Raw genomic sequence first — 57671 nt, 5'->3', positions numbered from 1 at the left:
GCTCCACCACGCCCCCGCGGGGGTCGAGCAGGCGGGCGACCACGGCGCCCAGGGTCGACTTGCCCGAGCCCGACGGCCCCAGCACCGCCACCCGCTCACCGAGGGCGAGGTCGAGGTCGAGCCCGTCGAGCGCCGGGGGCCGGTCGGGGTCCCACCCGGCCACCAGGCCGCGCACCGACAGCGGGGCGCGGGCGGGGACGTCGGCGCGCAGGCCGGCCCGCTCCGTCACGGAGGGGGGCTGGTCGGCGACCGCCGCCAGACGGCGCACGGCGGCCCGGGAGCGCTCGCGCGCCACGGCGGCGTCGACGAGCCCGAGCACCGGCTCCCCGAGCGCGAGCACGACGAGGACGACGACGGCCGCACCCTCCGCGCCCAGCGCGCCGCCCGCGACGCCGGCCAGCGCCCCCAGCGCCGCGCCCACCACGGCCAGGCCCGTGCCGGCGTGGGCGAGCGTCGTGGCGGTGCCGGAGGCTCCGGCGGCGCGCACCTCGGCGGCGGCGAGGTCGCGCCCGCGCGAGCGGGGCACGGCCAGGGCGGTGCCCGCGCCCGCGGTGGCGGCGCGGGCGGCCAGCTCGTCGACGGCGTCGACGGTCTCCACGGCGGCGTCGGCCAGCGCCGCGCGCTCGGCGGCGAGCCGCTCGTCGCTGGCCCGGGCGGCCCGGGCCGCGAGCGCCGGCGCCGCGACGGCCGCGACCGCCAGGCCTGGCGCGGCGCCCAGGGCCGCCAGCGGGTCGAGCAGGGCCAGTGCGACCAGCACCACACCGGCGGCGGCCAGTGCGGCGGCGGCGGGCAGCCGCCCGCGCAGCAGCCCGTCGAGGCGGGCGTCCACGTCACCGACCAGCCGCGTGAGCAGGTCCCCGCGGCGCAGCAGGCCGGGCCCGGGCACGCGCGGGACGAGGTCGGCGAGCACCGCCGAGCGCCAGCCGGCCAGGCGGCGCAGGGCGACCTCGTGGGAGGCGAGGCGCTCGAGGTAGCGCAGCAGCGGGCGGGCCACGGCGCTGCCGCGCACGGTGACGACCGCCGCGGACAGGGTCAGCACGGGTGGCAGCTCGGAGGCGCGGACGAGCAGCCAGGTCGCGGCGGCCGTCAGGGCGGCGCCGGCGAGCCAGGAGGCGGCGCCCAGGGCGACGGCGGTGCCGGGACGGCGGCCGGCCGCGCGGAAGCGCCTCCCCCACCAGCCGACCCGCTGCGCCTCGTCGCCGCGGGTCCCTCCCTCCCCGCCGTGGTCGTGGTCCCCCGCACGCGGGAGGTGCCCCGAGATCGGCCACCCCGTGGACGGTTCGTCGCGGGCGGCCAGGGGCTGCGTCGAGGTGGCCGGGCTCGTCGGGGGCGCCGAAGGCGTCGGAGGCGTGACCTCGACGGTCCTGTCCACGGCGGCCAGCAGCGCTGGCCGGTGGGCGGCGACGAGCACGGCGCTGCCGGCGTCAGCGGCAGCGCGCAGCGCGGCCACCACCCGCTCCTCGGAGGCGGGGTCGAGGTGGGCGGTCGGCTCGTCGAGCAGCAGCACCACCGGGCGGCGCTGCGCCGCGCGCAGCACCCGGGCCAGCGCCAGGCGCTGGCGCTGCCCGGTGGAGAGACCCTGCGCCCGCTCACCGATCGGCGTGCCCAGTCCCACGGGCAGCGCCTCGACCTCGGAGCGCAGACCGACCAGGTCGAGCGCCGTCAGGAGCTCGGCACCGCTCGGGGCGGTCCCAGAGGTCGGGGCGGTCGCCGAGGCCGGGGAGCGCTCGCCGTCGTCGTCCTGGTCCTCCTCCAGCTCCTCGTCGAGCAGGAGCGCGTCGCGGACGGTGCGCGCGTGGGGCAGCAGCGGGTCCTGCGTGAGGAGCAGCACCTGGCCGGTGGCCTCGACGGAGCCCGCGGTCAGGGGCTGCACGCCGGCCAGCGCCCGCAGCAGCGTGGTCTTGCCGGCGCCGGAGGGGCCCCGCAGCCCGACCAGCTCACCGCCGTCCACGGTGAGGGCGTCGAGGGCCAGGGCGTCGACGGAGCGGCCCGCGTGCCGCACCCGGAGCGCGGAGCCGCTCACGGACGGTGTCCCACCGGTGACGCCGGTGGCCGACCGACCACGATCACGGCGGGAGGTGGCGGGCAGGGGGGCGGCCAGGACGGCGTCGACCTCCTCCACCACGGCGGCGGCGTCGGCGGAGGCGTGGAAGCGGGCTCCCACCTCGCGCAGCGGCCGGTAGGCCTCCGGCGCCAGGAGGATCACGAGCAGCGCCGGCGCCAGCGGCATGGTGCCCGCGGCCACCCGCAGGCCCGTCTCCACCGCCACCAGGCCCACCGAGAGGGTGCCCACCAGGTCGAGGGCGGTGGAGGACAGGAAGGCCACGCGCAGCACGCGCAGGGTCGCCTCGCGGTGGCGCTCGGTGGTCGCGGCGACCTCGCCGACCTGGCGCTCGGCGCGCCCGTGCACCCGCAGCAGCGCCAGGCCGCGCACGACGTCGAGGAAGTGCCCCGCCAGCCGCGCCCCCTCGACCACGCGCTCGGCGGCGCGGCGCTGGGTGGCCCAGCCGATGAGGACCGCGAACAGCGGCACCAGCGGCAGCGTCACCAGCACGAGCAGCGCCGAGCGCCAGTCGACCGCCAGCAGCACCAGCACGACCACCGGCGGCAGGAGGACGCCGACCACGAGGGAGGGCAGGTAGCCGGAGAACCACGGCCGCAGCGCGTCCAGCCCGGCGGCCGCGCCGCCGGAGCTCGCGCCGGGTCCGCTGGTGGCGGCCACGAGCGCGCGCAGGCGCCCGGCGCCGTGGGAGGCCACCCACGCCGGTCCGCGCTGCAGAGCGGCCTCGAGCACCCGGGACCGCAGCTCCTCCACGGCCAGCGACCCCGCGCGCGCGGCGAGCACGGACTCGGCGCGCGCGAGCAGCGCGCGGGCGGCGAAGGCCACCGCCAGCACCGCCAGCGGCAGCCCCGCCCCGCCCAGCGCCCCGCCCAGCCCTGACCCGTCCAGCCAGGCAGGCAGGCCGTACCCGGCCGGGGAGGGCGTGGCCCCCTCGCGGGCGGTGACCACCAGGGAGACGACGACGCCGGTGGCGGCGGCGGCCACGAGCAGCGTGACCAGCACCTGCGCCGCGCCGACCGCCACGAGCCCGGCCACGGGCCGGCGCGCGGCCCGGGCGTGGCGCAGCAGCCGCGGGTCGACGGGCCCGCGCGGGGGCCTGCGCCCGCTCACGGCAGCACCGCCTCGGCGTCCGCCACGGCGGCCGGCACGGCGCAGCTCACGCGGTGGCGACCCGCTCGCTGGCGACGCGGCGGCGGAACACCCAGTAGGACCACACCTGGTAGACCACCACACCCGGCACGGCCACCGCACCGAAGGCCGTGATGAGGCCCAGCGCGGCGGGCGTGGCCGCCGCCTGCTCGCGGGTCAGGGACAGCGCCGGGTCCAGCGTGCTGGGCAGCACGACGTCCCCGTTGGCCAGCAGGACGGCGACGACGGCGCCGGCCACGAGCAGCGAGGCGAGGGTGAAGGCGACGCCCTCGCGGCGCACCCGCACCGCGGCGGCCACCGCGACCGCGGCCGCGGCGACGAGCACCCCCACCGCGGTGGTGGCCGCGTCCACCCCGCCGGAGGACCCGGCGGCACCGGTCAGCCCGGTCGCGGCCACGGCGGCGCCCAGCGCCGCCACCCCGGCCGTGGCGCCGGCGGCCACCCGGTGGGCGCGGGCGCGGACCGGGCCGGTGGTGCGCAGCGCCAGGAAGCACGCGCCGATGAGCACGGACAGGACCAGCGCGGCCAGGGCGCCGACGGCGGCCTCGACGGTCAGCAGCGGCGCGACGGTGCGGGCGAGCCCGGCCGCCAGGCCCGGCTCGGCCACCACCTCGCCGTCGGCGCCGAGCGCGAGGCCGCGCACGAACACCGACAGCAGCGCGCCCCACAGGGCGACGACGCCGGCCGAGCACAGGGCGAGCACCACCTCGCAGCGGCGGCGCCAGCGGGCGTCGGAGTGCTTGGCGCGGAACTCCAGGGCCACGCCGCGCCCCGCCAGGAGCAGCAGGACGGCGACCATGGGCAGGTAGGTGCCCGACAGCAGGGAGGCGTACCAGGCCGGGAAGGCGGCGTAGGTCACGCCGATGGCCGCCACGAGCCAGACCTCGTTGCCGTCCCAGAACGGGCCGATGGTCCTCAGGGCGGCGCCGCGCTCGTGCTCGTCGCGGCCCACGAGGGGCGCGAGCAGGCCGACGCCGAAGTCGAAGCCCTCCAGGGTGAAGAACAGCACCCAGCACAGGACGACGACGGCGAACCAGACGGTGACGAGGTCCACGGCTCAGCTCTCTCGGATCGACGGGGTGGTCAGCGGGTGTCGGGGGGCCATCGGGTCAGTAGCTCGGGACGGCCGTGCGCTGGGGGGCCGCCGCGGCGGGCCGGGGCTCGCCCCCGGCGGGCTCGTCCTCGCCGTCGTCGCCGTCGTCGCCGTCGTCGAGGCCGGGCAGGGCCACGACGGGCCGCGAGGCGGGGTCGGCGAGGTCCTGGGTGACCAGGTGGCGGACCAGGCGCAGCCACACCACGGCGAGCACGCCGTAGACGGCGGTGAAGGCGGCCAGGCTCGCCCACGCCTCACCGGCGGTCAGGCCCGGCGAGACGCCGTCGCGGGTGAGGGTCAGGCCGAAGGCCAGCCACGGCTGGCGGGCGGTCTCGGTGAAGACCCAACCCGCGGTGCCGGCGGCGGCGGGCAGCAGCGGCAGCGTGGGCAGCACCCGCAGCGAGAGCTGCACCAGCGGGCGCGGGAAGAGGCGCTGGCCCATGAAGGGCAGGGCGCTGGCCTTCGGCTCGCGCGGGTCGAGGCCCTTGCGGGTGAGCCACAGGTACACGCCTGCGACGAGCGCGGCGAGCAGGCCGATGGTGATCATCGCGCGGAAGGACCAGTAGGCCAGCGGGATGACCGGCACGTAGGAGCCGGGGCCGTACTGCTCGACGTACTGGGCCTGCAGGTCGTCGATGCCCTGGACCGTGGAGCCGAGGTCACCGGTGGCCAGGAAGGAGAGCAGGTAGGGCAGCTCGATGCTGAAGACCGGGCGCGAGCCGTCGAGGCTGCCGATCGTCAGGATGCTGAAGGGCGCGCCGGTGGTGGTGGTGTAGAGCGCCTCGGCAGCGGCCATCTTCATCGGCTGCACCGAGGTCATGACCTTGCCCAGCACGTCACCGGTGAGCGCGGTGGCCAGGCCGCCGGCCACGGTGGTCCACGCGCCGAGGCGGGCGAGGCCGGCGAAGGCGCGCTGGTCGGGGTCCTCGGACCGGACCCTGGCGCCGGCCCGGGGCGTCCAGGAGGCGGTCCAGCGGCGCCACGAGCCGACGGAGAGCAGCAGCGCGCCGCCGAGCATCGCGGCGCCGGCGATGGTGTGCGGGAAGGTGGCCAGCAGCACCGGGTTGGTCATGAGCTCGGCGAAGCTGGTCAGCTGGGCGCGGCCGGTGACGGGGTCCAGGCCGTAGGCCACCGGGTGCTGCATGAAGGAGTTGGCGCCGAGGATGACGTAGGCGCTGATGAGCGTGCCGACGGCGACCACCCAGATGGTCGCGAGGTGGACGAGGCGGGGCAGGCGGTCCCAGCCGAAGAACCACAGGCCCAGGAAGGTCGCCTCGAGGAAGAAGGCGAGCATGCCCTCGATGGCCAGGGTGGGGCCGAAGACGTCGCCGTAGAAGCGCGCGAAGGCGCTCCAGCCCATGCCGAACTGGAACTCCTGCACCAGGCCGGTGACGACGCCGACGGCGAAGGTGACCAGGAGCAGCTTGCCGACGAGCAGCGTGGAGCGCCGCAGCCGCTGGGCGCGCTCGGGGTCCTTGGTGAGCACCGAGGCGGTCTGCAGGCCGGCGGTGAGGCTGGCCAGGCTGATCGACAGCGGCACGAACAGGTAGTGGTAGATCGTCACGACGGCGAACTGGAGGCGGGTGATGTCCACGACGTCCACGGCCTCAATACTACGTCGCGTAGTACTGGGTCTCGTAGTACGCAGCATGTCGTACTGCTCACAGGCAGCGGTTAGGATCTCGGTGTGGCAGCAGCAGGGACGGCGGGCAGCGGCAGGGCCGCGGGCCCCGTGGGCGGTGCGCTCGAGCGCGACGTCATGGCGCGCCTGTGGGCCGCTGAGCAGCCGCTGACCGTGCGCCAGGTCCACGAGGAGCTGCGCGCCACCGGCGGCGACCTCGCGTACACGACCGTCATGACCGTGCTCGACAGGCTGGCCAAGAAGGGCGTCGTGCGCCAGGAGCGCGACGGCCGCGCCTTCCGCTACTCCCCCGCCCAGACGCGCGAGGAGCTCACCGCCGCCCTCATGCTCGAGGCGCTCGGTTCCGCGCCCGACCCCTCCGCGCGCGACGCCGCGCTCGTCCACTTCGTCGGACGCGTCGGCCCCCAGGGCCTGGCGGCGCTGCGCGCCGCCCTCGACGCCGCCGGCTGACAGCCCCCGCACCCGGCCGCGGCCGTGACCGCCTTCGTGCTGGGGCTGCTCGGCCTGGTGCTCTCCCTCGTCGTCCCCGCACCGCTGGCCCGGGCACGCTGGGCGCGGGCCACGCCCACGGCGTCGGTCGTGCTGTGGCAGGCCGTGGTGCTCGCCTCGGTGCTCAGCGCCGTCGGCGTCGTCCTCATCGCCCCCGAGGAGATCAGCAGGGCGCTGCGCGCGGGCCCCACCGCAGCGGCGTGGGGCCTGCTGGGCGCCCTGGCGGTGGCGCTGCTCATCGTGACCCGGCTCGTGGTCAGCCTGGTCGGGGTGATGCGGCGCTCGGCCGCGCGCCGCGCGCGCCACCGCGAGCTGCTCGACCTGCTCGACGACGCCGAGCGCAGCGCCGCGCTGGCCGGGGACCTCACCCGCGCCGACCCGGCCGGCGACGGCCCCGGTGTCGACGACGAGCTCGGCGCCGCCGTCCGCCGCGAGCTGCGCGTGCTGGGGGCGCCGCTGCCGCTGGCCTACGGGCTGCCCGGGCGCAGCCCGCGCGTGGTGGTCAGCGACGGCGCGCTGCGCCTGCTCGACACCGCGCAGCTGCGCGCCGTGCTCGCCCACGAGCAGGCCCACCTCGACGCCCGGCACGACGTGGTGCTGGAGTCCTTCGCCGCCTTCCACCGCGCGGTCCCCCGCCCGCTGCGCAACGAGCGGGCGCTGGGCGCGGTGGAGCTGCTGCTGGAGGCCGCCGCCGACGACGCCGCGCGCCGCCGCTGCGGGACGGCCCCGGTGCGCTCGGCGCTGGAGCTGCTGGGCGCCGCCGTCGACCCGGGCGTGGGGGCGCTGGCCGCCGCGGACGCCGAGGCGGGCCGCTCTCCCGACGAGGACGCCGCCACCGACCAGCGCCGCCTGCGCCTGCAGCGGCTCCAGGACGCACCGGCGCCCCGCTGGCGCTCCGCGGGCGTGCTCGCGCTGGCCGCCGGTGTGCTGGTGCTGCCCCCCGTGGTGCTCGTGCTGCCCTGGCTCACCGACGCGCTGGTCGCCCTGCCCCTCCCCTGACCGTGGTCGTGGGCGTGGGCAGCACCACCCGCCGTGATCATGGGCGTCCGCCACCAGCTCCCGCCGTGATCATGGGCGTTCGGCCACCGGTGGGGTGCCCCCGGTCCGGAGCGCCACGCGCCGCAGCCGCGCAGGATGGGGCCCGTGAGCGCGAGCCCCGCCAGCACCCCCGCCCCGCGCCGGTGGGTGGGCACCAGCTGGAAGATGACCAAGACCCGTGCGGAGGGGGCCGCGTGGGCCCGGGCGCTCGCCGCCGCGGCCGCCGAGCGCGGCGGTGAGGCCGCGTGGGCAGGCGTCCAGCCCTTCGTGGTGCCGCCGGCCACCGCCCTCAGCCAGGTGGCCGAGGCGCTGGACGCCCCCGGCACCCGGCGGGTGCTGGTGGGCGCGCAGGACGCGCACTGGGAGGACTCCGGGGCCTGGACCGGCGAGCTGTCGGTGCCGCAGCTGGCCGACGCCGGCGCGCAGCTCGTCGAGCTGGGCCACTCCGAGCGCCGCGAGCACTTCGCCGAGACCGACGAGCGGGTGGCCCTGAAGGTGTCCGCGGTGCTGCGCCACGGCCTGCTGCCGCTGGTCTGCGTGGGCGAGACGGCGCAGCAGCGCGCCGCAGGCCGCTCGGCCGACGTCGTCCTGACCCAGGCCCGGGCGGCCCTGGACGCGGCGGGCGGGCAGCGGTGCGTGCTGGCCTACGAGCCGGTGTGGGCGATCGGGGAGGGCGGGCGCGAGGCGCGGCCGGAGGAGGTGGCGCCGGTGGTCGACGCGCTGGCGGGACTCGTCCGCGAGCGCGGTGGGGACCCGGCGCGCCACCCGGTGCTCTACGGCGGGTCGGTGACCGTGCAGGGCGCTCCCGGCGTGCTGGCGGTGCCCGGCGTCGACGGGCTGTTCGTGGGGCGCACGGCCTGGCGCGCGGAGGGCTTCACCGCGCTGCTCGACCTCGCCGCCGGCTGAGCCGCGCCCGAGCACGCCGGCGAGCGCGGTCAGCTCCGCGGGTGGGGGCTGTCAGCCGTGGACGGACACCACGCGCAGGTCGGCGTCCAGCACCACGGCCCCGCCGGTGGCGCCGGGCTCGAGGTGGCCGCGGTCGTCCCGTCCGAGCAGCGCCGCCGGCGTCGACGTCACCGCCGCCAGCACGTCCTCGAAGGGCAGGCCCGCCGCCACCGCCTGCCGCACCGCGGCGTCGAGCGTGAGCGTGCTCCCGGCGATCGCCCCGGGCGACCCGTCGTCCCCCACCAGCCGCGCCACGTCGCCGACCACGCGGACCACCAGCCCGCCCAAGTCGTAGCGCCCGTCGCCGCAGCCGGCGGCGGCCATGGCGTCGGTGACCAGCACCCACCGGCCGCGCCCGGCGGCGCGCGCGGCGTGCGCGAGGACGAGGGGGTGCAGGTGCACCCCGTCGGCGACGAGCTCCACCACCACGCGCTCGTCGTCCAGCAGCGCCAGCACGGGGCCGGGCTCGCGGTGGTGCACCGGGGGCATGGCGTTGAACAGGTGCGTCGCCAGGCGCGCTCCCGCGTCGACGGCGGCGGTGGCGGTGACCGCGTCCGCGTCCGTGTGCCCGACCGCTGCCAGCACCCCGGCCCGCACCAGCTGCCGCACGGCGGCCAGGCCGCCCGGCAGCTCCGGCGCGAGGGTGACCACGACGACCGCTCCGGTGGCGAGCAGCGCCTCGACGTCGCCGGGCTCCGGGACCCGCAGCAGCGCCGGCGCGTGCGCTCCCGCGCGGGCGGGACTGAGCCACGGCCCCTCCAGGTGCACCCCGGCCAGCTCACCGGCGCGCACCAGCGGCTCCAGCGCCGCGGCCACCGCCGCCAGCTCGGGCACGGGCCGCGTGACGAGCGAGGCGACCAGCGTGGTGGTGCCGTGGGCGCGGTGGGCGGCGGCGACCGTCCGTGCCGCGGCCACCTCGCCCGCCGGGTCTCCCCCGGCGGCGCCGAAGGCGGCCCCTCCCCCGCCGTGGCAGTGGAGGTCGGTGAAGCCCGGCACCACGCGGTGCCCGCGCTCCTCGCGGTCGGCCGGCGGCGCAGGGGACGGTGCCGCCCCGACGGCGGTCACGCGCCCGCCGGCCAGGTGGACCCAGCCGTCGGGGAGGACGCGGCGCCCGGTGTGGACCTCACCGCGCAGGAGCACGGGCGCCGTCGTCGGCGTCGTCCCGGTCATCCCCCCACTGTGGTGGCACCGGGCTCGACGGGCAGCCAGAGCTCGCACGTGGCGGTGGTCCAGCCCTCGTCGTGCTCCAGCACGGCCAGCAGCTCCGGCCCCGGCCGCAGGCGCCAGCTGCTGGAGGGGAACCACTGCGTGGCGGTGTCCGCCCACAGCTGCTGCAGCGCCGCCGGGTGCGGTCCGGAGCTGCGGAAGACCGCCCACGCGCCGGCTCTCACCTCGATGACGTCCAGGCCGTCCGGCACGGCCGTGGTGGCCTGCACCGCGACGCCGTGGAGGTGGGTGAGCTCGGAGCCCTCGGCGCGGTCGGGGTCGAGGTCGTCGCTGACGGCGAGGAGCCCCGCGGGCTCGGTGTCGCTGAGCGCCTTCAGCCGCGCGTGCTCCTCGGCGGGGATGGACGCGACGTGCGCGGCGATGTGCGGGTTGGTGCCGTGGTGGAGCAGCGGCACGCGGGCGGCGTGGCCGACCAGGCGGAAGGCGGGCTGGTCGATGATGCGGACGTCCACGGGAGTGCTTCCTCTCACGGTCAGGTGGAACGAGATGCGGGGCTGGGCGGTGACGGGTCCGCCCTCGCGGCGGACCTGCCCCGGGGGCGCGCCGTGCACGGCGGCGAACGCCCGCCCGAAGGCCTCGGCGGAGCCGTAGCCGTGGCGGACGGCGATGGCCAGCAGGTCGTCGTCGGTGGTGAGGACGTCGACGGCGGCCGCGCTGAGCCGCCGCCGCCGCACGTACTCCGACAGCGGCGTGCCGGCCAGGGAGGAGAACATCCGCCTCAGGTGGTGCTCGGTGGTGCCGAGCGACCTGGCGAGGCCGGCCACGTCCAGGTCGCCGGACCCGTCGACGGCGGGACCGTCGGCCAGGAGCAGCTCCACCCGCTCGACGAGCTGGTTCAGGACGTCGATCACGTCGTCTCCTCCACGAGCTCGAGCCTGCTGCACGCCGCGGCCCCGGCGCCCGACACCTGCGGCCCGTTCCGGTCAGGTCTGGCGGTGACCGCACCCGTGCCCGCACGGTGACCTCGACAGGGCACGGCGTCGGGACCCGCCCCGGCGGGGGCAGGCCTCCGTGGCGAGGTCGCGGCCAGCAGCCCCCCGTGGGGCGCGGATCAGCAGCGGCAGGTGCTGCGGCGTACGGGGACGTCGGGCGGCGGGCCCTCGTCGGACCCGGGTGGACCTGGCACGGCCGGGGCGCCCGGCGCTTCGTCGCGCAACCGGGGCGACTCGGTGCCGCGCTCCGGTGGCTCGGTGCCCTGCTCCGGCGGCTCGGTGCGCTGCTCCGGCGGACCAGGGCGGCCGCTGCCCCCCGATGGCGCAGGCCGCCAGTGCCGTGGCGCGTCGTGGAGGGGGTGTGCCGGATCGCTGGGCAGGGCCGTGAGCAGCAGCAGCTGTTCCACCCGCCGCGCTGCACCGTCGGCGAGCGCCCGCCGAGGGTTCAGCAGCCACCTCTGGAGCGGGTCGATGCTCGCGGGCGGACGCACCTGGGGCACGCCGCCGACCGTGCGCACCGCCCACACCCCCACGGTGACCAGCAGGTGGTGGCGCCCGCACAGCAGCACGCACTGGTCGACGTCGGTGGGACCGCCGGCCGCCCACTCGGTGATGTGGTGCGCCTCCCACCACCCCGGCGGGGAGGTGCACCCCGGTATCACGCAGCCGCCGTCGCGGGCCAGCACGGCCCGGCGCTGCGCCGGGGTGAACAGGCGCACGCTGCGGCCGAGCGCCAGGGCAGCGGCCGAGGGTCCCTGGCAGGAGAGCGTCACCGTGTGCACCACCGCGCTGCAGGCGAGGTGGCGCAGCGCCGTGGTCGTCAGCGGCCTGCGCGTGGTCTCGCAGGTCGCCTGCCCGGCGCCGGGGACGGCACCCAGCTGCTCGGCGGTGGCGGTGACGATGACCCGCGGGGGCTCGCCGCCGCGGGTCTCGTCCGCGCTGCGCCCCTGGCGCACGAGCAGTCCGAGGGCGTCCGCGCGGCGCTGCGGGGCCGTGCGCTCGTCCCGCACGGCCACCCCGGCGCCGTCCCGGGTGCTCCGAACGCGTCTCGTGCCGCCGCTGCCGCCGCTGCCGCCGCTGCCGCCGCCCTCGGTGCCGTCCAGGTCGGGCGGGGGCGCGTCCTCGGCCCCAGCGGGACCACCGGGCTCGTCGTCGGAGTCTCCGGCCAGCGGCGCGCGCACGGTCGGGTCCGGCTTGGCCAGGTGGTCGATGGCGGCCTTGAGCTCCGCGCCCGTCACCGCGTCGAGGTGGCCGCGCACGTCGACCGAGCCGTCCTCGTGCACGGTGAGGTGCAGGTAGCGCCTGTCGATGGCGTCGGGGTCGAAGCCGCGGTCCGCACGGGCGGGGTCCAGCTTCTGCGCCAGGACCTCGCAGGCGATGACGGCCTCGGGGTGGGTCAGACCTGGCAGGGTCGCGGCCATGAGGGCGTCGGCCTCGGCGCCGTGGGCGCGCTGGACGCGCCGCGGCAGCGACTCCAGGGTGCGCCGGGCCAGGGCCGCGACGTCGGTGGAGACGCGCCCGGCGGCGTGCTCGGCGCCGAGGCGGCCCAGGCCCTCCCCCGCCAGGGGGGAGGAGACACCGACGGCGCGCTCGGCGTCGAGGTCGACGCCCAGCTCGGCCGCAGGCCCACCACCGACGTCACCGTCGACGGGACCGTCCTCCTCGGTCGCACCGCGGGCGCTGTCAGCGCTCCTACCCGCGAGGAGGGGCAGCGGGCGCACAGGGGCCGTCAGGGCCTTGGCGAGGTGGACCTCCGCGCTGGCGCGGCGGGCGTCGACCCCGGTGTGGGTGAGCAGCAGGTCAGTGGGTGAGGTGGCCCCGAGGGCGGTGAGGTCCTCGGGGGTGAAGCTGGCGGTGAGGCGCAGGAGGACGGCGTCGACGACGTGGCGCAGCCGGGCCGTCTCCTGCAGTGCCTGCACGCGCTGGTGCGGACCGGTCGAGGCGAGGTGGAGGGCGGCCCGCGCGGCCTCGTCGGCGCCGGTGCGCGCACCGGTCAGCGCGGCGGCCAGGGGGCCGGTCAGCGGCAGCGGGGGGTGGTCGGCCGGAGGGTCGGCACCACGGGCCTGCTCCGGGTCGGCGCCGAGCGCCCCGGGAGCCAGCGGATGAGCCACCCACCCCTGATCGCTGGGGCCACCGCCCAGCGCGCCGACGTCGCCCTCGTGCGGCGCCTCGGTGGCCCTCCAGGTCATGCCGCTGACGCTAGGCGCGACCTCCGACACTCGAACACCTGTGCAACCGTCCTGCGCAAGACCATGATCAGTGCATCTCGAGGTTCGCCCGTCCGGAGCAACCACCTCGGCTGGCCGTGCGAGAACCACCGCGGCAGTGGACGTCCTCGTCCAGCGGGTGGGGTCGGCGAGGGGGTGCGCCCCTGGTCGACCCGGGGCACGACCGAGGGCGTGGCTGCCGGACCTGCCGGGTAGGGGCCCCGCATGTCGATGGACGCCCCCTTCTCCCCCACCCTCGACGCCGGGCCGACCGGCCCCGGCGCCGACCAGCAGGACCCGGCCCGGGCCGAGGCCACCGAGGACGAGCTGCGCCGCCCCGAGGACGGCGCCGTCGGCGAGGACGCGCTCGACGCGGCCCTGGAGGACCGCGAGGAGCCGACCTTCCGCCCGCCCCGGCCCTGAGCGGCCGGCGGTGGCGGCGCACGAGAGCGCGCCGCCACCGCGCCGCCACCGGGCGGCTGTCGGTGGCGGCACCGATGCTGGGTGGGTGTTCCTCTTCTCCAGCAACCGGGCCGGGTGCCTGGGGTCGCTGGTCATCTCCCTCGTGGTGACGCTGCTCCTCGTGGCCGCGCTGACGCTGCTGTGACGGCACCCGCGCAGCCCGCTCCGCCCGCCCGGCCACGGCGCCTGCTCGACGTCCGCACGGTCTACGCCGAGCCCGCCGCCCTGGCGCTGCCCCGCGGCCAGCAGGTGGTCGAGCGCTGGCCCGGCGCCGAGGTGGTCGAGGTCGCCTCCGCCCTGCGCATCCCGCAGGTGCACGGCGACGACGCCAGCGTGGAGCGCTGGGTGCGCACCAAGACCGAGGTGCTCGCGCTCGGCGTCCGCAGGTCCCTGACCGCCCGCAAGAACGACAGGTCGGCCAACTGGATCGCGCCGTCGCTGTCCAACGGGTGCGCCATGGCGTGCGCCTACTGCTACGTGCCGCGGCACAAGGGCTACGCCAACCCCATCACCGTCTACGCCAACAGCGACGACGTCGTCGGCTACCTGCAGCGCCACGTCGCCCGCCAGGGCGTCAAGCCCGGACCGGACCAGTGCGACCCGGCCGCGTGGGTCTACGACATCGGGGAGAACTCCGACGCCAGCGTCGACGCGGTCGTCTCCGACAACGTGCGCGACCTCGTGCGCGCCTTCGCCGACCTGCCCACGGCCAAGGCCAGCTTCGCCACCAAGCACGTCAACCGCGAACTGCTCGGCTACGACCCGCGCGGGCGCACCCGGGTGCGCTTCTCGGTGATGCCCGAGCGGATGGCCAAGCTGGTCGACGTGCGCACCGACCCGGTGCGCGAGCGCATCGCCGCCGTCGACGACTTCGTCGACGCCGGGTACGAGGTGCACCTCAACCTCTCCCCGGTCATCGTCCACGAGGGCTGGCTCGAGGACTGGGCGGAGCTGCTGGGCCAGCTCGACGACGCCCTGTCCGAGCGGTCCAAGGCGCAGTGCGCGGCGGAGGTCATCTTCCTCACGCACAACGCGGGGCTGCACGAGGTCAACCTCGGCTGGCACCCCAAGGGCGAGGAGGCGCTCTGGCGCCCGGACGTGCAGGAGGCCAAGCGCTCGCACAACGGCATGGAGAACGTCCGCTACCGGGCCCGGTGGAAGGCCGTGTGGGTGCAGCGCCTGCTCGACCTCGTCGCCGAGCGCACCCCGTGGCTGACCGTCCGCTACGCGTTCTGACCGCCCTCCGCAGCGCCAGGTCCCCCAGGTCGGGTCCGGCCTGGAGGACCTGACCCTGGGCTCCGCCCCGTGGGGATGGTCACAGCGGGCCGGGAGCACCGGGGGCACCGGGGAGAATGCCCGGGTGACGACCCAGCTCGACAGGCCCGCCGGCGGCTCCCCCAGCGCCGGCGCGGTCCAGGTGGCCACCCCCGACCTGCTGCGCGCCCTGCGCTCGGCCCTGGGTGCCCGCGACGGCGACGGCGTCGTCGACGCCTCCACGCGCCGCCGCGCGGAGTACACCTCCGACGCCTCCAACTACCGCGTGGTGCCGCAGGTCGTCGTCTTCCCCCGCACCGCTGACGAGCTGGGCGCCGTCGTCGACGTCGCCCGCGCCCAGCAGGTGCCGCTGACCCTGCGGGGCGCCGGCACCTCGGTGGCGGGCAACGCGTGCGGGCCCGGCATCGTCGTCGACACCTCGGTGCACCTCAACCGGGTGCTCGAGCTCGACCCCGCGAGCCAGACCGCGCTGGTCGAGCCCGGCATCGTCCTGGACGCGCTGCAGGGCCACGCGCGCCAGCACGGGCTGCGCTTCGGCCCCGACCCGAGCACCCACGCCCGCTGCACGGTCGGCGGGATGATCGGCAACGACGCCTGCGGCTCCCACGCCCTGGCCTACGGCCGCACCAGCGCCAACGTGCTCGAGCTGGACGTCGTCGACGGCCTCGGCCGCCGCTGGTCGACGACGGCGCCGCCGCCCGAGCTGGTCAGCACTTTGAGCGGGATCGCAGCCCGGAACCTGGCCCTGCTCCGCACGCAGTTCGCCACCTTCGGCCGCCAGGTCTCCGGGTACGCCCTGGAGACGCTGCTGCCCGAGCACGGCGGCCCGACCGGCGACGGCGGCCGCGGCGATGCGACCGGCTCCAACCTCGCCCGCCTGCTCACAGGCTCCGAGGGCACCCTCGCGGTCCTCACCAGCGCCCGCGTGCGCCTGGTGCGGGAGTCGCCGGCGACGGCGTTCGTCGTCCTCGGCTACCCCGACATGGCCACCGCCGCCGACCACACCCCTGCGCTGCTCGAGCACGGGCCCCTCGCGGTCGAGGGGCTGGACCGGCGCCTGGTGGAGGTGGTGCGCGCCCGCGGCGGCGACGTCGACGGCCTTCCCGACGGCGACGGCTGGCTGTTCGTGGAGGTCGGCGGCGAGAGCGACGCCGAGGCCCTCTCCGGCGCGCGAGCGCTGGTGGCGGCCTCCGGCACGCGCGAGCACGTCATCATCCCCACGCGCGCGCAGGCGCGGGCGCTGTGGCGCATCCGCGAGGACGGCGCCGGCTACGCGGGCCGCTCCCCCTCAGGCACGCCCGCGTGGCCGGGCTGGGAAGACGCCGCCGTGCCCCCGGCGCGCCTGGGCACCTACCTGCGCGACCTGCAGGCGCTCATGGGGGCCCACGGGGTCGACGGGCACGCCTACGGCCACTTCGGCGACGGCTGCATCCACATGCGCCTGGACCTGCCGCTGTCCGAGCCCGGCGGGGTGGACCGGTCCGGGGAGTTCCTGCGCGCCGCGGCGCGCCTGGTGGCCGCGCACGGCGGGTCGCTGTCCGGCGAGCACGGGGACGGCCGCGCCCGCTCGGCCCTGCTGCCCCTCATGTACGACGACGACGCGCTGCGGGCGTTCGGGGAGGTCAAGGCCGCCTTCGACCCGGCCGGGCTCCTGAACCCCGGCGTGCTCGTGGAGCCCGCGCCGCTGGAGGCCGACCTGCGCGTGCCGGCCGCGCGCACCGCCGTCGAGATCCTCCCCGCGCGGCCGCTCTCGCTCAGCTACCCGGCCGACGGCGGTGACCTCACCGCCGCCGTGCACCGCTGCGTGGGCGTCGGCAAGTGCCGCGCGGAGCCGGCGAGCGGCTCGGGCGGCGTGATGTGCCCCTCGTACATCGCCACCCGCGACGAGAAGGACTCCACCCGCGGCCGCGCCCGACTGCTGCAGGAGATGGCCAACGGCACGCTCGTCACCGACGGCTGGCGCTCGGAGGAGGTCCGCGAGTCGCTCGACCTGTGCCTGAGCTGCAAGGGCTGCTCGGTCGACTGCCCGGCCGGCGTGGACATGGCCACGTACAAGTCGGAGTTCCTCGACCACCACTACCGCGGCCGGCGGCGCCCGCTGAACCACTACGCCCTCGGCTGGCTGCCGCGCTGGACGCGCCTGGTGGCGCTCGGCCAGCCGTTGCTGCCGGCGCTGGTCAACGCCGCCGCCAGGGTCGCGCCGCTGCGGAAGGCCGGCATGAGGGCGGTGGGCATCGACCCGGGCATGGCCGTGCCGACCTTCGCCCGCCGAACCTTCCGCTCCTGGTTCCGCTCCTCCTCCCGTGATCATGGGCGATCGGCCACCCCGGCCAGCCCGGCGTCGACGGTCACCGACGTCGTCCTCTGGGTCGACACCTTCACCGACGGCTTCGACCCCCAGGTCGGCGTGGCCGCGGTGAAGCTCCTGGACCACCTGGGCTTCCGGGTGCACCTGCCCACCGCCAAGGTCTGCTGCGGACTGACCTGGGTCTCCACCGGGCAGCTGGACGGCGCGAAGCGCCAGCTGGCGGCGACCCTGGACGCCCTGGACGGCGAGCTGGCCGGCATGCCCGTGGTCGGCCTGGAGCCGAGCTGCACCGCGCTGCTGCGCGAGGACGCCTCCCGACTGCTCCCGGACGACCCGCGCGCCGCCGCCCTGCACTCCCGGGTGCGCACGGTGGCCGAGCTCATCGCCGAGCACCGCCCGGACTGGACGCCGCCGCACCTGAAGACCGCGGCCGTGGTGCAGCCGCACTGCCACCAGCACGCCGTCATGGGCTTCGGCGCCGACGCCGCGCTGCTGGCCCGCGCCGGCGTCGACGCCACGCAGCTCGGCGGCTGCTGCGGGCTGGCGGGCAACTTCGGCGCCGAGGCGGGCCACCGCGACGTGTCGGTGGCGGTGGCCGAGCAGCAGCTCCTGCCGGCGCTGCGGCAGGCCGGGGACGACGTGCCCGTGGTCGCCGACGGCTTCAGCTGCCGCACGCAGACGGACGCCCTCGCCGGCCGGCGTCCCCGGCACCTGGTGGAGCTGCTCGCCGAGGCGCTGCCCGACCACCGCTGACCGCGCGGCGAGGAGCGCCTCAGGCCGAGACGGTGGCGCCGGCCCCCTCGGCCGTGAGCGGCCCGCGCAGCTCGCTGACCCCGGAGTGCGCAGCCTGCCCGTCCAGGGGCTCGGCGGACACGTCGACCTCGCTGAACCGCTCCAGGTCCACGCCGTCGGGCAGCACGTAGCCGCCCTGCGGGCTGTGCCCGTCGGCCAGGGCGCCCAGGGAGACCACGCCCCCGGTCGCGGTGTCGAGCAGCCACACCTCGTAGGCGGCGCCCTCGACCGCGGGCAGCCCGTCGGTGGTCACCAGCACGCGGCGGCCCCGGGCCTCGTCGCCGGTCGCGACGACCTCGGCGGTACCGCTCCACCGGCCCTGCCCCGGCTCGAGCGGCCGCAGCTGGGCGGTGGACACGACCACCGCGCCGGCGCCCGGACCGCCGGCGACCACAGGCTCCCGGGTGCGGGAGGCGACGAGCGCGCCCGAGGTCGCCCCCACCACGAGCGCCAGGCCAGCGGCGCCGAGCAGCACCGGCGTGGACCAGCGCTGCCGCGAGCGCTGCGCGGGCACCACCGCCAGCGGCCCGCCGGCCTCGCGCCGCGCCGGCCCGGTCCGCTCCGGCGGCGCCTGCCCCGACCCGGCCCGCACCGACCCGGCCTGCACCGGGCCGCTCGCGACCGCCCCCGTCGGGGACGTCGCGAGGTCCCGCAGCTCACCGCCCCGGGCACCACCCGCGCCGGTCAGCGCGGCCTCCACGCCGGCGTCGTCGTCCAGGGAGCGCAGCACCGCCGCCTCGTCGGGCGCGGTGCGCACCCCGGTCGCCGCGGCGATGCCCGCCCACACGGCGGGGGGCGGCAGCCGGCGCGCCGGGCCGTCCGTGCCGGGGGCCAGGGCCGCCGACAGGTGGGCGACCTCCTCGGAGCACGCGGCGCAGGTGCCCACGTGCCCGCGAACGCGCTCGAGCCGCTCGTCGTCGGGGGCGACGGCCACCATGGCCAGCTCGTCGGTGGCCGGGTGGCGGTCCTCGCCGGGGGGCATGGCGGCGCGGGGCTGCTCAGGCGGTGCCACGGGCACCTCCCAGGCGTCCGCGCAGGCGCCCCATGGTGCGCCGCAGGTGGCTCTTCACGGTGCCCAGCGGCAGGCCGGTGCGCTCGGCGATCTCGGCGTGGGTGAGGTCCTCCCAGTAGGCCAGCTCCACGATGCGGCGCTGCGGCTGCTCCAACCGCTCCACCTCCTCGCGGACGTCGACGAGCTCCACGCCCCGGTCCGGCCCGTCCACCACGGCGGTCGCCTGCGGTGGTGCGCCGCCGGGGTCGGTCGGGTCCCACGGCTGCTCGGGCTGCGCCGCGCGGCGGCGCAGCGCGTCGGCGATGCGGTGCCGGGCGATGCCCACCAGCCACCCCGCCAGCGGCCCGCGCGCGGGGTCGTAGCCCTTGCGGCCGGTCCAGGCGCTGATGAAGACCTGCTGGGTCACGTCGTCGGCGTCCACGGGTCCCACCGCGCGGACGGCCAGACCGTGCACGAGCGTCCCCCACCTCTCGTAGGCGCGTGCCAGCGCGTCCTCGTGACCGGCGGCGAAGTCGAGCTCGATCAGCCGGTCGCTGGCGGCGCGCCCCCCGGGCGCGCCGTCCGCGGTCTCGACCGGCTCCACGCTGGCACGCTAGGCGCGTCCCGCCTGGTCGGCGCGCCGAGACGCGCGCACGGACGCACCTCAGCCCACCCTGTCGGCGACGACCACCACGTTGTCGGTGTAGTGGCGCGAGGCCCTGTCGAACTCCCCGCCGCAGCTGATGAGCACCAGCCGCGGGGCCCCCGCGGTGGTGAACAGCTCCGCCGAGGGGAGCTCGGCCTTGGAGAACTGGGCCGTGCCGCTGGTCCGGTAGACGTGCTGGGCGCCGGAGGCGTCCGTCACCACCACGTCCTGGCCCACCTCGAGCTCGCGCAGCCGGAACAGGGCGCCCGGCCCCGCGGGGGTGTCCACGTGCCCGACCAGCACCACCGAGCCGTCGGGGTCTCCCGGGGCGGCGCCGGGCGCCCACCAGCCGGTGCGCGCGCCGTCGTCCGGCACCACCACCGACCCGTCCTCAGCCGGGCCCACGGCGTCCACCGGGGCGTCGACGCCGAGCGAGGCCACCTGCACCCGCACCGGGGCGGGCGCTGCGGCCACCACGGCCGGCGCAGGCTCGGAGGGCACCAGGCGCGGCAGGGCCGGGCCCACGGCCGGCTCCGCCACCCCGGCGGCGGAGGACGACGACGGCGGCGGGGCGGCGTCCGCAGGCGCCCCCTGCGTCGTCGTCGTGCTGACCACGGGGGCCGGCAGCGCCTGCGGGAGGGGTGCGGCCTGGCTGCTCGCCCCGGTGAGCAGCCAGGCCGCTGGCGCGGTGGCGGCGAGGACCAGGCCGCCCGCCGCCACCGCCGTCAGGACGCGCCCGGCCCGGTCGGGCCGCGGGCTCACGCCGCGCGGTCGCCCGTGCCGGCGGTGGCGCGGCGCGAGCGGACGGCCGCCGCGCCGACACCGGCCGCCACGGCCACACCGAGCGCGCCGGCCGAGGTGGCGAGCACCCAGGTCGGCACGGCGCCGTCGTCGAGCAGGCCGCCGGTGCCGGCGGCCACGCCGCCGGGCGCGCCGCCCAGGTCCTCGATGCGCTGCAGCGCCAGCTGCACGCCGCCCTCGGCCGGGTTGCCCCAGGCGTAGACGACGGTGCTGGTGCCGGCCGGCAGCGACAGGTCGGTCGGGCCAGCGGCCACGTCCGAGGTGCCGGCGAGCACCACGTCGGCGCTCACGGTGCCGCCGGGCACCTCCAGGCTGGCCTCGTTCGGGTTGGTCAGGCCCTGCACGACCGGCTCGCCGCCGGCGCGGACGTCGACGGCGGGTGCCGCGGCCACGTGGCGCACCGTCAGCCGCGCGTCACCGGCGGGCACCGAGGAGGTGTCGTTGACGAAGGGCGTCAGCGTGGGCTGGCCCTCGGCGTCGAGGTGGGCCACGACGGTGACGTTGGCGCCGGCGGGCACCTCCACGTCGTTCGCCTGGATGGCCGGGGTGCCGGTGGAGGGCTGGCCGGCCTGGAAGACGGCCAGGTCGTAGCTGCCGGCGGGCAGCTGCTGCGGGTCGGTGAGCGTGCCGGGGGTGAAGTCCGGGATGAGCTCGGAGCCGTTGGCGTAGACGTCGACGGTCAGGCCCGGGACGGCGTGCAGCACGCTGACGGTGGCGGTGTCGCCCGAGCCGGCCGCGGAGGCGGCGGCTGCCGGGACGAGGACGAGCGAAGCGGCGGTCGCGGCGACGGCTGCGGTGCAGGTGTTCTTGCGCACGAGGGTCCTCCGTGGTCCGGGCGCCACCCGTCGCGGCGCTCCTGCCCCTACTGCGCAGGGCACCCCGGCCGTGGATGCACCACTCCTGAACAACTCCTGTGGTCTCCGTCACAGCTCGCCCGCGGCGCGGTGGCGCACCCGTCCGCCGGGCCGCCCGCCGGGCCGCGCGCCGGCCCCCCGCCCGGCCGCCGCGCCCGTGCGGACGGGTGGCGCCGGGCGTCCCACCGGGCGGCGTCGGCGCGAGGCCGAGAGGATGTGCTGCGCGGACGTCCGGACCAGGGTGCGGCTGCACGCCGTCGAGCGGCCCGCCCGGGCCGGAGAGGACCTGTCGTGACCACTCACCCCGACCCTGCCGCTGGCACCACCACGTCCGGGCCGGCCGGGCCCCTGCGGTGCGCCGTCGTCGTCAACCCCGCCCGCGTGGAGGACCTCGAGCAGCGCCGCGCCGCCGTCGACGCCGCCCTGGCCGAGGCCGGCTGGCCCGCCCCGGAGTGGATCGAGACGACGCCGGACAGCCCCGGCGTGGAGCAGGCCCGCCGGGCGGCCGCCGACGGCTTCGACGTCGTCTTCGCCTGCGGCGGCGACGGCACGGTCCGCTCGTGCGTGGAGGGGCTCGCGGGGACCTCGACCGCCCTGGCCATCCTGCCCGCGGGCACGGGCAACCTGCTCGCCACCAACCTCGGCGTCCCGCAGGACCCGACGGCCGGTGTCCGCCTGGTGCTGGAGCGCGGCCGGCGCCGCATCGACGTCGGCGTGGCCGCCCCCAGCGAGGAGGACTCCGACGGCGACGGCGCCGCCTTCGCCGTCATGGCCGGCATGGGGTTCGACGCGGCGATGCTCGACGACGCCGACAAGCGCCTCAAGAGCGCGCTCGGGCCGGTCGCCTACGTCCTGTCGGCGCTGAAGCACCTGGGCGACCGGAGCATGCGCCTGGAGATCGCCCTGGACGACCGCGAGCCCCTGCGCCGCCGCGCGCGCAGCGTGGTGGTCGGCAACGTCGGCCGCCTGCAGGCCGGGGTGCTGCTGCTGGAGCAGGCCAGCCCCGACGACGGCCAGCTCGACGTGGCGGTCCTGGCGCCCCGTGGCCTGCTGCACTGGGCGCGCCTGGCCTGGGGCGTGGTGCGCCGCCACGAGCACGTGCCGCACCTGGAGGTCCACCGCGCCTCCCGCGTGGTGGTGCGCTCCGACAGGGAGCACCCCCGCGAGCTGGACGGCGACGTCATCGACCCGGCCCGGGTGCTGGCGATCACGGTGCGGCGGCGCGCGCTGGAGCTGTGCGTCCCGCAGCCCGAGAGCAGCCCCGACCTGGCCGAGGGCGCCGAGCGGCTCTGACCGCCGGCGCCTCTGCGGGCGGCCCGCCACCGGCGGCCCTGCCGCCGGAAGGGCTCGCAGGTCGCCCACAGCCCCTCGGTGGTGCACGCCCCGGGAGCTGGGGGCAGGGTGGCCGCGTGCACATCGCAGTCACCGGAGGATCCGGCAAGCTCGGGCGGGTGGTGGTGGCCGACCTGGTCGCGCACGGCCACACCGTCGTCAACCTCGACCAGGCGCCGCCGCCCGGCGGGCCCACCGCGCTGCCGGACGGCGCCCGCTACCTCAGGACCGACCTGACCGACCACGGCCAGGTGCTCGAGGCGCTGCTCGGCGTGGACGAGCACCACCGCCACGGCGTCGACGCCCTGGTCCACCTCGGCGCCATCCCTGCGCCGGGCCTGACCACCGACGCGGTGACGTTCGAGAACAACATCCTCAGCACCTACAGCGCCTTCGCCGCGGCGCGCGCCGCCGGGATCCGCAACGTGGTGTGGGCCTCCTCGGAGACGGTGCTCGGGCTGCCCTTCGACGAGGCGCCGCCGTACGCCCCGGTCGACGAGGAGTACCACCCGCGCCCCAACTCCAGCTACTCGCTGAGCAAGGCCCTGGGCGAGGAGATGGCGGTGCAGTTCTGCCGCTGGGACCCCCAGGTGAAGATCATCGGGCTGCGGTTCTCCAACGTCATGTACCCCGACCAGTACGCCGAGTTCCCCGACTACGACGCCGACCCGGCGCTGCGGAAGTGGAACCTGTGGGGCTACATCGACGCCCGCGACGGCGCGCAGGCCGTGCGCCGGGCGCTGGAGCTGCAGACCACCGGCGCCGACGTCTTCATCATCGCCAACGCCGACACGGTGATGCAGCGCTCGTCGGCCTCGCTCCTGGCCGAGGTGTTCCCCGGCGTCGAGGTCCGCCCGGGGCACGGGGGAGAGCTGGGCGAGCACGAGACGCTGCTGAGCATCGAGAAGGCGCGGCGGGTGCTCGGCTACGCCCCGCAGCACTCCTGGCGGGACTCCTTCTCCGCCTGACCCCACCCGCCCTCCCCGTGATCATGGGCTTCCGCCACCTCCTGAGGGTTGGCGGAAGCCCATGATCACGGGGAAGGGGCGGGTGGCGGCGGTCGTTGGACCGAGGGATGAGCGCTCCCGCGACCACGTCCTCCGCCGCCGCCCCCACCGCCGGCGAGCCGCACCTCACGCACGCCTTCGCCGACGCGCTGCCCGAGCTCGCCGTCCCGTGGAAGGCCGCTCCCGCGCCGGACCCGGAGCTGCTGGTCCTCGACGAGGCCCTCGCCGCCGAGCTCGGCCTCGACGCCGACTGGCTGCGCTCCCCCGACGGCGTCAGGTTCCTCACCGGCGAGCACGTCCCAGCCGGCGCGCGGCCCGTGGCGCAGGTCTACGCCGGCCACCAGTTCGGCGGGTACTCCCCGCGCCTGGGCGACGGGCGCGCGCTCCTGCTCGGTGAGCTCACCACCTCCGGGGGCGAGGTGCGCGACCTCCACCTCAAGGGCTCCGGGCGGACGCCGCTGTCGCGCGGTGGGGACGGCCTGGCCGCCGTCGGCCCGATGCTGCGCGAGCACGTCGTCAGCGCCGCGATGCACGCCCTGGGCGTGCCGACCACGCGGGCGCTCGCCGTCGTGGCCACCGGGCGCGACGTGCAGCGCGAGGTGGTGCTGCCCGGCGCGGTGCTGGCGCGCACCGCGGCCAGCCACCTGCGGGTCGGCTCCTTCCAGTACGCCCGCGCCACCGGCGACCTCGGGCTGCTGCGCCGCCTGGCCGACGTCGCCATCGCCCGCCACCACCCCGCAGCCGCGGCCGCCGGGTCGCCGCAGGAGCAGGCGAAGGCCCTGCTCGACGCCGTCATCGCCGCCCAGGCCGACCTCGTGGCCCAGTGGGTGCTGCTGGGCTTCGTCCACGGCGTCATGAACACCGACAACACGACGATCTCCGGGGAGACCATCGACTACGGCCCCTGCGCCTTCGTCGACGCCTACGACCCTGCCGCCTCCTTCTCCTCCATCGACCACCAGGGCCGCTACGCCTACGGCGCCCAGCCCGGCGTGCTGGAGTGGAACCTGGCCCGCTTCGCCGAGACGCTCCTCCCGCTCCTGGTGGAAGAGCAGGACGACGACGAGGGGAGCAGCGACCGCGCGGTGGCGATCGCCACGGAGTCGCTGGGCGCGTACCGGCCGAGGTTCGCGGCCGCGTGGCGGGCCGGCCTGCGCCGCAAGCTGGGGCTGGCCGGGATGGACGGGCAGGACGACGGCGACGTCGACCAGCTGGTCACCGACCTCCTGCGCCTGGCGCAGACCGACCACGTCGACCACACCGGCCTGCACCGGCGCCTGGCCGACGCGGCCCGCGCGGGCAGCAGCGCCCCCGCGCGCGACCTGTTCCTGGCCCGCGAGGCCTTCGACGCCTGGGCGGCGCGCTGGCTGGCGCTGGCCCCCGACGCCGCGGTCATGGACGCCGTCAACCCGGTCTACGTGCCGCGCAACCACCTGGTGGAGGAGGCGCTGGCGGCGGCCACGGCCGGCGACCTCGAGCCGGTCGAGCGCCTCGTCGAGGTCGTGACGCACCCGTTCGCCGAGCGCGCCGGGTGGGAGCGGTACGCCGAGCCCGCCCCCGGCGCCTTCGGTCCGTACACGACCTACTGCGGCACCTGACCCGCCACCCTCTCCGTGATCATGGGCGATCGGCCACCTCGGGTGGTCGATCGCCCATGATCACGGAGAGGGCTGTCAGCGGGGCTGCTTAGGCTGGGGCGGTGAGCGAGCGGCTGCCCCTGTTCCCGCTGCGCAGCGTCCTGGTGCCCGGGCTCGTGCTGCCCCTGACCATCTTCGAGCCGCGCTACGTCGCGCTCGTCGAGCACCTCCTCACCCTGCCGGAGGAGGAGCGCGCCTTCGGCGTGGTCGCCCTGCGGCACGGCCGCGACGCCGGCTCCCGCCCCGGTGCGGTCGACCTGCACGAGGTCGGCTGCACCGCCGTGGTCCGCGACGTCGCTGAGCCCGACGGTCCCGGGGACGGCCGGTACGAGCTGATCACCTCAGGGGCGGTGCGCTTCCGCCTGGACGGCCTCGACGAGAGCGCCGGCACCCCCTACCTCACCGGGCTCGTGAGCCCGGTGCCCGAGCAGGCGGGCGCCGACCCGGACCGCCTCGCCGACCTGGCCGCCTCCACCGCCGCGGCGTGGACGGCGTACCGCGCCCAGCTCGGCATCGCCACCACCGGGGTGCCGGGCGGCGTGCCGGAGGACCCGGCGGTGCTGAGCTACCTCGTCATGGCCGGCATGGTGCTCGACCTCCCCGAGCGCCAGCGCCTGCTCGAGCTGCCCGACACGGCCACCCGCCTGCGCGAGGAGCGCCGGCTCCTGCGCCAGGAGCAGGTGCTCATCGCCGAGCTGCGCTCCCTGCCCGCGCAGGACCTCACCGGCGAGCCGCCGGTCTACAACTGATGGCCAGCTGATGGCCAGGAGGCCGGCCGGTCCCAGCACCCCCGCCACCGCCGCCCTGGCGAAGGCGGGCGTGGCGCACACCGTGCACCCCTACCACCACGACGCCGCCGTCTCCGCCGAGGTCGGCTACGGCCTGGAGGCCGCGCACGCCCTCGGCATCGACCCGGCGCGCGTGTACAAGACCCTCGTGGTGGAGGTCGACGGCGCCCTCGGCGTCGCCGTGGTGCCCGTGAGCGCCACGCTCGACCTCAAGGCGGTCGGCGCGGCGCTGGGCGGCAAGCGCGCCACCATGGCCGACCCCGCCGCCGCTGAGCGCACCACCGGCTACGTCCGCGGGGGCATCAGCCCGGTCGGGCAGCGCAGGCGGCTGCCCACCGTGGTCGACGCCAGCGCGCTCGACCAGCCGACCGTGCTGGTCAGCGGCGGACGCCGCGGCCTCGACGTGGAGCTGGCCCCGGCCGACCTCATCGCCGTCACGGGCGCCTTCGTCGCCTCCGTCGCCGCTTCCTGAGCCGGCTCCCGTGCAGTGCGACTACTTCGACGCGGGCGCGTGCCGCTCGTGCACCCTCATAGGCGTCCCCCACGAGGTGCAGGTGACCGACGCCCAGGCGCGCGTCGAGGCGCTGCTGCCCTCGGTCCCCACCTGGCTCGTCCCCGCCACCGGTCCGGAGAGCCGCTTCAGGAACCGCGCCAAGATGGTCGTCGCCGGCACCACCGACGCCCCGACGCTGGGGATCCTCGACGACGCCGGCCGCGGCGTCGACCTCGTCCGCTGCGGCCTCTACCCGGCCTCCGTCACCGACGCCCTGGAGCCGCTGCGGGCCTTCGTCACCCGCGCCGCGCTGGTCCCGTACGACGTGCCGGCCCGTCGCGGCGAGCTCAAGCACGTCCACGTCACCACGAACGACGCCGGCGAGCTCATGGTCAGGTTCGTGCTGCGCTCCACCGAGTCCCTGCCGCGGATCCGCAAGCACCTCCCGCACCTGCTCGAGGCGGTCCCGAGCATCCGCGTGGTCTCGGCCAACCTGCTGCCCCAGCACGCCGCACTGCTCGAGGGCGACGTCGAGGTGCCCCTCACCCCCGCCGAGCGCCTCCCCGTCCGCCAGGGCGCAGTGACGCTGCTCGCCCGGCCGCAGGGCTTCCTGCAGACCGACACCGACGTCGCCGGGCAGCTGTACACCCAGGTCGCGGCCTGGGTGGCCGGCCTCGAGGACGACGACGAGGTGCTGCGGGGCGGCGGTGCGCTGCGCCTGTGGGACCTCTACTGCGGCGCGGGAGGCTTCGCGCTGCACGTCGCTGCCGGCCCGCGCCCCGAGCGGGAGGTCGTGGGCGTCGAGACGAGCGAGCAGGCGGTCGCCGCCGCCCGCGACGCCGCGCGGGCGGCGGGGCTGGTGGGCGCGCGGTTCGTCCACGCCGACGCCACCGCGTGGGCGCGCGAGCAGCCCGACGACGCAGCGCCCGACGCCGTCGTCGTCAACCCCCCGCGGCGGGGGCTGGGCGAGCGGCTGTGCGGCTGGCTCGACGCCGCTCCCCCGCGCACCCGCCACCTGCTCTACTCCAGCTGCAACCCCGCCTCGCTGGCGCGGGACCTGGAGGCGCTGCCGGGGTGGGAGCCGGTGCGCGGACGGCTCTTCGCGATGTTCCCCCAGACCACGCACGTCGAGGTCCTGGTCCAGCTGCGCCGCCGCTGACGCAGGCCAGCCGCCCCCTCTCCGACGATCAAGCGGCCCCACGCCACCAGCTCTCCAGCGGACACCCTCGTCGCCTGCTGGCGTGCTGGTCTTGGTGGGCTCGGGCAGCTGCCGGAGGCCGGTGGTCTGCGCGGCCGGGTGGTGCTGACCTCCTTGCCGCTCTCGCCTCCCGCAACGGCCCAGGACGTCGCGCTCGGCCCGTGACGCTAGCGTCCTTGATCGTCGCGGAGGGGGGCGGAGGCCGGCGGGCCGGTGGCGTCGGTGTCCGCGTCAGCGGCCTCCGCCTCGTCGGGGAAGCGGCTGTCGAGCCAGGCCGCCTGGAGGTGGCCCATCGTCATGACGAGCGACGCCACCGCCGGCCAGGCCAGCAGCACCCCGGCGCTGTGGGCGCGCAGCGGGCTCACCAGGCCGCGCTCCGGGTCGGCGCCGGCGGCGACCTGCGCCGCGACCGACGGCGGCCCCAGCCACGCCCCCACCTGGGAGGCGAGCACGGCGCCGAACAGGCACCCGGCCACCACGAGCAGGCTCCGCCGCACCGGCGCCTCCCCCGGGCGCGCCACGGCGGCCACCCCGCACAGCAGGCCGGCCACCGCACCGAGCACGACCAGCCAGCCGTCCTGCGCGGCGGTGAGCTCGGGGTCGGCGGCGCCCAGCACGGAGCCGCCCTGCAGCAGCACCACCGGCCCCGTCGGTGCGACCAGCCACCACACCACCCCGACGACGGCGCCCAGCAGCACCGGCCCGAGCACCGGGGCCAGCGCGCGCGCCCGCGCCGGGATCCGGGGCGTCACACGAGGCAGCTGGGACCCAGCAGCGCCTTGAGGTCGCCGAACAGCGACGGTGACGGGGTCACCCGCAGCGCGTCGTCGAGGCAGACCAGCACCTGCTTGTCGGTGGTGAGCAGCTTGAGGTGCACCGACGTCTGGCCGCGGTGGTCCTGCAGCACCCCGCGCAGCCGGTCGGCGACGGGCTCGGTGCAGCGCTGCTCGGGCAGCGTGATGACCACCGGGCCGTCCGCGGCCACCGAGGTGTCCGGCACGGACAGGTCCTGCGCGTGCAGGGACGGCACGTCGTCGCGGCGCGAGAGCCGGCCCCGGACCACGACGACGGCGTCCGGCGCCAGCAGGTGCGCGAACTGCTCGTAGCTGGAGGGGAAGAACAGCACCTCCACCGCGCCGCCGAGGTCCTCGACGGTGGCGATGGCCCACTGCTTGCCCTGCTTGGTCATCTTGCGCTGCAGGCCCGTGACGAGCCCGGCGATCGTCACCATCGAGCCGTCCTGGCGGGACTCGTCGGTGAGCAGCGTGGCCACCGAGCAGTCGGCGGCCGAGCTCAGCACGTGCTCCAGGCCGAAGAGCGGGTGGTCGGAGACGTACAGGCCGAGCATCTCGCGCTCGCGGGCCAGCAGCTCCTTCTTGTCCCACTCGGGCAGGTCGGGCACCGCCACGGAGAGGGCGGAGCCCTGACCGGCGCCGCCGGAGCCGCCGTCGTCGTCGCCCATGAGGCCGCCGAACAGGTCGTACTGGCCCTTCTCCTCCTGGCGCTTGAGGCCGACCACCGAGTCGACGGCGTCCTCGTGCACCGCGAGCAGCGCCCGCCGCTTGGCGCCCAGGGAGTCGAAGGCGCCGGCCTTGATGAGCGACTCCACCGTGCGCTTGTTGCACACCACGGCGGGGACCTTGGCGAGGAAGTCGCCGAAGCTGGTGAAGGCGCCCTTCTCCTCGCGCGCCTTCTCGATGGCCTCCACGACGTTCTCGCCGACGTTGCGGATGGCCGCCAGCCCGAAGCGGATGTCGGGGCCGACCGCGGCGTAGGTGGCGATCGAGGAGTTGACGTCCGGCGGGAGCACGGTGACGCCCATGCGGCGGCACTCGTTGAGGTAGAGCGCGGACTTGTCCTTGTCGTCGCGCACCGAGGTCAGCACCGCGGCCATGTACTCGGCCGGGTAGTGCGCCTTGAGGTAGGCGGTCCAGTAGGAGACGACGCCGTACGCGGCGGAGTGGGCCTTGTTGAACGCGTAGTCGGAGAACGGCAGCAGCACGTCCCACAGCGCCTTGACCGCCGCCTCGGAGAAGCCGCGCTCGTGCATGCCGCCGGAGAACTTCTCGTACTGCTTGTCCAGCTCGGACTTCTTCTTCTTGCCCATCGCCCGCCGCAGCAGGTCCGCCTGGCCGAGGCTGAAGCCCGCCACGGTCTGGGCGATGGACATCACCTGCTCCTGGTAGACGATCAGGCCGTAGGTGGTGCCCAGAACCTCCTGCAGCGGCTCGGCCAGCTCGGGGTGCAGCGGCGTGATATCCTGCTGGCCGTTCTTGCGCAGCGCGTAGTTGGTGTGGGAGCCGGCGCCCATCGGCCCGGGGCGGTACAGCGCGCCGACGGCGGAGATGTCCTCGAAGTTGTCCGGGCGCATGAGGCGCAGCAGCGAGCGCATGGGCCCGCCGTCGAACTGGAAGACGCCGAGGGTGTCACCGCGCTGCAGCAGCGCGTAGGTCTCCGGGTCGTCGAGCTCGAGCTCCTCCAGCACCACCTTCTCGCCGCGGTTGCGCTCCACGAGGCGGACGGCGTCGTCCATGATCGTGAGGTTGCGCAGGCCGAGGAAGTCCATCTTGATCAGGCCGAGCGACTCGCAGCTGGGGTAGTCGAACTGCGTGATGACCTGGCCGTCCTGCTCGCGGCGCATGATCGGGATGAGGTCGATGAGCGGCTCGCTCGACATGATGACGCCGGCGGCGTGCACGCCCCACTGGCGCTTCAGGCCCTCGAGCTGCTTGGCGGTCTCGACCACCTTCTGCACGTCGGCCTCGGCCTCGTACAGCTCGCGGAACTCCTTGCCCTCCGCGTAGCGGTGGTGGGTGGGCTCGAAGATCTGGGTGAGCGGCACGTCCTTGCCCATCACCGCGGCCGGCATCGCCTTGGTGATCCGGTCGCCTATGGCGAACGGGTAGCCGAGCACGCGGGAGGCGTCCTTGACGGCCTGCTTGGCCTTGATCGTGCCGTAGGTGACGATCTGCGCGACGCGGCTCTCGCCGTACTTCTCCGTGACGTACTTGATGACCTCGCCGCGGCGGCGCTCGTCGAAGTCGATGTCGAAGTCGGGCATGGAGACGCGGTCGGGGTTGAGGAACCGCTCGAAGATCAGGCCGTGGCGCTGGGGATCGAGGTCGGTGATCTCCAGGGCGTAGGCGGCGATCGAGCCCGCGCCGGAGCCGCGGCCCGGGCCCACGCGGATGCCGTGGCGCTTGGCCCAGCGGATGAAGTCGGCGACGACGAGGAAGTACCCCGAGAAGCCCATCTTCGTGATGACGCCGATCTCGTACTCGGCCACGCGGCGGCTCTCCTCGGGCACCGCGCCCTTGAACCGCATGAGCAGGCCGCGCTCGACCTCCTTGACGAACCAGGAGTCCTCGCTCTCCCCCTCCGGCACCGGGAAGCGCGGCATGTACGTGCCGATGCCCTCGGAGAACTCCACCGAGCAGCGCTCGGCGATGGCGAGGGTGTTGTCGCAGGCCTCCGGCAGCTCGCGCCACAGGTGGCGCATCTCGGCGGGGCTCTTGAGGTAGAACTCGTCGGCGTCGAACTTGAAGCGGTTCGGGTCGGCCAGGGTGGAGCCGGACTGCACGCACAGGAGCGCCGCGTGGCCCTCGGAGTGCTCCGGGCGCGTGTAGTGCAGGTCGTTGGTGGCGACCAGCGGGATGCCGAGGTCCTTGGCGAGGCGGACGAGGTCCTTCTGGATGCGGCGCTCGATCTCGAGCCCGTGGTCCATGACCTCGCAGTAGAAGTTCTCCGCGCCGAAGATGTCGCGGAACTCCGCGGCTGCTGCGACCGCCTGGTCGTACTGGCCCAGGCGCAGGCGGGTCTGCACCTCCCCGGACGGGCAGCCCGTCGTCGCGATGATGCCCCTGCCGTAGGTGGTGAGCAGCTCGCGGTCCATGCGGGGCTTGAAGTAGTGCCCCTCGAGGCTGGCCAGGCTCGCCATGCGGAAGAGGTTGTGCATGCCGGCGGTGTCCTGCGCCCACATCGTCATGTGGGTGTACGCGCCGGAGCCGGACACGTCGTCGCGGCCCGCGCTCGGGTCGCCCCACTTCACGCGGGTCTTGTCGCCGCGGGCGGTGCCCGGGGTGAGGTACGCCTCCAGGCCGATGACGGGGTTGACCCCGTGCTTGCGCCCGGCCTTCCAGAACTCGTACGCCCCGAAGATGTAGCCGTGGTCGGTGGTCGCCAGCGCCGGCATGCCCATCTCGGCGGCGGTGGCGAACAGCTCGTCGATCCTCGCGGCCCCGTCGAGCATCGAGTACTCGGTGTGGTTGTGCAGGTGGACGAACGAGTCGCTGCCGGACGCGTCGGGCATGGGTCGAGGACCTCCGTGGAGCAGGCGGAGCAGGCGGGGGAAGGGCCCCCACTGTAGGCGCCGGGGACGACGGCGGGGGCGTCCCCCGAGAGGCGTCCGGCGCGCCGCCGGCTGCCGTGCCGGTGGGGCCGGGAGGCCGTGGTGCCGGAGCCGGCGGGCGTCCCGTCCAGCACGCAGAGGTCCCGCCAGAGCCCCTCCAGCTGCCTCCGGACGACTCCTGCACGCTCGGCGGGACGGTCGGCTACCGCGAGTGGTCCACCTGCACCTACCCGCGCGTGGTCGGCGACGACGTGCCAGCGTCGGTGAAGCCGCTGCGCGAGGAGCGCCGGCGCTGACGGGCGCGCGCTCCTCGCCGGCCCAGCCCGGCGTCCGAGGACGGCCGTGCGCGGCCGCGTGCCAGAGTTGGCCCCGTGAGCAGCGCTGTCCGCCAGGCCGACCGGTTGCGCACCGTGCGCTACGACATCCGCGGGCCGCTGCTGCGCCGTGCCCGCGAGATCGAGGCCGCCGGCCACGAGGTGGTCAAGCTCAACATCGGCAACCCCGCGGCGTGGGGCTTCCAGGCCCCCGACGCCGTGGTGCAAGGCCTGGTCGAGCACATCCACGACGCCGAGGGATACAGCGACGCCCGCGGCATCCTGCCCGCCCGCGAGGCCGTGGCCGACTACTACACCGGCCGCGGCGTGGTCGGGGTCGGGCCCGACCACGTGATGCTGGGCAACGGGGTCTCCGAGCTCATCGTCATGACGCTGCAGGCCCTGCTCGACCCGGGCGACCAGGTGCTGGTCCCCAGCCCCGACTACCCGCTGTGGACGGGCGCGGTGCGCCTGTCCGGCGGCACGGCCGTGCACTACCGCTGCGACGAGGAAGCCGGCTGGCAGCCCGACGTCGCCGACGTCGCCGCCAGGGTCACCCCCGCCACCAAGGCGATGGTGATCATCAACCCCAACAACCCCACCGGCGCGGTGTACTCCCGCGAGACCCTCCTGGCGCTGCTCGAGGTCGCCCGCCGGCACGACCTGCTGGTGCTGGCCGACGAGATCTACGACCACATCCTCTTCGACGGCGCCGACGGCCCGGCCGTCCACGAGCACGCGGCCGCGCTCGCCCCCGACCTCGTGGTCCTGACGCTGTGCGGGCTGTCCAAGAACCACCGCGCGGCCGGGTTCCGCTCGGCGTGGCTCGCGATCAGCGGCCCGCGCGAGCGCGCCGCGGACTACCTCGACGGCCTGGAGCTGCTGGCCAACATGCGGATGTGCCCCAACGTGCCGGCCCAGCACGCCGTGGCCTCCGCGCTGGCCGACCGGGCCAGCATCGACCCGCTGCTGGCGCCCGGCGGCCGGCTGCGCGAGCAGCGCGACCACGCCCTGCGCCGCCTGCGCGCCATCCCGGGCGTCTCCTGCGTGGAGCCCCGCGGCGCGCTGTACCTCTTCGCCCGGCTCGACCCCTCGGTGATCGCCGTCGACGACGACGAGGCGCTGGTCATGGACCTGCTCGACGCCGAGCACCTGCTCCTCACGCACGGCACGGGCTTCAACCTGCCCACGCCCGACCACCTGCGCATGGTCTTCCTGGCGCCGGTGGAGGTGCTGGACGACGCCGCCGACCGGCTGGAGCGCTTCCTGGCGGGCCGCCGCCGCTGACCCGGGCACCGACGCTGGCCCCCTCCACGGAGACCTTCCGCTGACGGGCGGCGCCGAGCAGCGCGGAGGGGAAGCCCCCAGGACCCGCACGAGCACCGCCCGCTCCCGGGTGCCGGTGGACCTGTCGCGTGCGACGGTCCTGGGATGACCATCTCGACCACCGGCTTCGGCCACGTCCGCCTCACCGTCCGCGACATCGAGGTCTCCCGGCGCTTCTACGACCGCGTCTTCGGCTGGGACGTCGCCTTCGAGCTCCCCCCTGACGCCGACCAGGCCACCCGCGACCGGTTGTGGTTCCTCTTCGGCGGCGTCATCTACCAGGTCCCGGGCGGGCTGCTCGGCCTGCGGCCCGCCGCCCCGGGCGACGACGCCTTCAGCGAGGACCGCGTCGGCCTGGACCACCTGTCGTTCTCGGTCGCCTCCGCGGCCGACCTCGACGCCGCCGTCGCCGTCCTCGACGCCGCGGGCGCCCCGCACGGCGAGGTCAAGGACGCCGGGGCGATGCACCTGCTGGAGTTCCGCGATCCCGACGGCATCGCTCTGGAGCTGGTCGCCGTGAAGGGCTGAGACCCGGCCTCCCGCACCGAGGTGTCGGAACCCTGTCACGAGGTGTCGGAACCGGGAGGTCGTTCCGGCACGTCCTGACGGGGTTCCGGCACGTCCTGACGGGGTTCCGACACCTGGGGCCAGGAGGCGGAACGCATCCCGGCGCGCCCCGCCCCCGGTGGCAGCTCCGTCCACCACCATCAGCCCTGTGGCAGCGCCCAGGCCGACCTCCGAGCCCGCCCCGTGGGTGCCGTGGGCCGTGCTCGGCGTGGTGGTGGCCACCGTCGTCCAGCTGGCCCTGGGGGCGTCCAGCGACCTGCCGCAGTTCGCCGGCAAGGGCTTCGGGGCGCGGCTGGCCGCCTACCCGGTGCTCATGCTGCTCGTGCCGCTCGTGGCGGTGGTGCGGCGCGCCCGGCGCAACCACCGCCACCAGCCCTCCGGGCCGCTGCCGTGGTGGGCGACCCTGCTGGTCGCGCTGCCGTTCCTCGTCGACGTCACCGGCAACACCCTCGACCTCTACGACGCCGTCGGCTGGTGGGACGACGCCAACCACCTGGTGAACTGGGCCCTGCTCTCCGTCGGCGCGGGCCTGCTGCTGCGCGACGGCGGGGTGCGCCCGCACTGGGCGCTGGCGCTGTGCACCGCCGGCGTGGGGGCGCTGCTGGCGGTGGCGTGGGAGCTGGGCGAGTGGGCCGCCTTCATCCGCTTCGGCGAGGTCGACGGCGGGCTGGCCGCGGCCTACGGCGACACCCTGGGAGACCTGGCGCTGGGCTGCCTGGGCGCCGCCGCGGCCGGCGCGGTGGTGGCCCGCCGTGCGCTGGTCGCCGAGCGCAGCGCCGCCCGCCGCTTGGCTGAGGTGGCACGCGGCTCCTGACGGCGGTCCCGCCCCCACGCCGGGGCGGGTCAGGCGGGGTCGGCCAGGACGTCGAGGGCGTGCCGCAGGTCGGCCGGGTACTCGCTGGTGAACGCCGTCCACTCCCCCGTGGCGGGGTGGTGGAAGGCCAGGCCCTTGGCGTGCAGCCACTGCCGGGTCAGCCCGAGCCGCTGGGCGAGCGCGGGGTCGGCGCCGTAGGTCAGGTCCCCGCAGCACGGGTGGCGCAGGGCGCTCATGTGCACGCGGATCTGGTGGGTGCGCCCCGTCTCCAGGTGCACCTCCAGCAGCGTCGCGGCGCGGAAGGCCTCGAGGGTCTCGTAGTGCGTCACGCTCGGCTTGCCCTGGGCGGTGACGGCCCACTTCCAGTCCGAGGACGGGTGCCGGCCGATGGGCGCGTCCACGGTCCCGGAGGTCGGGTCGGGGTGCCCCTGCACGAGCGCGTGGTAGGTCTTCTCGACCGTCCGCTCGCGGAAGGCGTCCTTGAGCACGGCGTAGGCGTGCTCGCTCTTGGCCACCACCATGAGGCCGGAGGTGCCGACGTCGAGGCGGTGCACCACGCCCTGGCGCTCCGCAGCGCCCGAGGTGGAGATGCGGTAGCCGGCGGCGGCCAGGCCGCCGATGACGGTGGGCCCGTTCCAGCCCGGCGAGGGGTGCGCCGCGACGCCGACGGGCTTGTCGACCACCACGAGGTCGTCGTCGTCGTGGACGACGCGCAGGCCGTCGACGGGCTCGGCGACCACGCGGGGGGCGGCGGGCGGGTCGGGCAGGGACACCTGCAGCCACGCGCCCGCGCGCAGCCGCTCGGACTTGCCGACCACGGCGCCGTCCAGCTCCACGCCCCCGGCCTCGGCGACCTCGGCCGCGCGCGAGCGGGACAGCCCGAGCAGGCGGGCCAGCCCGGCGTCGAGCCGCTCGCCCTCCAGGCCGTCGGGGACCGGCAGGGAGCGCACCTCGGGCACGCTCAGGGCCTCGCTGACGAGCGGGAGCGGCCGGAGACGGCGCGCCGGCCGTCGATCTCGATGCCGCGCAGCGCGAGGACCACGATGGTCGCCGCGGCGGTGCAGATCATGGAGTCGGCGACGTTGAAGACCGGGAAGTCGGGCAGGGCCAGGAAGTCGACCACGTGGCCCCGCGCGAAGCCCGGGGCGCGCAGGAGCCTGTCGACGAGGTTGCCGGTGGCGCCTGCCAGCAGCAGCCCCAGCGCGAACGCCCAGGCGCGGCTCCCGAGCCGGCGGGAGACCCGCAGCACGGCGACGACGACGACCGTGGCGATGACCGTGAAGACCCAGGTCGCGCCGGTGGCGAAGGAGAACGCGGCGCCGGGGTTGCGCAGCAGGTACAGCTGCAGCAGCTCACCGACCAGCGGCACCGGCTCACCGGGGGTGAGCAGCTCCACCGCCAGGGCCTTGGTGACCTGGTCGGCGGCGAGCCCGACCAGCGCCACGAGCACCAGGAAGCGCCGCAGGCGGCGCGCCCTGAGGGCGCGGCCGAGCCCGTCCGGCCCCTCAGCGGGGACGGACGGGCTGGAGCCGGTGCGCGGCGAGGACGCCGGCACCCGCGCCGCGGCGGCGCTCTCGGCGGACGGCTCGCTCAGCTAGCACCGCCGCCGAAGGCGTAGCCCACGTCCTGGGCCGCCGGGGGCACCGGGCGGCCGTTCTGCACGCCGGCGCTGCTGCGGGTCTCGAGGTCGCGCAGCTGGGACTCCAGGTAGGACTTCATGCGGTTGCGGTAGTCGCGCTCGAAGTTGCGCAGCTCGTCGATCTTGCGCTCGAGCAGCGAGCGCTCCTGCTCCAGGCTGCCGAGGGTCTGGCGGTGCTTCTCCTCGGCCTCGCGGACCAGGCGGCCGGCGCGCTCCTTGGCCTCGCCGAGGATCTGGTCGCGCTGCTCCTCACCGGAGCGCACGAAGTCGTCGTGGAGCTTCTGGGCCAGGGCGAGCATGCCGGTGGCCGACTCCAGCGGCTGCCCACCGCCGAGCACCGGGGCCGGCGCGGCCGCGGCCACGGGCGCCGGGGCGGCCTGCTGCGGCACGGGGCCGGTGGCGCCACCGCCGCGGCTGAGCTCGGTCACGCGCCGCTCGCAGGCCGTCAGGCTCTGCTGCAGCTGCTCGTTCTCCGCCGTCAGGCGGCGCAGCTCACCCACGACCTCGTCCAGGAAGTCGTCGACCTCGTCCTGGTCGTAGCCCTCGCGGAACTTGGTGGGCTGGAACCGCTTGTTGACGACGTCCTCGGGCGTCAGCGCCATGTGGTCACCTCTTCGAGAGTCACCGCGGTGGCACGCACCGGGCCTGCTATCAGTCGCACGCCACCGTAGCCGACGACGCGCGCCGGCGCGGTCAGGTGCCGCACGCGGTGTGTCCGGGGCGACCCGGCGGCCGTCGGGTCGGGGCGGCTGGTGCTGCCGGAGGGCTCACGCGACCTGGAGGGCGGCGCGCTGCAGCACGCCCATCAGCAGCGAGCAGCCGAGCGCCAGGATGATGAAGGCGAGGTCGAGCTGGATGCTGCCGATCCGGATCGGCTTGACCACGCGGCGGATCCCCCGCAGCGGCGGGTCGGTGACCGTGTAAACGGTCTCGGCGACCACGAGCACCGCCCCGCGCGGACGCCAGTCGCGGGAGAAGACCTGCACCCACTCCAGCACGAGCCTGCCGATGAGCAGCACGAAGAAGAGCAGCACGACGAGGTACAGCAGCTGGAAGACCATGCTCACGCCGACCATCATCCCCCGTCCGGGGACGTGCCGGCCGCCCCCGCGCCGGACGCGCCGAAGAGGGGGCACCGCGGCAGCGGTGCCCCCTCGTGGCGGGCGGATGAGGGGCGCCTCGCCCGCCACCGCCGGTGAGCCGGCAGGTCAGGACTGGTTGAAGACCGCCTTGACCTGGCCGACCGGCTCACCGGTGACCTCGACGTGCGCCGGGGAGAGCAGGAAGACCTTGTTGGTGACGCGCTCGATGTTGCCGTGCAGGCCGAAGACCAGCCCGGCGGAGAAGTCGACGAGGCGCTTGGCGTCGGCGTCGGACATGTCGGTGAGGTTCATGATGACCGGCACGCCGCCGCGGAAGCACTCGCCGATGGCCTTGGCCTCGTTGTAGGTGCGCGGGTGGATCGTGGTGATGCGGCGCAGGTCCGCGGCAGGTGCCGGGGTGAAGCGCGAGATCGAGCGGTCGCGGGTGATCGGCGTCACCTCGGCGCGGTACTCGGAGTCGTCCACCGCCACCTCGTCCTCCTCCTCGTCCCACGCGTCGACGTCGAGGTCGCGCGGCTCGGCGTAGCGCGGGTCGTCCTCGCGCAGCCCCATCCACACCATCGACTTGTGCAGCGCTCCAGCCATGACCCGCTCCTCCTGTCCGTGCTCCGGCCGCCCGCCCCGGCGGTCCGCGCGACACCGGAAGCCCCTCCGCCCCTTCGGGCTCGTGAGCCTCACTCGTCTCGCTAGTCACAGAAGTTACACGATCGGAGGCCTCGCGCCCAGCACGGCGCGGCCGACACGCACGTGGGTCGCACCCGCGGCCACCGCGGCCTCCAGGTCACCGCTCATCCCCGCCGAGACCGCGTCGGCCCCCGGGTGCTGCGCGCGCACCCGCGCCGCCACCTGTGCGAGCCGCTCGAAGGGGCCGCGCGGGTCGACGCCCGCCGGGGCCACCGCCATCACGCCCGCGAGGCGCAGCCCCCCGGCGGCGGCCACCGCGTCGGCCAGCCCCGCCACGTCGCGCGGCGCGGCGCCCCCTCGGCCGGGGTCGCGCTCGTCGTCGTCGGCGAGGTCGACCTGCACCAGCACGTCCAGCACGTGACCCTCGGGGCGGGCCCCCTCCTCCAGCGCCCGCCGGTGACCGCGCTCCAGCGCGGCCACCAGGCGCGGGCGGTCCACGGAGTGCACGACGTCGGCCCAGGCGGCCACCGCGGCGGCCTTGTTGGTCTGCACCTGGCCCACCTGGTGCCAGCGCAGGCCGAGGTCGGCGCACGCGGCGGCCTTCAGGCCGGCCTCCGGCTCCCGGCTCTCCCCCACGTCACCGGCGCCGCTGGCGGCGAGCAGCCGCACGTCGGAGGCGGGGAAGGTCTTGGTCACCACCACCAGCAGCACGGAGCCGGCGGCCCGCCCGGCCGCCGCCTCCGCGTCGGCCACCCGCTGCCGCACGGCCCGCAGCCCCTCGGCCAGCTCGGCCGCCCTGCCCGGCGAGCCGGCGCCGGCACCGTCCTCGCTCACCGCTCCTCCTTCCTCCACGCCAGCCCCGCCCAGCGGGGAGCCGCCGGCCCCGAGCGGCGCACCGACCCCAGCGAGGGGTCCTCCACGGTGCAGCCGGGCAGCTGCTCGGCGGCCACCCCCAGACCGGCGAGCTGCTCGAGCACGCCGGCGGCCACGTCCAGGGCCGGCGTGGCGGTCCAGGTCCGCGAAGCGGTCACCGGGTGCCGCCCGGCGACCTCGGCGCGCATCGCCGCGGGCACCTCGTAGCAGCGGCCGCACACCGACGGCCCCAGCACCGCCCGGGTGCGCCCGGGCTGCGCCCCCCGCTCGGCCATGAGCGCGACCGCGGCCCCGACGACGCCCTCGTCCATGCCGCGCCGCCCGGCGTGGGCGACGCCCACCACCCCGGCCGCGGGGTCGGCGAGCAGCACGGGCACGCAGTCGGCCACCAGCACCGCCAGCGCCAGGCCCGGCGCGTCGGTGACCAGCGCGTCGGCCTGCGGGGGCGGTCCGTCCCACGGCCCGCGGGCCAGCACCGCGCGCGCGCCGTGCACCTGCCGGGCCACGAGAAGGTGCTCGGGCCCCACGCCGACGTCGGCCGCCAGCGACGCCCGCGCGGCGCGGGCCGCCGCCGGGTCCCCGCCGGTGTGGTCGGCCAGGTCTGCGCCGCCGGACAGGGCCAGCACGCAGCCGCCGGGCAGCTCGCGCCGCCACGCCGTCGACGCGCCGGGGACGACGGAGGGGTCGGGCGGGCTCGCCATGGGACGAGCCTGCCCGACCCCTCCGGCCGGTCTCCGTGCGGGGCGGCAGCGCCTACTTCAGGAAGTCCGGGACGTCGAGGTCCTCCGGCTCGGAGCGGCCGTAGCGGGCGCGGGCGGGCTCGCGCTCCACCACGCCGTGGGAGCCGGTGTGGACACCGGTGTGGCTGCCGGCGTGGCCGCCGTCGTACTGGCCGGGCAGCTGGCCGGCGGCGTACGCGGGCTCGGCCGCCGGGCCGTCGTCCAGGGCGCTGGGCGTCGCCTGCGGGCTGCGCCAGTCGCTGTAGCCGCCGTCGTACTGCTCGCCGTAGCCGTCGGCGCGCTCACCGCGACCCTCGGCGCGCCCGTCAGGAGCGGCGGGCTGCTGGCGGGCGGGGGCCGCCTCGCCGTAGGGCGAGGGCGCGGCCGCGCGCGCCGGCTGCTGCCAGCTCGGCCGGTCGGCGGGCACCGCCGGGGACTGGCCGGTGCGGGGGCCGCTGGCCCGGGCCGGGGCGGCGACGGCCGGCTGCTGGCCGGTGCGCGGGGAGGCGGGACCGGACGGGCCGGCGCCGAAGCCGCTGTGGGCGGGGCGCCCCGGAGCGCCGCCGGTGCTCACCGCCGGGGTGCGGGGCAGCGAGACGGCCGCGGCCGCGGGGGCCGGCTCGGCGCGCCGCTCGTCGCGGCGCACCTGGGGCACGCCGCCGTCGAAGCCGGCGGCGATGACGGTGACGCGCACCTCGTCGCCGAGGGCGTCGTCGATGACGGCGCCGAAGATGATGTTGGCCTCGGGGTGGGCGGCCTCCTGCACCATCCGCGCGGCCTCGTTGATCTCGAACAGGCCGAGGTCGGAGCCGCCCTGGATGGACAGCAGCACGCCGTGGGCGCCGTCGATGCTCGCCTCGAGCAGCGGGGAGGAGATGGCCAGCTCGGCGGCCTCGACGGCGCGGTTGTCACCGCGCGAGGAGCCGATGCCCATGAGCGCGGAGCCCGCGTTGCTCATGACCGACTTCACGTCGGCGAAGTCGAGGTTGATCAGGCCGGGGGTGGTGATGAGGTCGGTGATGCCCTGGACGCCGGACAGCAGCACCTGGTCGGCCGACTTGAACGCGTCGAGCACGCTGACGCCGCGGTCGCTGATGGACAGCAGCCGGTCGTTGGGGATGACGATGAGCGTGTCGACCTGGTCGCGCAGCTCCGCGATGCCCGACTCCGCGCTCGTGGCGCGGCGGCGTCCCTCGAAGGTGAACGGGCGGGTGACGACGCCGATGGTCAGCGCGCCCAGCGCCCGGGCCATGCGCGCCACCACGGGGGCCCCGCCGGTGCCGGTGCCGCCGCCCTCGCCGGCGGTCACGAAGACCATGTCGGCCCCGCGCAGGACCTCCTCGATCTCCTCCGCGTGGTCCTCCGCGGCCTTGCGCCCGACCTCGGGGTCGGCGCCGGCGCCCAGGCCGCGCGTGAGCTCGCGCCCCACGTCGAGCTTGACGTCGGCGTCGCTCATCAGCAGCGCCTGCGCGTCGGTGTTGACGGCGATGAACTCGACCCCCTTGAGGCCGACCTCGATCATGCGGTTCACGGCGTTGACGCCGCCCCCGCCCACGCCCACCACCTTGATGACCGCCAAGTAGTTCTGCGGTGCCGCCACGGTCCCCTGCTCTCCCCGATCGCTTCGGGCCTGCCGACCCCGGATCTGCTGCTACCGCGGCCCCCTCAGGCCCCGGAAAAGTCTCAACCTCAACTCAAGGCTGAACGTTATGTCACAACGGTGTTGTTTGCAGGCTAGGGGCCGGACGCCGAAACTCACAACTCCCCACGCCGCGCTGCTGAACAGCGGCTCTGCCCGTCGCAGCGCTGTGCTCACGGGCGCTGACAGAGCGCTACGACGAGCACGAGCGACGCGGCGCTGAGCCGCCCGTTCGGGCGAGCCGGAGCCTAGGGCCGCAGCCTGGGAGGCCCTCACAGGGGCCCTCGCCACCACCTGCGTCGAGGCCTCGGGGAAGTCGGACGACGTCCGCGGGAACCACCCGCACGACCACGACAGGGCACATCACGGGCAGATCACGGGGACATCACGCGAGTGCGCGCAGCCCGCGCACCGCGGGTCTCAGCCGGACGTCGCCGGGGCCAGCGGGGCGCTCACGTCGACGCGGCGCACCCCCTCGCGCGGCAGCAGCAGCTGCGCCACCCGCGCCTTGAGGTCGTCCTGCCCGGCCGACCCCCAGACGACCTCCTGGCCGCTGCGCAGGGCCAGGCGCACGTCGTCCGGGCCGGTCGCCGTGACGGCCGCGACCTGCTCGCGCAGCGCCGCCGGCAGCGCCAGCGCCACCGCCGAGGCGGCGCGCACGGCCGGACCGGCCCCCGGGTCGACCTGGACCAGCGGGACGCCGTCCGGGGCGGCGTCGGCCGTGGTGATCGTGGCGCCCCCGCCGTCCAGCAGGACCACCCCCGGGGCGCCGTCGGGCGCGGGCACCGCCGCCACAGGCACCTTCTCGACGACGCGGACCTGCAGGCGGTGGGCGAAGGAGCGGTCCACCGAGGCCGAGGCCACCCACGGCAGCTGCTCGACGCGGGAGGTCACCGCGCCGGTGTCGACCCGCAGCAGCGGCACCCCGAGCTGGTCGGCGGCGGCCTGCTGCACCGCGGCGGCGCCGGTGCGGTCGGCCCCGCTCACCTGCACGGTGCGCAGCGCGGTCAGGGAGCTGAAGAGCAGCGCCCACACCGCCGCGCCCACCACCGCGGCGACCAGGGCCGCCACGAGGACGACCCGCCACAGCAGGCGCCGCTGCGCCGCGGGACCGCGGGCGGTGCCACGGCCCTCGGGCGCCCGCCCGGCGCGCCCCTCGCGCACGGGCGGGCGCGGGGCCTCCAGGTGCGCGCCCCCGGCCCGCTGCCCGGCGGCCGGGTCGGTGTCGGGTCCGGCGGCGGGTCCGGCGGCGGGTCCGGCGGCGGCCGCCGGGCCCGTCTCGGGCAGGCGCACCTCGCGCACCGGTGCGGGCGTCGCGCCCCCCGGCTGCGGCGGGCGCGGGGGCCGCGGCGGCGCCGGCCGGCGCACGGGCGCGGGCGGGCGCCGTCCGGCGGGGCTCACGCCGCGCCGCCGGTCGCGGCGGAGGAGGAGGGCTGCCCCGCGCCGGGGGCGCGCGCCGCGAGCAGCGCCAGCACCTCTCCCGCCACCGCGGTGACGTCGCCGGCGCCGATGGTCAGCACGAGGTCGCCGGGGCGCGCCCGCTCCACCAGCGCCGGTGCGGCGGCGGCCCGGTCGGGCTCGAAGACGGCCCGTGCGGGAGGGCTGACGCGGTCCGCCACGAGCGCTCCGGTCACGCCGGGCACGGGGTCCTCGCGGGCGGCGTACACGTCCATGACCACCACCTCGTCGGCGCCGGAGAGCGCCTCGGCGAACTCGGCGGCGAAGTCGGCGGTGCGCGAGTACAGGTGGGGCTGGAAGGCCACCACCAGGCGGCCGGCGCCGGCCACCTGGCGCCCGGTGGCCACGGCGGCGGCCACCTTGGCGGGGTTGTGGGCGTAGTCGTCGTAGACGCGCACGCCCGCGGCCCCACCGCGGGGCTCGAAGCGGCGGCGGGTGCCGGCGAAGGCCTCGAGCCCGTCGCGGGCGGTCGCGGGGTCGGTCCCGAGCGCCACGGCCGCGGCCCACGCCGCCGCGGCGTCCAGGGCGTTGTGCCAGCCGGGGACCGCCAGCTGCACCCGCCCGCTCCACCCCTGCGGGGCGTGCGGACCCGCGGCGCCGGCCGCCGCCCGCAGGTCGAAGGCGATCCGCCCCCCGGAGGCGTCGGCGCCGCTGACGCGCACGTCGGCGTCGGCGGAGGCCCCGAAGGTCACGACGCGGCGCGCGGCGCCGCCGTCGCCGTCCTGCCCGGCGCGCGCCGCGGCCGCCCTCACCGAGGCGGCCAGGGCCGCCGAGCCGGCGTCGTCGGCGCAGGCCACGAGCACCCCGCCGGGCAGGACGCGCGCGGCGAAGGCGGCGAAGGCCGCCTGCACCCCGGCGTAGTCGCCGTGGTGGTCGAGGTGGTCGGCCTGCACGTTGGTGACCACCGAGACCTCGGGTGCGTACACCAGGAAGCTGGAGTCGGACTCGTCGGCCTCGGCCACGAAGACGTCCCCGCCGCCGTGCCGGGCGTTGGTGCCCGCGCCGACCAGCTCCCCGCCGACGGCGAAGGAGGGGTCCGCGCCGGCGTGGACGAGCACGGCCACGAGCATCGCGGTGGTGGTGGTCTTGCCGTTGGTGCCCGCCACGGCCACGCCCCGGCGGCCGGCCATGAGGGCCGCCAGCCCCTGGGAGCGGTGCAGCACGCGCAGCCCGGCGGCGCGCGCGGCGACCAGCTCGGGGTTGTCCTCGCGGATGGCCGACCCGGCCACCACGGTCCGGGCGCCGGCCAGCCGGGCCGGGTCGAAGCCGGCGGCGACGCGGCCCCCCAGGGCCCGCAGCGCGTCCATGACGGGCAGCTCCTTGGCGTCGCTGCCCGAGACGGCCACGCCCCGCTCGAGCATGACCCGGGCCACCCCGGAGACGCCGACGCCGCCGACGCCGACGAAGTGCACCGCGCCCAGCTGCTCCAGCGGCGGGACGGGGGCCGAGAGGTCGAAGCGCGCGCTCACCGCCGCCTCCCCGCACCGGTGCGCCCCGCCGCCCGCTCGACGAGGTCGGCGAGGCGCTCGTCGCCGTCGCGGGCGCCGGCGGCCAGCGAGGAGGAGCCGGCGGCGGCGGTCATCGCGGCGAGGCGGTGGGCGCCGTCGGCGTCGGTGAGCAGGTCGCGCAGCGGGCCGCGGACCCAGTCTGCGGTGACCTCGGCGTCGTCCACGAGCAGCGCCGAGCCCGCGGCCACGGCTCCGGCGGCGTTGAGCCGCTGCTCGCCGTTGCCCACGGGCAGCGGCACGTAGACGGCCGGCAGCCCCACGGCGGTGGTCTCGCACACCGTGCCCGCGCCGGCGCGGCACAGCACGAGGTCGGCGGCGGCGTAGGCGAGGTCCATGCGGTCGGTGTACTCGAGCACCCGGTAGGTGGCGCCGGCGGGCAGCCCCGAGGGCTGCACCGCCTTGCCGGCGCCGGTCAGGTGCAGCACCTGCGGGGCCGGGCCGCCGCCGGCGGGCGCGGCGAGCAGCTCGGGGGCGCCCTCGACGACCGCGGCGTTGAGCCGCTGGGCGCCCAGCGAGCCGCCGGTCACGAGCAGCACGGGGGCGCCGGGGTCCAGGTCGAAGGCGGCGCGGGCCTCGGCGCGGCGGGCGGCCCGGTCCAGGCCGGTGACCTCGGTGCGCATCGGCAGGCCGGTGAGCGCGCTGGCGCCGCCGCGCCCGCGCAGGGCGGTGCCGGGGAAGGTGGTGGCCACGTGCTCGGTCAGGCGGGCCCCGAGGCGGTTGGCCACCCCGGGCCGGAAGTTGGCCTCGTGGACCACCACCGGCACGCCGAGGCGCCGGGCGGCGAGGTAGGCCGGCACCGCGACGTACCCGCCGACCCCCACCACGACGTCGGCCCGCTCGGCGCCCACCGCGCGGCCCGCCTGCACCACGGCGCGCTCGGCGGCGCGCACGGCCCTGGCCAGCCGCCCGGGCAGGCGCAGCAGCGCCGCCGAGGGCCTGCGGGGCAGCGGCACCCGCGGCACCACGGCCAGCTCGTACCCGCGCGCCGGGACGAGGCGGGCCTCCAGGCCCTCGTCGGTCCCCAGCACCAGCACGCCCGTGGCGGGGTCGCGCCGGCGCAGGCAGTCCGCCAGGGCCAGCAGCGGGGACACGTGGCCGGTGGTGCCGCCCCCGGCCAGCAGCACCGCCAGCGGCCTGTCGGGTCCCGCGGGCGGCGTCACCGGCGCCCCCTGCGGGAGACCACGGCCAGCGAGCGGCGCACCAGGCCCGGCCGGGCGCTCAGCGCGGCCTGCGCGCCGGGGCTGTGCCGGGCGCAGGAGAGCACCAGGCCCACGGCCGTGAGCGTGGCCAGCAGCGCCGAGCCGCCCGCGGAGATCAGTGGCAGCGGGACGCCGAGCACCGGGGCCAGCCCGACGACCACCGCGATGTTGACCGCGGCCTGCCCCAGCACCCACACCATCACCCCGGAGACCAGGACGGCGGCGAAGAGGTCGCGGCTGCGGCGCACCACGCGGGCGCAGCACCACCCGAAGGCCACGAAGAGGCCCAGGACGACGAGGGTGCCGACCAGGCCGAGCTCCTCGCCGAGGATGGCGAAGATGTAGTCGTTGTGCGCCTCGGGCAGCCAGCTCCACTTCTGCCGGCTGCCGCCCAGGCCCAGGCCGGTCAGGCCCCCCGAGGCGAGGGCGTACAGGCCGCTGGTGGCCTGGTACCCGCTGCCGAGGCGGTCGGTGTTGCCGCCCAGGAAGGCCTCGATCCGCGCCATGCGGTTGCCGGTGCTGGCCATGACGGCCACGCCCGCCAGCGCCACCGCGCCCAGCAGCGCGAGGTGGCGCAGCGGCACGCCGGCGGCGAAGACCGCCCCGGCCACCACCACGAGCATGACCATGGCGGTGCCGAGGTCACCGCCGGCCAGCACGAAGCCGACCAGCGGCACCACGCCCAGGGCCAGCGGCAGGCCCCAGCGCAGGGGCCTGTCCAGCACCTGGCGCTTGCTGGCCAGCACCAGGGCGCACCACAGGACGAGCGCGACCTTGCCGAACTCCGACGGCTGCCCGCGCAGGGGCCCGAGCTGGACCCAGTTGGTGTTGCCGCCCACCCCGTAGCCCAGCGGCGTCAGCACCAGCGACTCCAGCCCCGCGACGAGCACCACGACCACCGGTGCCACCCGGCGCCAGAACACCGGCGGCAGCCGGGAGGCCACGAGCATGGAGACCAGCCCGAGGGCCGCGAACGGCACCTGCTGGACCAGCGCGCGGAACGGCGAGCTGCCGTCGGCGATCTCCTCCACGCTGGAGCTGGAGAGCACCATGACCAGGCCGATCGCCACGAGCAGCAGCACCGCGCCCTGCAGCACCCCGTAGGTCAGCAGCGGGGTGTCCCAGCGCGCCAGGCGGCCGGGCAGGGGGCCGCCGAGCAGGGCGTCGCCCCACGCGGCGGCGCGCTGGCGCCGGGTCAGCGCCGGGCGCCGGGGCGTCCGGCGGGGGGCGCTGCGGTCGGCGGCCGTGCGGGGCGCGGGCGCGGCCGACGGGGTGGCGCCGTCGCGCAGGTCGATCGTCGTGCTGCCGGTCGTGCGCGTGGCCACCTCAGCCCTCCCCCTCGGTCGGTCCACCGGCCGGTCCACCGGTCGGTCCACCGGCCGGTCCACCGGTCGGTCCACCGGTCGGGCCGCCGTCGAGGTGCGCGCGCACCGCGGCGGCGAAGGCGTCGCCGCGCTCGGCGTAGCTGCTGAACTGGTCCATCGAGGCGGAGGCCGGCGCCAGGAGCACCACGTCTCCCGGCCGGGCCGCGCCGGCGGCGGCGCGCACCGCGGCGGGCATGACGCCGCCGGCGGCGGAGGCGGCCGCGGCGTCGACCTCGACCACCGGCACCCCGGGCGCCCGGCGGGCGAGGGCGCCGCGCAGCGGCTCGCGGTCGGCGCCGATGAGCACGACGGCGCGCAGGCGGGAGGCCTGGGCGCCGACCAGGTCGTCGAACTGCGCGCCCTTGGCCAGGCCCCCGGCCACCCACACGACGCGGGTGGCGTCGGTGGCCTCCGGGCCCGCCGCGGCCGCGGCGCCCGCCAGGGAGGCGGCGGCGGCGTGGGCGTTGGTGGCCTTGGAGTCGTCCACCCACGCCACCCCGCCGGAGCGGGCCACCACGGCGATGCGGTGGGCACCGGGCTTCGTGGAGAGCAGGCCGTCGCGCACGGCCTGCTGGGAGACGCCGTGGGCGCGGGCCAGCGCGGCCGCCGCGAGGGCGTTGGCCACCACGTGGAGGGCCACCACGCCGCCGGAGGCGTCCTGCAGGTCGGCCAGCGTGCACAGCTCGGCGGCGCTGGTGGCCCGGTCGGCCACGAAGGCCCGGTCGGCCAGCACGTCGTCCACCACCCCGAGCATCGACAGGCCCGGCACGCCCAGGGTGAAGCCGATCGCGCGGCAGCCCTCCTGCACGTCGGCGTCCACGACGAGCCGCTCGGTCACCTGGTCGGCGTCGTCGGCGTTGTAGACGCAGGCGAGCTCGGTGCCGGTGTAGATGCGGCCCTTGTCGGCGGCGTAGGCGCCCATCGACCCGTGCCAGTCGAGGTGGTCGGGCGCGAGGTTGAGGACGGCGGAGGCGCGCGGCGCCAGGGTGTGCGCGCCGTGCAGCTGGAAGCTGGACAGCTCCACGGCCAGCACGTCGGCGCCGGCCGGGTCGAGCACGGCCTCCACCAGGGGGGTGCCGATGTTGCCGGCGGTGGTGGCGCGCAGGCCGTGGGCCCGCAGGATGCTCGCCAGCATCGTCGTCGTCGTGGTCTTGCCGTTGGTGCCGGTCACGCACAGCCAGGGGGCGGAGGACGCCGGGCCCACCGGCGCGCCGGCCGGGCCGGCGGTGCCGCGCAGCCGCCAGGCGAGCTCGACCTCGCCCCAGACCGGGATGCCGGCCCGGGCGGCCTGGGCGAGCAGCGGCGCGCTGGGGCGCCAGCCGGGCGAGGCGATGACGAGGTCCGGCGGCGACCCGTCGACGACGTGCAGGGCGTCGGAGGCGCCGGGGCCGAGCGCGACCCTGCCGCCGAGGACGTCGAGCAGCTTGGCGCGCTCGAGCTCGCCGGGCCCCTCGCGGGAGTCGACGGCGAGGACCTGCGCGCCGCGCTCGGCCAGGGCGTAGGCCGCGGCCGCGCCGGAGACGGCGAAGCCGGCCACGACGACGCGCAGGCCCTCCCAGTCGGCGGGGCCGCGCTCGGGCACGCGCGCGGAGCCGGCGACCCAGGCGGGCAGCTGCGCAGCGGTCTGCGCAGCTGTCTGGTCAGAGGTCACTGCCGACCACCCACTCCCCGTAGAACAGGCCCAGGCCGAGGCCCACGAAGAGGCCGGCGATGATCCAGAAGCGCGTGACGATGGTGACCTCGGCCCAGCCCACCAGCTCGAAGTGGTGCTGCAGCGGCGCCATCCGGAACACGCGCTTGCGGGTCAGCTTGAAGGAGCCGACCTGGATCACCACGGACAGGGCGATGATGACGAACAGGCCGCCGAGCACCACGAGCAGCAGCTCGGTGCGGGTGGTGATCGCCAGGCCCGCGAGCGCGCCGCCCAGGGCCAGGGAACCGGTGTCGCCCATGAAGATCTTGGCCGGGGAGGCGTTCCACCACAGGAAGCCGATGCAGGCGGCCATGAGGGCGATGGCCACGACGGCGAGGTCCAGCGGGTCGCGGGTGTTGTAGCAGGGCGCCAGCGGGGCCGACGCGGCCAGCCGCGGGCCCTCGCAGTTCTGGTTGTACTGCCACACCCCGATGAGGGCGAAGGCGCCGGCCACCGCGGCGGTGGCCCCGCTGGCCAGGCCGTCCAGGCCGTCGGTGAGGTTCACGCCGTTGCTCGTGGCGGCCACCATGAGCAGCGCCCACAGCACGAAGAGCACCACTCCGGCGACGGCGCCGAACCGCGCGAGGTCCAGCGCGGTGTCGCGGGTGAAGGAGATGGCCGTGGAGGCGGGCGTGTAGCCGCGCTGGTCGGGGAACTGCAGGGCGAGCACCGCGAAGACCAGGCCGACGAGCGTCTGCCCGATGAGCTTGGGCACGCTGCGCAGGCCGAGGCTGCGCTGCTTGGAGATCTTGATGAAGTCGTCGAGGAAGCCGACCACGCCCAGCCCCACCATGAGGCCGAGCACCAGCAGGCCCGAGACCGAGGGCGGGGTCATGAAGACCAGGTGCGCCACGCCGTAGCCGATGACCGTCGCCCCGATGATCACCGCGCCGCCCATGGTCGGCGTGCCGCGCTTGGTGTGGTGGGTGGTGGGGCCGTCGTCGCGGATGAACTGCCCGTAGCCGCGGTGCACGAGGAACCTGATGAACAGCGGGGTCCCGAACAGCGCCACCACGAGCGAGGCGAAGCCGGCGACGAGGATGCCCCTCACGGGCGCTCGCCCCCGCCCAGGGCCAGGCGCTCACCGAGGTGCAGCAGCCCGGCGCCGTGGGAGCTCTTGACGAGCACCACGTCCCCCGGGCGCAGCTCTGCCTCCAGCAGCGCGTGCGCCGCGTCGGCGTCGGGAACCCACGCCGACTCGTCGGCGTAGGAGCCCTCCAGCACCGCTCCGGTGTGCACCGGGCGCGCCCCCTCCCCCACGGCCACCAGCCGCGAGACGTCGAGGCGGACGGCGTACCGCCCGACCGCGTCGTGCTCGTCGCGCGCGGCGCCGCCGAGCTCCAGCATCTCCCCGATGACGGCCCAGGTGCGCCCGCCGGGGCGGCGCATGGCCTTCAGCGCGCGCAGCGCGGCGCGCACCGACTCGGGGTTGGCGTTGTAGGCGTCGTTCACCACGACGACGCCGTCGGCGCGCTCGGTGACCTCCATGCGCCAGCGGCTCGCGGCGCGGGCCCCGGACAGGGCCCCGGCGACGTCGGCGAGCTGCGCGCCCGCCGCGAGCGCGCAGGCGGCGGCGGCCAGGGCGTTGGAGACGTGGTGCTCCCCGTGCAGCTGCAGGGCCACGGCGGCGCTGGCGGCGTCCCCGCCCGTGCCGGTGCGCAGGGTGAAGGAGGCCCGGCCGAGCTCGTCGACCCGCACGTCCTCGGCCCGCACGTCCGCGCCGCCGCCCCAGCCGAAGGTCACCACCCGGGCGCGGGTGCGCTCGGCCATGGCGGCCACGCGGTGGTCGTCGGCGTTGAGGACGGCGACTCCGCCGTCGCGCAGGCCGGTCGCGCCGTCGACCGCCGGCGGCAGCGCCTCGACCAGCTCGCCCTTGGCGACGGCGATGGCCTCGGGGCTGCCGAACTCGCCGACGTGGGCGAGCCCCACGTTGAGCACGGCACCGACCCGCGGGTGCGCCAGCTCGCACAGGTGCGCGATGTGGCCCCGGCCGCGGGCTCCCATCTCCACCACGAGGGAGCGGGTGCCCTCCTCCACGCGCAGCAGCGTCAGCGGCACGCCGAGCTCGTTGTTGTAGGAGCCGGGCGGCGCGACGACCGGGCCGAGGGGGGCCAGGACGGCGGCCAGGAGGTCCTTGGTGCTGGTCTTGCCGGAGCTGCCGGTGACGGCGACGACGTCGAACGGCGCGTCCAGGGCCGGGTCGTCGGCCAGGGCGCGGCGGCGGGCGAGGACCTCGGCGGCCAGGGCCGGCAGCGCGTCGAGCACGCGGCCGGGGACGACGACGGCGGGCACGCCGTCGCCGAGGTCGCGCTCGGCGAGCACCGCGACGGCGCCGGCGCCCAGCGCGGCGGCGGCGTAGTCGTGGCCGTCCACGCGCTCACCGGGGACGGCGGCGAACAGGTCGCCGCCGGTGGCGGCGCGCGAGTCGACCACCACCCCGCTGACCACGGCGGCGGCGTCGGCCCCTCCGGACAGGCGGCCGCCGGTGGCGGCCGCGACGTCTCCCAGCGCGATCGGGATCATGCGCGCACCTCCGTGGCGGCCGCCAGCGCGGCGGCGAGCTCCTCGCGGTCGTCGAAGGGGTGGACCGCCCCGGCGACCTCCTGTCCGCGCTCGTGGCCCTTGCCGGCGACGAGCACCGCGCCGCCCGGTCCGCCGGCCAGCGCGAGGGCCACGCCGCGGGCCACGGCCTCGCGGCGGTCGGCGACCTCATCGACGACGACCTCGGGCCGCTGGGCGCTCCGGGTGGCCAGCGCGCCGGCGAGCACGGCGGCGCGGATGGCGGCCGGGTCCTCCGAGCGGGGGTTGTCATCGGTGACGACCACGGCGTCCGCGCCGGCCGCGGCGGCCGCGCCCATGCCGGGGCGCTTGCCGGGGTCGCGGTCCCCGCCGGCGCCCAGGACCACCACGAGGCGGCCGCGGGTGGACGGGCGCAGCGCCGCCAGGGCCGCGGCCACGGCGTCGGGGGTGTGGGCGTAGTCGACCACGCCCACCGGCAGGTCGGCCGGCGGGCGGGCGGGCGGTGCCACGACCTCCATGCGCCCGGGCACGCCGCGCGCGCCGGCCAGGGCGGCGGCCGCGGCGGCGGGGTCGTGGCCGGCGGCGGCCAGCACGGCCACGGCCACGGCGGTGTTGGCGACGTTGAAGGTGCCGGGCAGGGGGCTGGCGGCGCTCACGCGGCGGCCGTCGGGGGCGGTGAGCTCGAAGGCGGAGCCTGGCCGCCCGTCGGAGCGCTCGCGCACGCTGGCGGGGTCGACGCGCCAGCCGTCCGCCCCCCGGGCCGACGTCGCCGTCGCCGCCGTCGTCGTCGTGCTGACGGTGGTGGTGGGCACGCCGGCGGCGCTGCTCTGCGCGGCCAGGCGGCGCCCCCAGGCGTCGTCGACGCAGACCACCGCGGCCCGGGCGCGCCCGGGGGTGAACAGCTGCGCCTTGGCGGCGAAGTAGTCCTCCATCGTCGGGTGGAAGTCGAGGTGGTCCTGGGAGAGGTTGGTGAAGGCGGCGACGTCGAGCACGAGCCCGTCCACCCGGTGCAGCACCACCGCGTGGCTGGAGACCTCCAGCGCCGCGGCCCGCGCCCCCCGCTCCACGGCGAGGGCCAGCAGGGCGTGCAGGTCGGGCGCCTCGGGGGTGGTGCGGGCGCTGGGCAGGGCCTCACCGGCGATGCGGGTGCAGACGGTGCCGACCAGGGCGGTGGGCGTGCCGAGCTGCTCCAGGGCCGACTCCAGCAGCGTGGTGACCGTGGTCTTGCCGTTGGTGCCGGTGACGCCGAGCACCTGCAGGCGGCGCGCGGGCTCGCCCCACACCCGGGCGCTGGCGGCGCCGAGCACCGCCCGCGGGTCGCCCACGACGACGGCGGGCAGGTCCACGCCGTCGTCGGCGGCCAGCCGGGCGCCCTCGGGGTCGGTCAGCAGCGCGACCGCGCCGAGGGAGGCCGCCTGGCGCGCGAAGCGGGCGCCGTGGGTGCGCGCGCCGGGCAGGGCGGCGTAGAGGTCACCGGGCCGCGCGCGGCGGGAGTCGAGGACCACGCCGGTGACCACGAGGCCCTCCCCGCCGCGGGGGGCGGGGGCCTCCACGAGCGCCGCGACGTCCGCCAGCGGGAGCCCCGGCGCGCGCAGGGGCCGGGAGTCGCGAGCGGGCACGGCGAGCACGCTACCCGGCCCGCTCGGCCGGCCCGGGTGGTTCGCGACCAGCGCGGGCGGGGAGCCCCTGTGGATCACGGGACCTCGCCCTGGTCCTCTCACTGCCAGGTCAGCGGCGGCAGCTGGGCGGGGGCACCGCTGGGCGCGACCCCCTGCTTGCCGAGGGCGTAGCCCATGACGTCGGAGAAGACCGGGGCCGCGACGGTGCCGCCGTAGTGGCTGGTCTGCGGGTGCTGGACGATCACGGCGACGACCAGCTGCGGGTCGTCGGCGGGGGCCATCCCGATGAAGGAGCTCGTGTACTGCGGCTCGCCGCTGGCGCGCGAGGCCGGGAGGTCCTGCGCGGTGCCGGTCTTGCCGGCCACCCGGAAGCCCGGGACGGCGGCGTTCAGGCCGGTGCCGTCGGAGGTGACGACGCCCTCGAGCATGGACGTGACCTGCTGGGCGGTGCGCTCGCTCACCACGCGGGTGGCCGCGGGCGGGGTGGCGGGGGTGTACGTGCCGTCCGGGGAGGTGGTGCCGGCGACGATGTGCGGGGGGACGCGCACCCCGCCGTTGGCGATGGTGGCGTAGACCTGGGCGGCCTGCAGCGCGTTGACGGCGTAGCCCTGGCCGAAGAGCACGTTGTACTGCGTGCGCCCGTCCCAGTCCTGCGGCGGGGCCAGGATGCCGCGCGTCTCCCCCGGCAGCCCGAGCTGGCGCTCGCCGATCCCGAAGGCCTTGAGGTAGTCGTAGCGCTGCTGCGGGGTGAGCTGCTGGCCCACCTCGATGGTGCCGACGTTGGAGGACTCCGCCAGCACGCCCGCGAAGGTCAGCTTCTGCGGCTCGTGGGGGTGGGAGTCGCGCACCGAGCCCGCCCGGCCGGGCAGCTGGAGCCGGTCGGGCACGGTCAGCCGCGTCTCGGGGGTCGCCAGGCCCTGCTCGATGGCGGCGGCGGCGGTGATGAGCTTGCCGGTCGAGCCGGGCTCGAAGACGTCCTCCAGCGACCGGTTGTGGCGCTCCGGCTCCGGGGTGGCGCCGGGGTCGGCGGGGTCGATGGCGCCGGACTCGGCCAGCGCCAGGACCTGCCCGTCCTTGGTCATGACCACCACCGAGACCCAGTCGGCCTCGGTGGCCTCCGCCTGCGCCCGGGCCGCGCCCTGCGCGAAGAACTGGACGTCGGCGTCCAGGGTCAGGCGCACGTCCTGCCCGTCCACGGCGGGGGTGTTGCTCGACTCGCCCAGCGGGATGCGCTGGCCCCGGGCGCCGCGCTCGTAGAGCAGCGTGCCGTCGGTGCCGGTCAGCGCGCCGTCCTGGGCCAGCTCCAGGCCGGCCAGGGCGGTGCCGTCACCCCCGACGTAGCCGACGAGGTTGCCCGCGGTGGTGCCCGCCGGGTACGTGCGCTCCTCGTCCGGCTCGGCGAAGACGCCGGGGATGCGCAGGGCCTTCACCGCGCGCCACTGCTCGGGGGTGAGCCCCTTGGCGAGGTAGGTCCACTGCACGGGCCTGCCCGCCGCCGTCGTGCGCGGGGTCAGCAGCCCGACGAGCTCGGCCTCGGGCACGCCGAGCAGCGGGGACAGCTGCGCCGCGGCCTCCTGCGGCGTGAGGAGGTTGCGGGCCTCCTCGGTCGGCCCGGTGAACAGGCTGGGGTCGGCGGTGGCGTTGAAGCGCTCCACGCTCTCGGCGAGCACGTCGCCGTGGCGGTCGGTGATGGTGCCGCGCACGGCCGGCTCGGTCACGGTCACCAGGCGCTCGGCGAGCGCCAGCTCGGCCAGCTGCCCGGTGTCGAGGGCCTGCACCTGCAGCAGCCGGCCGGTGAAGACGGCGACCACGGCCAGGAGCACGGCGACGACGACGGCGGTGCGCCGCTGCGGGGAGCCGGTGCGGGCGCCGCGGCCCCTCGGCCGGGCGGGGCGCTGCGGTCGGGCGGGGCGCTGGGGCCGGGGGGCGGGCCGGGGTGCTGGCGCGCCGGCGGCCTTCCGCGCGGCCGGCGGCCTCGGCGCGCCGCCGTCCTGGCGCGCGGCGGCACGGGCTGCCGGACGGGGTGCCGGACGGGCTGCCGGACGGGCTGCCGGACGTGCGGCGGGGCGCTCGGGTGCGCCGGGGGCGGGGCTCACGGGGTCCTCCCGCCGGTCGGGGGTGCGGACGGGGAGCGACCGGCGGGGGCCGACGGCTCCTGCCCGGCGGCCGGCGCGTCGTCGTCCTCGTCGTCGTCCCCGGTGGCGCGGGTGGTGGCGCTGGGACCGGTCTCGGCGGCCCCCTGCTCGGCCGCGGCGGCCGAGGAGCTGGGCGTGGACGTCGGGCCTGGGGTGGCGGAGGCGCCGGGCTCCTCCGGCGCGCTCGGCGTGGGCGCTGCGGTCGGGCTGCCCACGACCGCCTGCTCCTGCGGCGCCTGCAGGACCAGCCACGCCCGCTCCGGGGCCCTGACCATGCCCAGCTCCTGGGCGCGCTCGTCGACGGCGCCCGGTGAGCTGACCTGCTGCAGGTGCTCCGTGAGGGCCTGCTCCTGCTCGGCGAGCAGGGTCTGGCGCGCCTCGAGGTCGTGCTCGGTGTAGCTGCCGCGGGACAGGGCGATGGTGGTCCACAGCGCCAGGAGCAGGGAGGCGACCAGCACCCCACCGCACAGGAGCAGCGTGCGCGCGCGGGCCCTGCCGCGGCCCGGTGCGACCGGCGCGGTGGTGCGCGTGGTGGCGCGGCTCGCGGTGCGGGCAGCACCGCGGGCGGGCTGGCGGGGAGTGCGGGTGGCCGGGCGGCGCACGCCGCGGGCGGGCCGGGGCGTGCGAGGGGCCGCCGCCGGCGCGCCGGGGGCGGACCCGCCGGTCGCGGTCCCGGCACTGGTGCGGGCGCTGGTGCCCGCACCGGTGCGGGCGCCGGTGCCGGCGCTGGTGGGCGGGCTCATCGGCGGCCTCCCGCAGCGGTGGCGCCCGGGCGCACCCGCTCGGCGGCGCGCAGCCGCACCGGGGCGGAGCGGGGGTTGGCGGCCAGCTCGGCCTCGCCGGCGCGCTCGGCCCCGCGGGTGAGCAGGCGGAAGCGGGGCGCGTGCTCGGGCGGCTCGAACGGGAGGCCGGGCGGGGCGGTGCTGGTGGTGGCCGCGGCGAGCGCCTGCTTGACGATGCGGTCCTCGAGGGACTGGTAGCTCATCACCACCAGCCGGCCGCCCACCGCGAGGGCGTCCAGGGCGGCCGGGACGGCGGCGCGCAGCGCGTCGAGCTCCCCGTTGACCTCGATCCTCAGCGCCTGGAACGTGCGCTTGGCGGGGTTGCCGCCGGTGCGGCGGGCGGGGGCGGGGATGGACTCGCGCACGAGGTCGACCAGGCGCAGGGTCCCGGTGAACGGCTCGCGGGCGCGCTCGCGCACCACGGCGTCGGCGATCCGCCGGGCGAAGCGCTCCTCGCCGTAGACGTGCAGCACGCGCGAGAGGTCGCGGGCGTCGTAGGTGTTGAGGACGTCGGCGGCGGTCTTCCCCCCGGTGGGGTCCATGCGCATGTCGAGGGGGGCGTCGCGGGCGTAGGAGAACCCGCGGTCGACCTCGTCGAGCTGCAGGGAGCTGACCCCGAGGTCCATGAGCACGCCGTGCACCTCGGCGACGCCGAGGTCGGCCAGGACCTCGGGCAGCTGGTCGTAGACCGCGCGCACCAGCACCGCGCGCTCGCCGAAGCGCTCGAGGCGGGCCCCGGCGATGGCCAGGGCCTGGGGGTCGCGGTCCACCGCCACCAGGCGCACGTGCGGCAGGCGCTCGAGCAGCGCCTCGCTGTGGCCGCCCATCCCCAGGGTGGTGTCCACCACCACGGGCGGTGCGCCCTCCCGCGGCTGCAGCGCCGGGGCCAGCAGCTCGACGCAGCGGTCGAGCAGCACGGGGACGTGGCGCTCGCCCGGCGGCGGGTCCGGGCGGGCGCCACCGGGGGCAGAGGCGGGCAGGACGTCGTCCACGTGCGCTCCTCCCGTCGGCGGCCGGACCAGCTGGTGCTTGACGCTACTGATGGGACGATTGTGACTCAAGTGACGAGTCAGGCAGCGCCCCACCCATCGTGCACGCCGAGGGCGGGCTGGGGCGGACATCCGGCCCGGCACGCCGCACGGCCAGGTCCCCATCCGCTCCGACGGGCCGGGGAAGTGGCCCGCGCGGCCTGACACCGGGGAAGGTGCGTCAGGACGCGAGGAGCGGCTGGAGGCCTGGCCGTGCGGTCCGCGCCGGCCGGCGCACGCCCGCCGCGGCTCAGGGGCGGCTCACAGCAGCCCCGGCAGCGCGTCGAGGCTGACCAGGCCGTAGCCGGCCTCGGCCTCGGCGAACCGGGCGCGCCAGGAGGCCTCGTCCCAGACCTCCAGCCGCTCCCCGGCGCCGACCACGGCCACCTCGCGGTCCAGGCCCGCGAAGGAGCGCAGCGCCGGCGGCACCGTGAAGCGGCCCTGCCTGTCCAGCTCCTCCTCCGACGCGCCGGCCAGCATCACCCGCAGGTAGTCGCGGACGGCGGGGTCGGTCGCGGTGGCCGCCCTCAGCTCCGCGTACCGGCGCTCGAAGTCGGCCCTGGGGTAGGCGTGCAGGCAGGGTCCCTGGCCGCGGGTCAGGTAGAAGCCGCCCCCCAGCGCCTCCCGGTACCGGGACGGCACCACCAGGCGCCCCTTCTCGTCCAGGCGCGGGGTGTGGGTGCCGACGAACACGGGCCGGCCCCTCCCCCGCTCGCGAGCGGACCCGGTCCCCGCTCCCCATGCCTCCACGTTACTCCACTGCCCTCCACCAGCGGGGGCGCTCGCCCCACCCGGCCCCCGGCCCGCGGACCGGGGCCGCGGAAGCGCTGATCAGCGACGGAGGGCGGTGGTCAGGGTGGTGACGTACCGTTCGACCGTGGCGATCCCCCTCCCCTGGGGCGTGCGCGGTGCCGAGGCCGGCACGGCGGACGTCCGAGACGTCCTCGGGCGCATCCGCGACGCTGTCGAGCAGGTCGTCGAGGGCAAGGACGACGTCGTCCGCACCGCCCTCGTGGTCCTGCTCGCCGAGG

The 57671-nt window shown here is 77.0% G+C and carries 48 protein-coding genes (2 of these 48 running past the window's edge); 16 read left to right on the top strand and 32 right to left on the bottom strand.

Annotated elements, in window-relative coordinates; genetic code table 11:
* The 3 genes in view from cydC to ACUN9U_RS04460 are tightly spaced (at most 55 nt apart) and all read right to left on the bottom strand, a layout consistent with a single transcriptional unit that may run on beyond the window.
* Positions 1–3172: the 5' portion of a thiol reductant ABC exporter subunit CydC gene (cydC, locus tag ACUN9U_RS04470; RefSeq protein ID WP_445483712.1), read on the bottom strand. It extends 500 nt beyond the left edge of the window; the window shows 3172 of its 3672 coding nt (coding positions 1–3172); it begins with the start codon at positions 3170–3172; its stop codon lies beyond the left edge, outside the window.
* Between the two features lie 46 nt (positions 3173–3218).
* Positions 3219–4265 carry a cytochrome d ubiquinol oxidase subunit II gene (gene cydB, locus ACUN9U_RS04465; RefSeq protein ID WP_445483711.1) on the bottom strand — a complete coding sequence of 349 codons (1047 nt, stop codon included), beginning with the start codon at positions 4263–4265 and terminating at the stop codon, positions 3219–3221.
* 55 nt (positions 4266–4320) lie between these two features.
* Positions 4321–5907 (bottom strand): cytochrome ubiquinol oxidase subunit I, encoded by a 1587-nt coding sequence (locus ACUN9U_RS04460; protein WP_445483710.1) that lies wholly within the window; start codon positions 5905–5907, stop codon positions 4321–4323.
* 84 nt (positions 5908–5991) lie between these two features.
* Between ACUN9U_RS04460 and ACUN9U_RS04455 the strand changes: the two genes are divergently transcribed.
* From ACUN9U_RS04455 to ACUN9U_RS04445, 3 genes are all read left to right on the top strand, one after another.
* A complete protein-coding gene (locus tag ACUN9U_RS04455; RefSeq protein WP_445483709.1) occupies positions 5992–6396 on the top strand; it encodes a BlaI/MecI/CopY family transcriptional regulator in 405 nt (134 codons plus the stop codon).
* A gap of 24 nt (positions 6397–6420) precedes the next feature.
* Positions 6421–7434 (top strand): M48 family metalloprotease, encoded by a 1014-nt coding sequence (locus ACUN9U_RS04450; RefSeq protein ID WP_445483708.1) that lies wholly within the window; start codon positions 6421–6423, stop codon positions 7432–7434.
* A 144-nt stretch (positions 7435–7578) separates the two neighbouring features.
* Positions 7579–8379 carry a triose-phosphate isomerase gene (locus ACUN9U_RS04445; protein WP_445483707.1) on the top strand — a complete coding sequence of 267 codons (801 nt, stop codon included), beginning with the start codon at positions 7579–7581 and terminating at the stop codon, positions 8377–8379.
* A 51-nt stretch (positions 8380–8430) separates the two neighbouring features.
* On the opposite strand, the gene ACUN9U_RS04440 is transcribed toward ACUN9U_RS04445, so the two are convergent.
* The 3 genes from ACUN9U_RS04440 to ACUN9U_RS04430 all read right to left on the bottom strand — a co-directional run bounded on the left by ACUN9U_RS04440 (position 8431) and on the right by ACUN9U_RS04430 (position 12766).
* Positions 8431–9588 (bottom strand): N-acetylglucosamine-6-phosphate deacetylase, encoded by a 1158-nt coding sequence (locus ACUN9U_RS04440; RefSeq protein ID WP_445483706.1) that lies wholly within the window; start codon positions 9586–9588, stop codon positions 8431–8433.
* Entirely contained in the window at positions 9585–10496 is a 912-nt protein-coding gene (locus tag ACUN9U_RS04435) for an AraC family transcriptional regulator (protein ID WP_445483705.1), read from the bottom strand. Before ACUN9U_RS04435 ends, ACUN9U_RS04440 begins: the two co-directional genes overlap by 4 nt.
* A 200-nt stretch (positions 10497–10696) precedes the next feature.
* Positions 10697–12766, bottom strand: coding sequence for a DUF222 domain-containing protein (locus ACUN9U_RS04430; protein ID WP_445483704.1), 2070 nt, complete (start codon positions 12764–12766; stop codon positions 10697–10699).
* Positions 12767–13009: 243 nt separating this feature from the next.
* Here ACUN9U_RS04430 and ACUN9U_RS04425 point away from each other — a divergent pair, with 243 nt between their 5' ends.
* The 3 genes from ACUN9U_RS04425 to ACUN9U_RS04415 all read left to right on the top strand — a co-directional run bounded on the left by ACUN9U_RS04425 (position 13010) and on the right by ACUN9U_RS04415 (position 17582).
* On the top strand, positions 13010–13207 hold the full coding sequence (locus ACUN9U_RS04425) for a hypothetical protein (RefSeq protein WP_445483703.1): 198 nt from the start codon (positions 13010–13012) through the stop codon (positions 13205–13207).
* Between the two features lie 180 nt (positions 13208–13387).
* The gene (locus tag ACUN9U_RS04420) at positions 13388–14482 is read left to right on the top strand and encodes a spore photoproduct lyase family protein (protein ID WP_445483702.1); all 1095 of its coding nucleotides are present in this window, start codon (positions 13388–13390) and stop codon (positions 14480–14482) included.
* Positions 14483–14606: 124 nt separating this feature from the next.
* Complete coding sequence (locus ACUN9U_RS04415) at positions 14607–17582, top strand: FAD-binding and (Fe-S)-binding domain-containing protein (protein ID WP_445483701.1); 2976 nt, start codon at positions 14607–14609, stop codon at positions 17580–17582.
* Between the two features lie 19 nt (positions 17583–17601).
* Here the strand turns inward: ACUN9U_RS04415 and ACUN9U_RS04410 are convergent, their stop codons facing one another.
* Genes ACUN9U_RS04410 through ACUN9U_RS04395 form a run of 4 tightly spaced genes read right to left on the bottom strand, consistent with a single transcriptional unit; the run spans position 17602 to position 20874 of the window.
* The gene (locus tag ACUN9U_RS04410; RefSeq protein WP_445483700.1) at positions 17602–18633 is read right to left on the bottom strand and encodes an anti-sigma factor; all 1032 of its coding nucleotides are present in this window, start codon (positions 18631–18633) and stop codon (positions 17602–17604) included.
* Positions 18620–19216, bottom strand: coding sequence for an RNA polymerase sigma factor (locus ACUN9U_RS04405; RefSeq protein ID WP_445483699.1), 597 nt, complete (start codon positions 19214–19216; stop codon positions 18620–18622). Before ACUN9U_RS04405 ends, ACUN9U_RS04410 begins: the two co-directional genes overlap by 14 nt.
* 60 nt (positions 19217–19276) lie before the next feature.
* Complete coding sequence (locus ACUN9U_RS04400; protein WP_445483698.1) at positions 19277–20020, bottom strand: class F sortase; 744 nt, start codon at positions 20018–20020, stop codon at positions 19277–19279.
* Positions 20017–20874 (bottom strand): DUF4397 domain-containing protein, encoded by an 858-nt coding sequence (locus ACUN9U_RS04395; protein WP_445483697.1) that lies wholly within the window; start codon positions 20872–20874, stop codon positions 20017–20019. Before ACUN9U_RS04395 ends, ACUN9U_RS04400 begins: the two co-directional genes overlap by 4 nt.
* Before the next feature lie 330 nt (positions 20875–21204).
* Between ACUN9U_RS04395 and ACUN9U_RS04390 the strand changes: the two genes are divergently transcribed.
* The 6 genes from ACUN9U_RS04390 (at position 21205) to ACUN9U_RS04365 (ending at position 27329) form a co-directional block, all read left to right on the top strand.
* Positions 21205–22206, top strand: a complete 1002-nt coding sequence (locus tag ACUN9U_RS04390; RefSeq protein ID WP_445483696.1) for a diacylglycerol/lipid kinase family protein — start codon at positions 21205–21207, stop codon at positions 22204–22206.
* A gap of 116 nt (positions 22207–22322) precedes the next feature.
* Entirely contained in the window at positions 22323–23213 is an 891-nt protein-coding gene (locus ACUN9U_RS04385) for an NAD-dependent epimerase/dehydratase family protein (RefSeq protein ID WP_445483695.1), read from the top strand.
* A gap of 107 nt (positions 23214–23320) precedes the next feature.
* Positions 23321–24850: a protein adenylyltransferase SelO gene (locus ACUN9U_RS04380; RefSeq protein WP_445483694.1), complete on the top strand. Its 1530-nt coding sequence runs from the start codon at positions 23321–23323 to the stop codon at positions 24848–24850.
* 101 nt (positions 24851–24951) lie between these two features.
* Positions 24952–25638, top strand: a complete 687-nt coding sequence (locus ACUN9U_RS04375; protein ID WP_445483693.1) for an LON peptidase substrate-binding domain-containing protein — start codon at positions 24952–24954, stop codon at positions 25636–25638.
* A gap of 10 nt (positions 25639–25648) precedes the next feature.
* Positions 25649–26149 (top strand): Cys-tRNA(Pro) deacylase, encoded by a 501-nt coding sequence (gene ybaK / locus ACUN9U_RS04370; protein WP_445483692.1) that lies wholly within the window; start codon positions 25649–25651, stop codon positions 26147–26149.
* 82 nt (positions 26150–26231) lie between these two features.
* Complete coding sequence (locus tag ACUN9U_RS04365) at positions 26232–27329, top strand: methyltransferase domain-containing protein (RefSeq protein WP_445483691.1); 1098 nt, start codon at positions 26232–26234, stop codon at positions 27327–27329.
* A 206-nt stretch (positions 27330–27535) separates the two neighbouring features.
* Here ACUN9U_RS04365 and ACUN9U_RS04360 read toward each other — a convergent pair whose 3' ends face one another.
* Both ACUN9U_RS04360 and dnaE read right to left on the bottom strand, forming a co-directional pair.
* Entirely contained in the window at positions 27536–28120 is a 585-nt protein-coding gene (locus tag ACUN9U_RS04360; RefSeq protein WP_445483690.1) for a hypothetical protein, read from the bottom strand.
* Positions 28117–31677 (bottom strand): DNA polymerase III subunit alpha, encoded by a 3561-nt coding sequence (gene dnaE, locus ACUN9U_RS04355; RefSeq protein WP_445483689.1) that lies wholly within the window; start codon positions 31675–31677, stop codon positions 28117–28119. The genes ACUN9U_RS04360 and dnaE overlap by 4 nt, the downstream gene beginning before the upstream one ends.
* Positions 31678–32087: 410 nt before the next feature.
* Here dnaE and ACUN9U_RS04350 point away from each other — a divergent pair, with 410 nt between their 5' ends.
* The 3 genes from ACUN9U_RS04350 (at position 32088) to ACUN9U_RS04340 (ending at position 34737) form a co-directional block, all read left to right on the top strand.
* A complete protein-coding gene (locus ACUN9U_RS04350; protein WP_445483688.1) occupies positions 32088–33317 on the top strand; it encodes a pyridoxal phosphate-dependent aminotransferase in 1230 nt (409 codons plus the stop codon).
* Positions 33318–33461: 144 nt separating this feature from the next.
* The gene (locus tag ACUN9U_RS04345) at positions 33462–33884 is read left to right on the top strand and encodes a VOC family protein (RefSeq protein ID WP_445483687.1); all 423 of its coding nucleotides are present in this window, start codon (positions 33462–33464) and stop codon (positions 33882–33884) included.
* A 187-nt stretch (positions 33885–34071) separates the two neighbouring features.
* Positions 34072–34737 carry a hypothetical protein gene (locus tag ACUN9U_RS04340; protein ID WP_445483686.1) on the top strand — a complete coding sequence of 222 codons (666 nt, stop codon included), beginning with the start codon at positions 34072–34074 and terminating at the stop codon, positions 34735–34737.
* A gap of 29 nt (positions 34738–34766) precedes the next feature.
* Here the strand turns inward: ACUN9U_RS04340 and ACUN9U_RS04335 are convergent, their stop codons facing one another.
* The 20 genes from ACUN9U_RS04335 to mraZ form a co-directional block, all read right to left on the bottom strand.
* Positions 34767–35696, bottom strand: a complete 930-nt coding sequence (locus ACUN9U_RS04335) for an RluA family pseudouridine synthase (RefSeq protein WP_445483685.1) — start codon at positions 35694–35696, stop codon at positions 34767–34769.
* 2 nt (positions 35697–35698) lie between these two features.
* Entirely contained in the window at positions 35699–36292 is a 594-nt protein-coding gene (lspA, locus tag ACUN9U_RS04330; protein WP_445483684.1) for a signal peptidase II, read from the bottom strand.
* A 35-nt stretch (positions 36293–36327) separates the two neighbouring features.
* Positions 36328–36978 (bottom strand): DivIVA domain-containing protein, encoded by a 651-nt coding sequence (locus ACUN9U_RS04325; RefSeq protein WP_445483683.1) that lies wholly within the window; start codon positions 36976–36978, stop codon positions 36328–36330.
* Between the two features lie 165 nt (positions 36979–37143).
* Positions 37144–37443 carry a YggT family protein gene (locus tag ACUN9U_RS04320; protein WP_445483682.1) on the bottom strand — a complete coding sequence of 100 codons (300 nt, stop codon included), beginning with the start codon at positions 37441–37443 and terminating at the stop codon, positions 37144–37146.
* Positions 37444–37584: 141 nt separating this feature from the next.
* Positions 37585–38064 carry a cell division protein SepF gene (locus ACUN9U_RS04315; RefSeq protein WP_445483681.1) on the bottom strand — a complete coding sequence of 160 codons (480 nt, stop codon included), beginning with the start codon at positions 38062–38064 and terminating at the stop codon, positions 37585–37587.
* Positions 38065–38178: 114 nt separating this feature from the next.
* Positions 38179–38937, bottom strand: a complete 759-nt coding sequence (locus tag ACUN9U_RS04310; protein ID WP_445483680.1) for a YggS family pyridoxal phosphate-dependent enzyme — start codon at positions 38935–38937, stop codon at positions 38179–38181.
* On the bottom strand, positions 38934–39677 hold the full coding sequence (locus ACUN9U_RS04305) for a polyphenol oxidase family protein (protein ID WP_445483679.1): 744 nt from the start codon (positions 39675–39677) through the stop codon (positions 38934–38936). Before ACUN9U_RS04305 ends, ACUN9U_RS04310 begins: the two co-directional genes overlap by 4 nt.
* A 52-nt stretch (positions 39678–39729) precedes the next feature.
* A complete protein-coding gene (gene ftsZ / locus ACUN9U_RS04300) occupies positions 39730–41295 on the bottom strand; it encodes a cell division protein FtsZ (RefSeq protein ID WP_445483678.1) in 1566 nt (521 codons plus the stop codon).
* A 459-nt stretch (positions 41296–41754) separates the two neighbouring features.
* Complete coding sequence (locus ACUN9U_RS04295; protein ID WP_445483677.1) at positions 41755–42636, bottom strand: cell division protein FtsQ/DivIB; 882 nt, start codon at positions 42634–42636, stop codon at positions 41755–41757.
* Positions 42637–42731: 95 nt separating this feature from the next.
* Positions 42732–44261, bottom strand: coding sequence for a UDP-N-acetylmuramate--L-alanine ligase (gene murC / locus ACUN9U_RS04290; RefSeq protein ID WP_445483676.1), 1530 nt, complete (start codon positions 44259–44261; stop codon positions 42732–42734).
* A complete protein-coding gene (locus tag ACUN9U_RS04285; RefSeq protein WP_445483675.1) occupies positions 44258–45460 on the bottom strand; it encodes a UDP-N-acetylglucosamine--N-acetylmuramyl-(pentapeptide) pyrophosphoryl-undecaprenol N-acetylglucosamine transferase in 1203 nt (400 codons plus the stop codon). Before ACUN9U_RS04285 ends, murC begins: the two co-directional genes overlap by 4 nt.
* Positions 45457–46824 carry a putative lipid II flippase FtsW gene (gene ftsW, locus ACUN9U_RS04280; protein WP_445483674.1) on the bottom strand — a complete coding sequence of 456 codons (1368 nt, stop codon included), beginning with the start codon at positions 46822–46824 and terminating at the stop codon, positions 45457–45459. The genes ACUN9U_RS04285 and ftsW overlap by 4 nt, the downstream gene beginning before the upstream one ends.
* A gap of 1 nt (position 46825) precedes the next feature.
* On the bottom strand, positions 46826–48445 hold the full coding sequence (gene murD, locus ACUN9U_RS04275) for a UDP-N-acetylmuramoyl-L-alanine--D-glutamate ligase (protein WP_445483741.1): 1620 nt from the start codon (positions 48443–48445) through the stop codon (positions 46826–46828).
* A 58-nt stretch (positions 48446–48503) separates the two neighbouring features.
* Positions 48504–49607 carry a phospho-N-acetylmuramoyl-pentapeptide-transferase gene (gene mraY / locus ACUN9U_RS04270; RefSeq protein WP_445483673.1) on the bottom strand — a complete coding sequence of 368 codons (1104 nt, stop codon included), beginning with the start codon at positions 49605–49607 and terminating at the stop codon, positions 48504–48506.
* Positions 49604–51079 (bottom strand): UDP-N-acetylmuramoyl-tripeptide--D-alanyl-D-alanine ligase, encoded by a 1476-nt coding sequence (locus ACUN9U_RS04265; protein WP_445483672.1) that lies wholly within the window; start codon positions 51077–51079, stop codon positions 49604–49606. Before ACUN9U_RS04265 ends, mraY begins: the two co-directional genes overlap by 4 nt.
* Entirely contained in the window at positions 51076–52695 is a 1620-nt protein-coding gene (locus tag ACUN9U_RS04260; RefSeq protein ID WP_445483671.1) for a UDP-N-acetylmuramoyl-L-alanyl-D-glutamate--2,6-diaminopimelate ligase, read from the bottom strand. The genes ACUN9U_RS04265 and ACUN9U_RS04260 overlap by 4 nt, the downstream gene beginning before the upstream one ends.
* A 98-nt stretch (positions 52696–52793) precedes the next feature.
* Positions 52794–54518: a peptidoglycan D,D-transpeptidase FtsI family protein gene (locus ACUN9U_RS04255; protein WP_445483670.1), complete on the bottom strand. Its 1725-nt coding sequence runs from the start codon at positions 54516–54518 to the stop codon at positions 52794–52796.
* Positions 54519–54787: 269 nt separating this feature from the next.
* Positions 54788–55573 carry a hypothetical protein gene (locus ACUN9U_RS04250; RefSeq protein WP_445483669.1) on the bottom strand — a complete coding sequence of 262 codons (786 nt, stop codon included), beginning with the start codon at positions 55571–55573 and terminating at the stop codon, positions 54788–54790.
* The gene (gene rsmH, locus ACUN9U_RS04245; protein WP_445483740.1) at positions 55570–56592 is read right to left on the bottom strand and encodes a 16S rRNA (cytosine(1402)-N(4))-methyltransferase RsmH; all 1023 of its coding nucleotides are present in this window, start codon (positions 56590–56592) and stop codon (positions 55570–55572) included. The genes ACUN9U_RS04250 and rsmH overlap by 4 nt, the downstream gene beginning before the upstream one ends.
* Before the next feature lie 309 nt (positions 56593–56901).
* Positions 56902–57333, bottom strand: a complete 432-nt coding sequence (gene mraZ, locus ACUN9U_RS04240) for a division/cell wall cluster transcriptional repressor MraZ (RefSeq protein WP_445483668.1) — start codon at positions 57331–57333, stop codon at positions 56902–56904.
* Between the two features lie 184 nt (positions 57334–57517).
* Here mraZ and ACUN9U_RS04235 point away from each other — a divergent pair, with 184 nt between their 5' ends.
* Positions 57518–57671, top strand: partial view of an AAA family ATPase gene (locus tag ACUN9U_RS04235; RefSeq protein WP_445483667.1) — the beginning only. The gene runs 839 nt beyond the window's last position; the window shows 154 of its 993 coding nt (coding positions 1–154); its start codon is at positions 57518–57520; its stop codon lies beyond the right edge, outside the window.

This window comes from Quadrisphaera sp. KR29, assembly GCF_052644995.1.
The sequence above is the reverse complement of the archived record's forward strand: the minus strand, read 5'-3'. Positions and strand labels throughout refer to the sequence as shown.

Bases quoted from the DNA above. Each gene is read 5' to 3' on its own strand.
- ACUN9U_RS04250 (WP_445483669.1), bottom strand. From the start codon at position 55,573: ATGAGCCCGCCCACCAGCGCCGGCACCGGCGCCCGCACCGGTGCGGGC.
- ACUN9U_RS04315 (WP_445483681.1), bottom strand. From the start codon at position 38,064: ATGGCTGGAGCGCTGCACAAGTCGATGGTGTGGATGGGGCTGCGCGAG.
- ACUN9U_RS04305 (WP_445483679.1), bottom strand. From the start codon at position 39,677: ATGGCGAGCCCGCCCGACCCCTCCGTCGTCCCCGGCGCGTCGACGGCG.
- dnaE (WP_445483689.1), bottom strand. From the start codon at position 31,677: ATGCCCGACGCGTCCGGCAGCGACTCGTTCGTCCACCTGCACAACCAC.
- ACUN9U_RS04440 (WP_445483706.1), bottom strand. From the start codon at position 9,588: ATGACCGGGACGACGCCGACGACGGCGCCCGTGCTCCTGCGCGGTGAG.
- ACUN9U_RS04380 (WP_445483694.1), top strand. From the start codon at position 23,321: ATGAGCGCTCCCGCGACCACGTCCTCCGCCGCCGCCCCCACCGCCGGC.
- ACUN9U_RS04325 (WP_445483683.1), bottom strand. From the start codon at position 36,978: ATGGCGCTGACGCCCGAGGACGTCGTCAACAAGCGGTTCCAGCCCACC.
- ACUN9U_RS04430 (WP_445483704.1), bottom strand. From the start codon at position 12,766: ATGACCTGGAGGGCCACCGAGGCGCCGCACGAGGGCGACGTCGGCGCG.
- ybaK (WP_445483692.1), top strand. From the start codon at position 25,649: ATGGCCAGGAGGCCGGCCGGTCCCAGCACCCCCGCCACCGCCGCCCTG.
- ACUN9U_RS04265 (WP_445483672.1), bottom strand. From the start codon at position 51,079: ATGATCCCGATCGCGCTGGGAGACGTCGCGGCCGCCACCGGCGGCCGC.
- ACUN9U_RS04345 (WP_445483687.1), top strand. From the start codon at position 33,462: ATGACCATCTCGACCACCGGCTTCGGCCACGTCCGCCTCACCGTCCGC.
- ACUN9U_RS04425 (WP_445483703.1), top strand. From the start codon at position 13,010: ATGTCGATGGACGCCCCCTTCTCCCCCACCCTCGACGCCGGGCCGACC.